This window comes from Nostoc sp. CALU 1950 (assembly GCF_051172895.1).
Lineage (GTDB): Bacteria > Cyanobacteriota > Cyanobacteriia > Cyanobacteriales > Nostocaceae > Nostoc > Nostoc edaphicum_A.
The window spans coordinates 1-57671 of the sequence record NZ_JBDNJQ010000026.1; the positions used below are offsets into that span (position 1 = coordinate 1).

The 57671-nt window shown below is 40.7% G+C and carries 53 protein-coding genes, 1 tRNA gene and 1 pseudogene; 34 read left to right on the plus strand and 21 right to left on the minus strand.

The window, feature by feature from the left end; translation table 11 throughout:
* Positions 1 to 65: 65 nt before the first annotated feature.
* Both ABF638_RS09995 and ABF638_RS10000 read right to left on the minus strand, forming a co-directional pair.
* Positions 66 to 1205: a glycosyltransferase family 4 protein gene (locus tag ABF638_RS09995; RefSeq protein ID WP_435022441.1), complete on the minus strand. Its 1140-nt coding sequence runs from the start codon at positions 1203 to 1205 to the stop codon at positions 66 to 68.
* 63 nt (positions 1206 to 1268) lie between these two features.
* Positions 1269 to 2432, minus strand: a complete 1164-nt coding sequence (locus tag ABF638_RS10000) for a glycosyltransferase family 4 protein (RefSeq protein WP_435022443.1) — start codon at positions 2430 to 2432, stop codon at positions 1269 to 1271.
* Positions 2433 to 2961: 529 nt separating this feature from the next.
* Here ABF638_RS10000 and ABF638_RS10005 point away from each other — a divergent pair.
* Together ABF638_RS10005 and ABF638_RS10010 are read left to right on the plus strand one after the other, a co-directional pair.
* Complete coding sequence (locus tag ABF638_RS10005; protein ID WP_435022445.1) at positions 2962 to 5178, plus strand: hypothetical protein; 2217 nt, start codon at positions 2962 to 2964, stop codon at positions 5176 to 5178.
* A 146-nt stretch (positions 5179 to 5324) separates the two neighbouring features.
* Complete coding sequence (locus ABF638_RS10010) at positions 5325 to 6188, plus strand: Rpn family recombination-promoting nuclease/putative transposase (RefSeq protein WP_435022447.1); 864 nt, start codon at positions 5325 to 5327, stop codon at positions 6186 to 6188.
* On the opposite strand, the gene ABF638_RS10015 is transcribed toward ABF638_RS10010, so the two are convergent.
* Positions 6185 to 7084 (minus strand): aspartoacylase, encoded by a 900-nt coding sequence (locus ABF638_RS10015; RefSeq protein WP_435022449.1) that lies wholly within the window; start codon positions 7082 to 7084, stop codon positions 6185 to 6187. The two genes, ABF638_RS10010 and ABF638_RS10015, sit on opposite strands and share 4 nt — an antisense overlap.
* Before the next feature lie 215 nt (positions 7085 to 7299).
* Between ABF638_RS10015 and ABF638_RS10020 the strand changes: the two genes are divergently transcribed.
* The 3 genes from ABF638_RS10020 (at position 7300) to ABF638_RS10030 (ending at position 10833) form a co-directional block, all read left to right on the plus strand.
* Positions 7300 to 8481, plus strand: coding sequence for an AGE family epimerase/isomerase (locus ABF638_RS10020; protein WP_435022451.1), 1182 nt, complete (start codon positions 7300 to 7302; stop codon positions 8479 to 8481).
* 176 nt (positions 8482 to 8657) lie between these two features.
* The gene (locus tag ABF638_RS10025; protein ID WP_435022453.1) at positions 8658 to 9140 is read left to right on the plus strand and encodes a cupin domain-containing protein; all 483 of its coding nucleotides are present in this window, start codon (positions 8658 to 8660) and stop codon (positions 9138 to 9140) included.
* 295 nt (positions 9141 to 9435) lie between these two features.
* Complete coding sequence (locus ABF638_RS10030; RefSeq protein WP_435022455.1) at positions 9436 to 10833, plus strand: serine/threonine protein kinase; 1398 nt, start codon at positions 9436 to 9438, stop codon at positions 10831 to 10833.
* A gap of 1 nt (position 10834) precedes the next feature.
* Here the strand turns inward: ABF638_RS10030 and ABF638_RS10035 are convergent, their stop codons facing one another.
* The 3 genes from ABF638_RS10035 to ABF638_RS10045 all read right to left on the minus strand — a co-directional run bounded on the left by ABF638_RS10035 (position 10835) and on the right by ABF638_RS10045 (position 15163).
* Positions 10835 to 12163 (minus strand): ATP-binding protein, encoded by a 1329-nt coding sequence (locus ABF638_RS10035; protein ID WP_435022457.1) that lies wholly within the window; start codon positions 12161 to 12163, stop codon positions 10835 to 10837.
* A 95-nt stretch (positions 12164 to 12258) separates the two neighbouring features.
* On the minus strand, positions 12259 to 13548 hold the full coding sequence (locus tag ABF638_RS10040; RefSeq protein WP_435022459.1) for a tellurite resistance TerB C-terminal domain-containing protein: 1290 nt from the start codon (positions 13546 to 13548) through the stop codon (positions 12259 to 12261).
* Positions 13549 to 13813: 265 nt separating this feature from the next.
* Positions 13814 to 15163 (minus strand): ATP-binding protein, encoded by a 1350-nt coding sequence (locus ABF638_RS10045; RefSeq protein WP_435022461.1) that lies wholly within the window; start codon positions 15161 to 15163, stop codon positions 13814 to 13816.
* Between the two features lie 87 nt (positions 15164 to 15250).
* Here ABF638_RS10045 and ABF638_RS10050 point away from each other — a divergent pair, with 87 nt between their 5' ends.
* Entirely contained in the window at positions 15251 to 15571 is a 321-nt protein-coding gene (locus ABF638_RS10050; protein WP_435022463.1) for a TMEM14 family protein, read from the plus strand.
* 236 nt (positions 15572 to 15807) lie between these two features.
* Here the strand turns inward: ABF638_RS10050 and ABF638_RS10055 are convergent, their stop codons facing one another.
* A complete protein-coding gene (locus ABF638_RS10055; RefSeq protein WP_435022465.1) occupies positions 15808 to 15993 on the minus strand; it encodes a hypothetical protein in 186 nt (61 codons plus the stop codon).
* A 45-nt stretch (positions 15994 to 16038) separates the two neighbouring features.
* Here ABF638_RS10055 and ABF638_RS10060 point away from each other — a divergent pair, with 45 nt between their 5' ends.
* From ABF638_RS10060 to ABF638_RS10070, 3 genes are all read left to right on the plus strand, one after another.
* Positions 16039 to 16188, plus strand: a complete 150-nt coding sequence (locus ABF638_RS10060) for a hypothetical protein (protein ID WP_435022466.1) — start codon at positions 16039 to 16041, stop codon at positions 16186 to 16188.
* A gap of 303 nt (positions 16189 to 16491) precedes the next feature.
* Complete coding sequence (locus ABF638_RS10065) at positions 16492 to 17733, plus strand: phosphotransferase family protein (RefSeq protein ID WP_435022468.1); 1242 nt, start codon at positions 16492 to 16494, stop codon at positions 17731 to 17733.
* A 93-nt stretch (positions 17734 to 17826) separates the two neighbouring features.
* A complete protein-coding gene (locus tag ABF638_RS10070) occupies positions 17827 to 18915 on the plus strand; it encodes a T3SS effector HopA1 family protein (protein WP_435022470.1) in 1089 nt (362 codons plus the stop codon).
* 80 nt (positions 18916 to 18995) lie between these two features.
* Here the strand turns inward: ABF638_RS10070 and xth are convergent, their stop codons facing one another.
* A complete protein-coding gene (gene xth, locus ABF638_RS10075; protein ID WP_435022472.1) occupies positions 18996 to 19778 on the minus strand; it encodes an exodeoxyribonuclease III in 783 nt (260 codons plus the stop codon).
* Positions 19779 to 20233: 455 nt separating this feature from the next.
* Here xth and ABF638_RS10080 point away from each other — a divergent pair, with 455 nt between their 5' ends.
* The 5 genes from ABF638_RS10080 (at position 20234) to ABF638_RS10100 (ending at position 23442) form a co-directional block, all read left to right on the plus strand.
* A complete protein-coding gene (locus ABF638_RS10080; RefSeq protein WP_435022474.1) occupies positions 20234 to 21304 on the plus strand; it encodes a glycosyltransferase family 4 protein in 1071 nt (356 codons plus the stop codon).
* A gap of 56 nt (positions 21305 to 21360) precedes the next feature.
* Complete coding sequence (locus ABF638_RS10085; protein WP_435022476.1) at positions 21361 to 21546, plus strand: hypothetical protein; 186 nt, start codon at positions 21361 to 21363, stop codon at positions 21544 to 21546.
* A 104-nt stretch (positions 21547 to 21650) separates the two neighbouring features.
* Entirely contained in the window at positions 21651 to 22673 is a 1023-nt protein-coding gene (locus tag ABF638_RS10090) for a zinc-dependent alcohol dehydrogenase (protein ID WP_435022478.1), read from the plus strand.
* Between the two features lie 72 nt (positions 22674 to 22745).
* Positions 22746 to 23006 (plus strand): hypothetical protein, encoded by a 261-nt coding sequence (locus tag ABF638_RS10095; protein ID WP_435022480.1) that lies wholly within the window; start codon positions 22746 to 22748, stop codon positions 23004 to 23006.
* A complete protein-coding gene (locus ABF638_RS10100) occupies positions 22996 to 23442 on the plus strand; it encodes an HNH endonuclease (RefSeq protein ID WP_435022482.1) in 447 nt (148 codons plus the stop codon). Before ABF638_RS10095 ends, ABF638_RS10100 begins: the two co-directional genes overlap by 11 nt.
* A gap of 18 nt (positions 23443 to 23460) precedes the next feature.
* Here ABF638_RS10100 and ABF638_RS10105 read toward each other — a convergent pair whose 3' ends face one another.
* The 4 genes and pseudogenes from ABF638_RS10105 to ABF638_RS10120 form a co-directional block, all read right to left on the minus strand.
* On the minus strand, positions 23461 to 24042 hold the full coding sequence (locus ABF638_RS10105) for a hypothetical protein (protein WP_435022484.1): 582 nt from the start codon (positions 24040 to 24042) through the stop codon (positions 23461 to 23463).
* Positions 24005 to 24553 (minus strand): annotated as a pseudogene (locus tag ABF638_RS10110) (Panacea domain-containing protein). The gene ABF638_RS10105 and the pseudogene ABF638_RS10110 overlap by 38 nt, the downstream one beginning before the upstream one ends.
* Before the next feature lie 88 nt (positions 24554 to 24641).
* Positions 24642 to 25451, minus strand: coding sequence for a hypothetical protein (locus tag ABF638_RS10115; RefSeq protein WP_435022486.1), 810 nt, complete (start codon positions 25449 to 25451; stop codon positions 24642 to 24644).
* Between the two features lie 283 nt (positions 25452 to 25734).
* Entirely contained in the window at positions 25735 to 25995 is a 261-nt protein-coding gene (locus tag ABF638_RS10120) for a ribbon-helix-helix domain-containing protein (RefSeq protein WP_435022488.1), read from the minus strand.
* Positions 25996 to 26154: 159 nt separating this feature from the next.
* On the opposite strand from ABF638_RS10120, the gene ABF638_RS10125 reads away from it, so the two are divergent.
* A complete protein-coding gene (locus tag ABF638_RS10125; RefSeq protein WP_435022520.1) occupies positions 26155 to 26766 on the plus strand; it encodes a hypothetical protein in 612 nt (203 codons plus the stop codon).
* A 78-nt stretch (positions 26767 to 26844) separates the two neighbouring features.
* Here ABF638_RS10125 and ABF638_RS10130 read toward each other — a convergent pair whose 3' ends face one another.
* On the minus strand, positions 26845 to 27213 hold the full coding sequence (locus ABF638_RS10130) for a Dethiobiotin synthetase (protein ID WP_069070526.1): 369 nt from the start codon (positions 27211 to 27213) through the stop codon (positions 26845 to 26847).
* A 209-nt stretch (positions 27214 to 27422) separates the two neighbouring features.
* Here ABF638_RS10130 and ABF638_RS10135 point away from each other — a divergent pair, with 209 nt between their 5' ends.
* The 10 genes from ABF638_RS10135 to ABF638_RS10180 all read left to right on the plus strand — a co-directional run bounded on the left by ABF638_RS10135 (position 27423) and on the right by ABF638_RS10180 (position 39814).
* On the plus strand, positions 27423 to 27659 hold the full coding sequence (locus ABF638_RS10135; RefSeq protein WP_435022491.1) for a hypothetical protein: 237 nt from the start codon (positions 27423 to 27425) through the stop codon (positions 27657 to 27659).
* A gap of 623 nt (positions 27660 to 28282) precedes the next feature.
* Complete coding sequence (psaC, locus tag ABF638_RS10140; RefSeq protein WP_012411495.1) at positions 28283 to 28528, plus strand: photosystem I iron-sulfur center protein PsaC; 246 nt, start codon at positions 28283 to 28285, stop codon at positions 28526 to 28528.
* 398 nt (positions 28529 to 28926) lie between these two features.
* Positions 28927 to 30816 carry a glutamine--fructose-6-phosphate transaminase (isomerizing) gene (gene glmS, locus ABF638_RS10145; protein WP_435022492.1) on the plus strand — a complete coding sequence of 630 codons (1890 nt, stop codon included), beginning with the start codon at positions 28927 to 28929 and terminating at the stop codon, positions 30814 to 30816.
* A 189-nt stretch (positions 30817 to 31005) separates the two neighbouring features.
* Positions 31006 to 32478: a glycolate oxidase subunit GlcD gene (gene glcD / locus ABF638_RS10150; RefSeq protein WP_435022493.1), complete on the plus strand. Its 1473-nt coding sequence runs from the start codon at positions 31006 to 31008 to the stop codon at positions 32476 to 32478.
* Positions 32479 to 32892: 414 nt separating this feature from the next.
* A complete protein-coding gene (locus ABF638_RS10155; protein ID WP_435022494.1) occupies positions 32893 to 34131 on the plus strand; it encodes a glycoside hydrolase family 10 protein in 1239 nt (412 codons plus the stop codon).
* Complete coding sequence (locus tag ABF638_RS10160; RefSeq protein ID WP_435022495.1) at positions 34131 to 34691, plus strand: hypothetical protein; 561 nt, start codon at positions 34131 to 34133, stop codon at positions 34689 to 34691. The genes ABF638_RS10155 and ABF638_RS10160 overlap by 1 nt, the downstream gene beginning before the upstream one ends.
* Positions 34692 to 35049: 358 nt before the next feature.
* The gene (locus tag ABF638_RS10165; RefSeq protein WP_435022496.1) at positions 35050 to 37299 is read left to right on the plus strand and encodes a GAF domain-containing protein; all 2250 of its coding nucleotides are present in this window, start codon (positions 35050 to 35052) and stop codon (positions 37297 to 37299) included.
* 61 nt (positions 37300 to 37360) lie between these two features.
* Positions 37361 to 37432, plus strand: a tRNA-Lys gene (locus ABF638_RS10170).
* 722 nt (positions 37433 to 38154) lie between these two features.
* Positions 38155 to 39138, plus strand: a complete 984-nt coding sequence (locus ABF638_RS10175) for a DUF1517 domain-containing protein (RefSeq protein WP_435022497.1) — start codon at positions 38155 to 38157, stop codon at positions 39136 to 39138.
* Between the two features lie 295 nt (positions 39139 to 39433).
* Complete coding sequence (locus ABF638_RS10180; protein ID WP_435022498.1) at positions 39434 to 39814, plus strand: calcium-binding protein; 381 nt, start codon at positions 39434 to 39436, stop codon at positions 39812 to 39814.
* Positions 39815 to 39817: 3 nt separating this feature from the next.
* Here the strand turns inward: ABF638_RS10180 and ABF638_RS10185 are convergent, their stop codons facing one another.
* The 3 genes from ABF638_RS10185 to folB form a co-directional block, all read right to left on the minus strand.
* A complete protein-coding gene (locus tag ABF638_RS10185; protein ID WP_435022499.1) occupies positions 39818 to 40378 on the minus strand; it encodes a sugar O-acetyltransferase in 561 nt (186 codons plus the stop codon).
* 36 nt (positions 40379 to 40414) lie between these two features.
* Positions 40415 to 41698, minus strand: coding sequence for a diguanylate cyclase domain-containing protein (locus tag ABF638_RS10190; protein WP_435022500.1), 1284 nt, complete (start codon positions 41696 to 41698; stop codon positions 40415 to 40417).
* 999 nt (positions 41699 to 42697) lie between these two features.
* Complete coding sequence (gene folB, locus ABF638_RS10195) at positions 42698 to 43066, minus strand: dihydroneopterin aldolase (protein ID WP_435022501.1); 369 nt, start codon at positions 43064 to 43066, stop codon at positions 42698 to 42700.
* 167 nt (positions 43067 to 43233) lie between these two features.
* Between folB and menD the strand changes: the two genes are divergently transcribed.
* Complete coding sequence (gene menD, locus ABF638_RS10200; protein WP_435022502.1) at positions 43234 to 44994, plus strand: 2-succinyl-5-enolpyruvyl-6-hydroxy-3-cyclohexene-1-carboxylic-acid synthase; 1761 nt, start codon at positions 43234 to 43236, stop codon at positions 44992 to 44994.
* Between the two features lie 64 nt (positions 44995 to 45058).
* Here menD and ABF638_RS10205 read toward each other — a convergent pair whose 3' ends face one another.
* Entirely contained in the window at positions 45059 to 45553 is a 495-nt protein-coding gene (locus ABF638_RS10205; RefSeq protein WP_435022503.1) for a hypothetical protein, read from the minus strand.
* Between the two features lie 307 nt (positions 45554 to 45860).
* Entirely contained in the window at positions 45861 to 46745 is an 885-nt protein-coding gene (locus ABF638_RS10210; protein WP_435022504.1) for an Rpn family recombination-promoting nuclease/putative transposase, read from the minus strand.
* A 141-nt stretch (positions 46746 to 46886) separates the two neighbouring features.
* On the opposite strand from ABF638_RS10210, the gene menB reads away from it, so the two are divergent.
* Positions 46887 to 47720, plus strand: a complete 834-nt coding sequence (gene menB / locus ABF638_RS10215) for a 1,4-dihydroxy-2-naphthoyl-CoA synthase (protein WP_435022505.1) — start codon at positions 46887 to 46889, stop codon at positions 47718 to 47720.
* Positions 47721 to 47847: 127 nt separating this feature from the next.
* Here menB and ABF638_RS10220 read toward each other — a convergent pair whose 3' ends face one another.
* Both ABF638_RS10220 and ABF638_RS10225 read right to left on the minus strand, forming a co-directional pair.
* Positions 47848 to 48162 carry a hypothetical protein gene (locus ABF638_RS10220; protein WP_435022506.1) on the minus strand — a complete coding sequence of 105 codons (315 nt, stop codon included), beginning with the start codon at positions 48160 to 48162 and terminating at the stop codon, positions 47848 to 47850.
* Between the two features lie 442 nt (positions 48163 to 48604).
* The gene (locus ABF638_RS10225) at positions 48605 to 49144 is read right to left on the minus strand and encodes a DUF721 domain-containing protein (protein ID WP_435022522.1); all 540 of its coding nucleotides are present in this window, start codon (positions 49142 to 49144) and stop codon (positions 48605 to 48607) included.
* A 180-nt stretch (positions 49145 to 49324) separates the two neighbouring features.
* On the opposite strand from ABF638_RS10225, the gene ABF638_RS10230 reads away from it, so the two are divergent.
* From ABF638_RS10230 to ABF638_RS10260, 7 genes are all read left to right on the plus strand, one after another.
* Positions 49325 to 50695 carry a hypothetical protein gene (locus ABF638_RS10230; RefSeq protein ID WP_435022507.1) on the plus strand — a complete coding sequence of 457 codons (1371 nt, stop codon included), beginning with the start codon at positions 49325 to 49327 and terminating at the stop codon, positions 50693 to 50695.
* Positions 50696 to 50994: 299 nt separating this feature from the next.
* Complete coding sequence (locus ABF638_RS10235) at positions 50995 to 51750, plus strand: PspA/IM30 family protein (protein ID WP_435022508.1); 756 nt, start codon at positions 50995 to 50997, stop codon at positions 51748 to 51750.
* Between the two features lie 163 nt (positions 51751 to 51913).
* The gene (locus tag ABF638_RS10240) at positions 51914 to 52699 is read left to right on the plus strand and encodes a PspA/IM30 family protein (protein ID WP_435022509.1); all 786 of its coding nucleotides are present in this window, start codon (positions 51914 to 51916) and stop codon (positions 52697 to 52699) included.
* Between the two features lie 174 nt (positions 52700 to 52873).
* Positions 52874 to 53209, plus strand: a complete 336-nt coding sequence (locus ABF638_RS10245; RefSeq protein ID WP_069073954.1) for a thioredoxin family protein — start codon at positions 52874 to 52876, stop codon at positions 53207 to 53209.
* Positions 53210 to 53268: 59 nt separating this feature from the next.
* Entirely contained in the window at positions 53269 to 54495 is a 1227-nt protein-coding gene (locus ABF638_RS10250; protein ID WP_435022510.1) for an LL-diaminopimelate aminotransferase, read from the plus strand.
* Positions 54496 to 55102: 607 nt separating this feature from the next.
* A complete protein-coding gene (locus tag ABF638_RS10255) occupies positions 55103 to 55990 on the plus strand; it encodes an NF038130 family PEP-CTERM protein (protein ID WP_435022511.1) in 888 nt (295 codons plus the stop codon).
* 567 nt (positions 55991 to 56557) lie between these two features.
* Positions 56558 to 56980: a response regulator gene (locus ABF638_RS10260; RefSeq protein ID WP_435022512.1), complete on the plus strand. Its 423-nt coding sequence runs from the start codon at positions 56558 to 56560 to the stop codon at positions 56978 to 56980.
* Positions 56981 to 57001: 21 nt separating this feature from the next.
* Here ABF638_RS10260 and ABF638_RS10265 read toward each other — a convergent pair whose 3' ends face one another.
* On the minus strand, positions 57002 to 57181 hold the full coding sequence (locus tag ABF638_RS10265) for a hypothetical protein (RefSeq protein ID WP_435022513.1): 180 nt from the start codon (positions 57179 to 57181) through the stop codon (positions 57002 to 57004).
* Positions 57182 to 57671 lie beyond the last annotated feature (490 nt).

Consider the following 57671-nt stretch of genomic DNA (forward strand, 5'->3'; position numbering starts at 1 on the left):
CAGATCCCCGACTTCTTTAAGAAGTCGGGGATCTCGTAGCCCAGCAAAATTAATGCGATAGACCACTAAAATCTGTGGGACAGCAGTTGGGCAATTTGCTGATTAATAATTGCCACATCAAAACGCCGACTAGCCATAGTACGAGCATTATTGGCTATAGTTGCAGTTATTTCTGTCTCCTGAAGACAGGTGATAATTACTTGTGCAAGTTCCTGGGGTTTTCCTGGTGTCACTAGAAAACCATTAAGTCCATGTTCTACCAATTCCATTGCACCCCCAGCTTTTGCTGCAACTACAGCTTTTCCACATAGCATCGCCTCAACAATCACTCTACCAAAGGGTTCTGGGGAAGTAGAGGTATGTGCCACCAAGTCACAAGCTGCCATTAACTGGGGAATATCAGAACGAAATCCTAAAAATTTGACGCGGTGTTCTAATCCCAATTGGGCAACTTGTTGGTGTAACTTTTGGACGTAATCTTGTTCACCAAACAGTGCATCACCGACTAAAATTACAGTCACTTCTGGCGGGCATTTAGCAAGAGCATCAATTAAAATATGCTGCCCTTTCCAAGGTGCAAGACGGCTAAAGTGTCCGACTACAAATTTTCCTTTTAATCCTAATTGTTGCTGTAGTTGCTTAATTTCAGACTTATCAGTTTGATAAATTTTTGGATTAAAGCCATTATAAACAACTTCGATGATATCTGAGCGTCCTCCTGCTTGCACAAAGGCTATCTTACTAGCTTGGGAATTAGCAATTATTAATGATGCAAAACGATTAGCTAAGTTAACAGCAATACGAAGATTAGTTTGGCTAAAATGTTCTGGGGAAAGAATATCATGTAAATGATAAACCAGAGGACGACGACTGAAAAAACTTGCTAATGCTCCTACAACTAATGCTTTTTGAGTATTGGCGTATATTAAATCGTATTCACGAGCCTTTTTAACTACCTTAGTAATCAAAGGCGCAAGTTGTCCCAAACTCTTTAATCCTTGTACCAAACTGCTTTCTTTGCGAACTTGGATTGTTTGAGTAGCGAGAACTTCTACTGGAATATGATTTTGCTGTAGTAAATGTTTAAATTCTCCATCTGAAAATAAACCTACCAACGCGCGATCGCTATATGGTTTAGCAATATCTATTAAACATAATTCGGCACCACCTGGTTTACCACTTTGGTCTAAAAAAAGAATTCTCATAAAACCTCTATTTTATCTAATTTGACCCACGTAGCACCCCTAGCATCTCTTAAAATCACTTGTTTAAGCTAATAAAATATTGCGTACTTGTTGGGCAATTTGATTCCAATCGTAGTGTGTAGTTGCATACTGGCGACAGGCTTCTCGTGAAGGTATGGGGATATTTCCCAAAAGTGCTTGCTCTAATTTTTCAGCAATGGCTGAGGCTTCTGTAGAAGTAGTAATTAAATCGGGTGAAAATTCTGATAAAATTTCTGGCATTCCTCCAACTGGGGTACATAAAACAGGAGTACCACAGGCTAGAGACTCAACTATTACTAATCCAAATCCTTCAAAAGATTGACTAGGCATAATAGTCAATTCAGCAGCTTGGTAAGCTATAGGTAATTGCTCATCAGGTAGAAAACCTAAAAATTTAACGTTGTCATCTAGTCCTAATTCTGTAGCCTGTTGTTGTAGTGCGGCTTGAATGTGACCACGACCTGCGATCGCTAGCCAAACATCTGGTATTCTGGGCTTAATTATAGCCAGTGCTTGCAATAATTTGTCAACACCAGTTCGATGTACTAAGCGGCGGGATGTAAATATTATCCGGCGATTACTAGGCCAGCCTAGTTTTGCACAAGCTTCCTGGGGTGATAAATTTGGCTGAAACCAGTTAATATCAACTCCACCAGGAATAATATTAATTTTGCTCCACGGTACTTGATATTTATCATGTAGAATTTTACCAAATGCTTTGCTCAAAACAATGAAGCGATCGCAGCGATTATAAGTATTTTTTTCTATTAGCCAGTGCTTGATCAAAAGACTGAGGTTTTTATTAACTACCTCTTGCTGACTCTCAGAAGCCCAAGGGCCATGAAAGTTAAAAGTAACTGGTACTCCCTTTGGCAAAATATCTAAAATAGGAAAGCTATATAATGCAAAGTGGAGATTAATAGCATCTGGTTTGCTTATTCTTGTTTTCTGAAAATTACTGCGAATTGACCATAATCTTTGCCAAATAGGACTATCAACAGAAGCTAAGTTAGTCAGCTTAATGGTTGAATTTATTTCATCCTCTGGTAAACCGACTCCACATAATTCAACCTGGTCTTTATTTGCTGCTAATTTATGAGTTAGTTCATAAATATACCTTTCTAATCCTCCAGGACTTTTGGGAAACCAGCCTAATCCAAGGGTAAGAATAGATGCCGAACCTAAATCCTCTTTCTTATTTTCCATTAATATGTATCCTATAATTCTTGAGCATTTTTGAATAACAATATGAAAATTTCATGCTTTCGATGCAAAGAGAAAGATTGATATATTTCTCTACAGCGGTTTTTATCAAAATCTAAATCACAATAACTTCCGAATCCACATGACCAATAATATTTTTTATAGAACACCAATTTATAAACTATTTATATCCCAACGTCAACAAGGAATTAAAGCCTGTATTTTTATTAACTAGAGAATACCGACTACAACATATATGATACCTGGAAGTCAAGGAAGCTCAGAGGTATATAGGGAAAGGAAAAACCACTTAGAATAAATTAATATCAAATAATTTTGTATTAATGTTTACCATTTTTACTTGTAAAGAAGTAAAAAATAATACGAAGACTAAATATTAATGATTAATTCAAAACTTTTAGATGCGATATCCTTACATAATCTATATCTTACCCAGTTAAAAATAGTTATATTTTTGTACGGATTTTATAAACACTGATTGTATATAAATAATTAAAAGCTGAAAAAATATATGATAAATAAATTACTGACGAAGTTAGAAAAACTCCGTCGCAAGCTCAATCAGCACATCAAAAAATTATCTAAACCTAGATATTTACAAAAAAGTAAAACTTTTAATTTTTTACTCAGTCTGACTGTTGGAGTCATTGTTACTACTATTGGCATTACAACAGACTGGGCAACAACTGGAACACCCACGCTTACCTATAAAACATCGTGGATAGGTAATACTATTGGCAGTGGAAATCTGCGGATACAAAACAATATTGAAGCAATGTATGTTGCCTCTGATGGCACAGTTTATACCAACAGCCATTGGGATGAAGCGGGAACAGAAGCAGGAATATATAAAGATGCCAAAATTATTGGTGCCCTTGAAGATACTCACGGTTGGAGTCGTGGTGGTGGCAAAGCTGTAACAGCAAATAGTAAATATATTTACATTGCCATGACTCAAGGTTCGAGGGGCAATACAAAAGAAGATTACCCACCAGAAGGAACAACTTGGTATTCCGTTAGACGCTATGACTTGATAGGAAAACCTGCACCGTTTCCTAATGGGCGTGGTTGGGATAAAAGTATGTTGATTACCAGTACTAAAAGTGAAGTTACTGGATTAGCAATTTTGGGAAGCGAGTTGTATGTGAGTGATTTTGCTGCTAACCGGATTCGTGTTTATGATACTGATACGATGAAGGAACTCCGCAGCTTTACCGTTGCGAATCCCGGAGCAATAACTATTGATCCACAAAAAAATCTGTGGATTATTCAAAGTAAAAATGGTGGTAAGCCTGCGAAAATTTTACATTATTCCCAGAGTGGAAAGCAATTACCCCAAGAGATTGCAGATATTGTTGAACCAACTGCGATCGCAATTAATCATCAAGGTAAGCTGTTAGTGGCAGAAAATGGGCCGCGTCAGCAGATGTTGATTTATGACATCAAAGATAAGCCGGTGCAAACAGGTAGTTTTGGCTGTAAGGGCGGTATCTATGCAGGAGTTCCTGGTGAAGTTCGAGATTTAAAACTTTATGGACTTACCGGAGTTGGTACAGATACTTCCGGCAATATCTATATAAATAGTAATGGTTTCAACAAATCAGGAACAGATTTGCGGAAATTTTCGCCATCGGGAAAACTAATGTGGCGATCGCTGGGATTGATATTCGTCGATAATGCAGATGCCGATCCTAAAACTGATGGTGTAGATGTATTCACCAAACAAGAACACTATCTGATGGATTACAGTAAGGCTGCTGGTAAGCAATGGACTTACAAAGCCTACACTTTAAATGCTTTCAAATATCCTCAAGATCCACGTCTGCATACCTCGCCAGATGGAACCTTTGTTCGTCGCATCCAAGGAAAGCCGTTTTTGTTCCTTACAGATATGTATAACAGCTTTCTGCAAATATATCGTTTTAACCCAGACACAGATGGCAAAGTAGCCATCCCAGCCGGAATGTTTGTCGGTACTAATAGCGCAGACAAACCATTTATTAGCGGAAATTGGCCACCGCATCAACCAAAACAAGGGGAATGGATCTGGCGCGATCGCAACGGAAATGGCAAATTTGAAAAGGACGAATATGATACCAGCAAAGATTATCCCTATATCGGCGGCTGGTGGGTAGACAGCAAAGGAGATGTTTGGAAAGCTTTGCGAACCGAAGATGGCATTCGCCACTATCCTTTACAGGGAATAGATGCTAAAGGCAACCCCATCTACAACTATGGTTCGATAGAAAAGCAGACTACTCCCAACATATTTAACGACTTGCGCCGAATCGAATATTTCCCCGAAACAGATAGTATGTATTTGTCAGGCTTTACAGTAGATCACCCTGCATTTGGTGACGATGCGGGAGTTGCTGGATCTGAAATTGCCCGTTTTGACAACTGGAGTAAAGGAAATCGTACTCCCAAGTGGCGAATTGTGATTCCCTACGACACCACTGGCAAACGCGAAGTATCTACAGCGTCCATAAGTGTAGCGGGAGACTATATATTTGCTGTCACTGTTAAAACCGCAGAGGTATATGTCTACAATGCCACAACGGGAGAACAAGTACAACTGTTAAAACCAGGCCCAGAAGTTGGCAGCGAAAGTGGCTGGATTGATATACCATACGGTATCCGGGCTTTTCGTCGTTCAAATGGTGAGTATTTAGTATTTGTGGAAGAAAATTGGAAAGGGAAAGTGATTATTTATCGGTTAGCGAGTTGAGTCTTTACAGCAATTACCTGTAAGCTTAACCAAGCCACAGATCCCCGACTTCTCAAAGAAGTCGGGGATCTTGTTTATTCAGGATTGCTATATGTACAAGAATATGTGATTAAATGTATCGCAGATTTAATCAGATAAAATGCTCCATGCGTCGAGACTCAATTTTTTACAAACTGTTTCAACAATCCCCCACTCTCTTATTTGAACTATTGACAAATCCACCAAAAAATGCAAATGCTTATCGATTTGATTCGGTAGCCGTCAAAGAACCCAAATTTGAAATTGACGGAGTATTTCTTCTACCAGAAAGCGAGACTCCTGGGGTTGTATATTTCTGTGAGGTACAGTTTCAAAAGGATGAACAGCTTTATGAAAGAGTATTTGCTGAATCTTCATTATATTTTTACCGCAACCGCGCCAGATTTAATGACTGGCAAGCAGTTGTAATTTATCCATCTCGCAATACCGAACAAAGTAACATTTACCCTCATCGGGGATTGCTCAATAGTAACCAAGTACATCGGGTGTATTTGGATGAATTGGGGAATATTCGCCAATTACCTTTATGGGTGGCACTGATGGTACTAACTACGATAAAGGAAGAACAAGCACCTGAAGAGGCAAGGTATTTGTTAACAAGAACTGATCAAGAAGTACCATTAGCAGAGGGTCGCGTCATAATAGAAATAGTGACGACGATAATGATGTACAGATTTGAACAATTGAGCCAAGCGGAGGTAGAGTCTATGCTAGGAATAACACTACAGCAAACGAGAGTTTATCGAGAAATCAAGGAAGAAGGACGAGAAGAAGGACGAGAAGAAGGACGAGAAGCGATGGCTAATGCTATTTCCCGACTATTAACTAAGCGGCTAGGAAAAATGTCTGAGGAAATGCGATCCTCCATTTCTGCTTTATCTTTGCCTGTTCTCGCAGATTTGAGCGAGGCATTGCTTGATTTTACTACTTTGGCTGATTTGCAATCTTGGTTAGAAGGGCGAACAAATTAAACTACCTCTTGATGTTTTTGGCTTAGATACATCGCAATTCCTTTCTCGTAGTAAGCTGCTTCATTAATAAAAACAGGATAAACAGTAGACGTTCCTTCATAGAAAATATCTTTTCCTGCAAAAGTCAGAAACATTGGTTCGCCTGGATTCAGAGGTTCATAATCCCGAAACTGAAGCTGGGGATGAATCATGGCTTGAATTTCGCCGCGTGGGCGCAACCCGCCGTAGGCATCGCTTCTAGGATAATCGATCGTCTCAATGTATTGATAGAATGTAAGCGTGCTGTTTGTCTGCGGAATATTACCTTGGTTGCAACCTTCAAAATAGTCTAAAATTGCATACATAAGCTGCTCTGTTTGCTGAAATAATTCGGCGTTTAAGATATTCTGAGCCACAGCGCCAACTTCTATCACAAAACCCAATTCGCACAAAGAACGGAGAAAACCACCTTCTCTAGATTGTTGATTAATAAAAATCTTGACCATCGGATTTATCGAAGTCAAATAAGCACCTAACCGAAGTAAGAAAGGGTGCATATCACAAAAAATCAGACTTAAACCCATGTTGGCAGTTGTGCTGTGCAAATCAATAATTACATCTACAAAAGGCTGATTTTGCGGTTGCAATATCTGTTGAATTTCTTTTGCCCGCGTATCTTCATAACTTGAGAGTTGGGTATTTTGTAAGCTTTGATTAGTGAAGCAACGATTTAAATCCTTCTCAATGTATCGCTTGCCTTCTTCAATAGCTTTGAGATTGCCAAGTAATGCCAGAGTTTTAAAACTTCCTCTGTTGATTAAATTAGGATACTGCTGAAACTTTTTGACTAGATATACTCCTGTTAACTCATTACCGTGGTTTCCTCCAACGATCGCAACTCGTTCAATCTGACTCATAACAACCTCATATCTAAAAAACTTGTACGGCTGACACTATAATGCTTACCCTACGGTTATTGAGAATGGTGCAAGATAGAAGTATAGCTTCTGCTGGCTAAATCTTGTAAAAGACTGACGCGATGTCTACGACGGGCTACGCCTACGCTTCATGTTTGAGCCAAAATATGATAACTGTTAAGCTGTTGGTTTTGGCACAAAGGGGGAGGAAATTTATGGTGCATGATTTTCAAGCGGTCGCTGAACTTTACAAAAACGCTCTCCTCAACGACGTACTCCCATTTTGGGAAAAATATTCTCTCGATTGGCAGCAAGGCGGCTATTTCACCTGCCTCGATCGCGAAGGCAAAATTTATGATACAGACAAATTCATCTGGCTGCAAAACCGCCAGGTGTGGACTTTTTCTATGCTTTGCAACCAGCTAGAAAAACGCGAAAACTGGCTAAAAATTGCCAGCAACGGCGCTAATTTTCTCGCCCAACATGGCAGAGATAGTGATGGTAACTGGTACTTTGCCCTCACCCGTGAAGGAAAACCACTGGTTCAACCCTATAATATCTTTTCTGACTGCTTTGCAGCGATGGCATTTAGTCAATATGCACTTGCTGGCGGCGAAGAATGGGCAAAGGATGTGGCGATGCAAGCATATAACAACGTATTACGCCGCAAAGATAACCCGAAAGGCAAATATAATAAAACTTATCCTGACACACGCCCCATGAAATCATTGGCTGTACCGATGATTTTAGCCAACCTGACTCTAGAAATGGAATGGTTGCTGCCAAAGGAAACACTAGAAAATGTCCTAGCTGAGACTGTCCACGAAGTGATGACCGATTTTCTCGACTCAAAACGGGGACTAATGTACGAAAACGTTGCCCCTGATGGTTCCCACATAGATTGTTTTGAGGGAAGGCTGATTAATCCAGGTCACGGTATCGAAGCTATGTGGTTTATCATGGACATTGCGCGTCGGAAAAACGATACTAAAACTATTAACCAAGCCGTGGATGTGGTGCTAAATATCCTCAATTTTGCTTGGGATAGCGAGTACGGCGGATTGTATTACTTTATGGATGCAGACGGTCATCCTCCACAACAATTGGAATGGGATCAAAAGCTGTGGTGGGTTCACCTAGAATCTTTGGTTGCATTAGCGATGGGCTATCGCCTAACCGGGCGTGAGGTGTGTTGGGAATGGTATCAAAAAATGCACGATTACACCTGGTCACACTTTGCTGATGCAGAATACGGTGAATGGTTTGGCTATCTCAATCGGCGTGGGGAAGTATTGTTGAACCTCAAAGGCGGTAAATGGAAAGGATGTTTTCACGTACCGCGTGCATTGTACCTTTGTTGGCAGCAATTTGAGGCGATCGCAACTGGTTTGCAATAGATTTCTTACAAAAATTCATAGCTTTAACGTTACTTATGAATATTTAAGTTGTTGCGATGCCTGCGGCGGTAAACAACGCAGTCAGTTTAATCTCAACCAGAGTACCATCTGCACGGTTTAACTCATCCCAAATTATGATTTGATTAAAGGTATTATCCAAATAAAAAACTTTTAATATGAGAAAAGTGTTGCTGATTCTCCCCTTAGCTATTCTAGCTTTTGGCAGTGTAGTTGTTAATAGCCAAGAAACGTCCTCACCCAATACTTACACTCAATCTGTTACCCGTGAAGTTTTAGCGAGTGGTTATCCTACTCAAGATAAAAAGCAGATTCTTGAGCTTGTACGCTATACCATCGCACCAAGAGCAAAACTCCCTACTCATACTCATCCGGGAATGCAGATTGAACGAGTAGAGGCGGGAACCTTAACTTATACTGTTGTGGAAGGAGAAGCTAAAGTAACGAAAGCTAACGGCACAGAATTCATTCTTCAAAAAGGGAAAACTATACAGCTTACAGTAGGAGATTCTTTAGTTGAATCTGCCGGAATGGTTCATTATGGAGAAAACCAAACAAACAAGCCGATTATTCTGTTGTCTGCTTCTCTATTTAATGCTAATCAACCAAAAGCTATTTTAACCAATCCTGAAAACAGATGAATTTGATGAGAATTGCAGGTCTTATTGAGTTTCATTTTTATACATTTTTATTTTTAGGCAAAATCTAAGCAGTATTGAGTAGATAAGCTAATCATCATTCATTTTTCCAGACTTATTGGCTTGTAGTAAGGGCTTCAGCCCTGGTTTTATGCAACTTAAATGCTCATTAGCTTAGTAAGTCAAATTTTAGAAAAATACTGTCTTTAATGCTTGTTGCTAACTTAAGTAATCTTACAGTGGGGCAGTAATAAACAGGAAAGCTATAAAAGCAACAAAGCTTTGGAGTCACGAGCAAATGACAAGTCAAGAATCACCAGATTCTAACCAAGAAATCCTGTTGGAAAGATATCAAGTGCAACAGGAACTAGGCAAAAAAGTCGGACGGCGGACGCTGCTAGCTCGTGACTTACAAACTCAAGAATTAGTAGTGGTCAAAATACTGTCTTTTGGTAATGAGTTTGAATGGAACGACCTCAAGCTGTTTGAGCGGGAAGCTGAAACTCTCAAAGCACTCTCGCACCCAGCCATTCCCCGCTACCTTGACTACTTTGAGCTAGATTCACCCAACAGCAAAGGATTTGCACTCGTACAAAGTTATATTCCAGCCCAATCTCTAGAAGCACAACTCAAAGCTGGGCGTAGTTTCAGTGAAGAAGAAGTTAAGGAACTAGCAAAAGCCATTCTAGAAATTCTCAAATATCTGCATAGTCGTCAACCGCCCGTAATTCATCGTGATATCAAGCCAAGCAATATTCTCTTAACAAATCGCTCTGGTAATAGTGTGGGTGAAGTGTACTTGGTAGATTTTGGTTCAGTGCAAACCATCGCCAGAAGAAGTAGCACAATTATAGTAATGGGAACTTACGGCTACGTACCACCAGAACAATTTAATGGTAGAGCTATTCCTGCTTCTGACCTTTACAGTTTGGGAGCCACTTTAATTTATTTGGTAACAGGTCAGCATCCAGCCGATTTACCACTAACTGACTTGCGGCTTGAATTTGAACAGGTAGCCAATATTAATATTACTTTCAGCAGTTGGTTGAGGAGAATGACAGAACCAATTGCGAGTAAACGTTTGATTTCTGCTGAAGACGCTTTGCAAGCCTTAAACAAACTAGGAAATACAGTTCAACTTCAAAATATACAAAGTAATTTATTCCCTAGAAAACCTTCGGACAGTAAAGTTTTATTAAATAAGAATACTAACTATTTAGAAATTATTATTCCCCCAGCCGGTTTATTTAAAAGAAGGACTCTAATAAATTTGATATTATCTATACCAATTATGTTATTTATCCCTAATTTGTCAATTTTATTTGCAAGTATGAATGTTTTTTCATTAGTAGTTATTCTAATAATTTTATCCTTTGTAATTATGTTATTTATTTCTCTCTTCATAGGTATCATGGGTAAAAAGAAGCTTTATATTAATAATGAGAAAATTTTCCTGATTTATGAATTGTTTGGAATTAAACGTCTTCACCCATCTGCAACTTTGAGAAAAGATATTCTACGTTTAGAACGAAGTAAGGATACATATAATCAACCTTCCTTAACAATCTGGGCAGGAACCAAAAAATATGACATTTTAACTGGTGAATTTTATTTTTTTCCTGTCACTCCCCCAGAACTTGACTGGCTAGCTCATGAACTTAGCGATTGGCTAGGTTTACCAATTACTAGAGAGTAAATTACAAACTAAATTCGGCTGCACCATCCTCATCTACATCTACATCCTTACCCATAGCAGTAGGTTTAAATTTAGAGCCATGAATTAATTCACCAAACACAATCCCTGGATTTTGGTGAAGAATATTCAGCACACTCATAAAATCTCGCACAATTTCCCCTGGTGTCATTAATGCTTCTGCACCCAAGCGATTAATAATTTCTTGCACAAACTCTTTCAACTCACGATTTGTCAAAGTCTGTTCATAGCCAAAATTGAGTGCATGAATCTCAGCTAAACGTTGCAGAAGCGTCAATATTTCTCCTTCACTCAACGGATTTAGCCGAATCACCGGCCCTAAATGTTCTTGAACATTAGCTTGTGTGACGAAACGACTTTCTTTTGTGCGTCTTTGCCAAGCTTGGTCTGCAAAAAGTCCCCGTTTGGGGTCTTCTAAAAATTTAGTTGTTCCACCAACAACAATACCAAGATGTTCTGCTTTACATTGCATGGTATCGTTAAACATTGCGAGGAGTCGATTATAGTTCTTTTCCCGTGTGACTGTAGTAGATATTTGATATATGTGTACAGCTTCATCAACTAAAATTAACAGTCCTTTATAGCCAATCTCAGCTACAAATTTCGCAAACAGTTTGATATAGTCATACCAACTATCATCATCAATAATGACGCGCACTCCTAAAGCTGCTTTCGCCTCAATTTTAGTAGTAAATTCTCCCCGCAACCAGCGCATCGCCGCATTTTTTAAATTATCATCATCCATTCGATAGCCACGCCAATAAGCGATAATCACGCTACCAAAATCGAAACCGTGAACTAAATCTTCAATATACTGAACTACTTCCCTAATTTTTGATTCAACTTGGTCATCAAAACCATCGTCATTTGGACGCATTTCAGTTTCTTTAACCACTTCTTGTTGAATTTTATTAATCCATCCTTCTAAAATAGAGACTAAAGCACCACCATCAGGACGAGTTTTTGTAGCTAGGTGGCTCATTAATTCTCGGTAGGTAGCTACACCTTCATTGTTGCTTCCAGCTAATCGACGTTCAGGGGATAAATCAGCATCAGCTACTACAAAACCTTGCTCCATAGCGCGGTTGCGAATTAGTTGTAATAAAAAACTTTTCCCAGAACCGTAGTTACCAATTATAAAGCGAAATGCTGCGACACCTTCTGCAATATCATCAAGATTTTGTAATAGGCTTTTTAGTTCTTTTTCTCGACCTACTGCTATATATTCAACTCCCACTCTTGGTACTACCCCCGCACCAAGGGAATTGATTAAAGCAGTGGAGATTTTTTTCGAGATTTTGAGCTTTGCCATGTCTTAAATTTCACTTTATTCTAAACGCAGAAGCACGCAGTAGATAGATAAGATACATCTTCACCTTATACTAATCTGACGACGGCAATAATAATTTAATTTGACGAAGTATGTCTAGCCATGAGACTTTCATGCATTGCAATCATTTTTTTGACATGGATAATATTCTCAGGATAAACCTCTAGACTTTCCGAATCTGTGTTAATTATTAATTCACCAATAGTATCATTTGCCCGTTCATTTATAGAATCGATTAAGAGATTTGGCATAGTGATGTTTGCTTCGGCAATTTTTTTAATAGCAGCATTGGGATTATCTTGATCGACTATAGCTTTTAATACTTGTAGTTCGTATCCTGGGAGATTTTCTAAAAAATTAGTCCATTCTTCAGGTATATTCTCTGATGTATCAACATCCGAATTTTCTATGATTGCTGAAGTTTCCATTATTTCAGAAAAAGGAAACAATTCAGTATCTTCTTCTTGGGAATTATCCGCCAAAGGTTCTGGATTGAAGGTTTCTAGTTGTTGGAGTAATTCCCATACTTGATTTTGCAATGAATCTCGTTCTTCTTGCAATAATGAAATTTGCCCTTGCAACTGCTGTAATTCAGTTTTTTGTTCTGCTATTAGGGTTTGTGAAGAGTTCAGAATAACTTGGATATTTTCTCTTTCGGTTTTTGTCGCTATCAGCAATTGATTTTTTTGGGTTGTCTCAACTTCTAGCTCTTGAATTGTAATTCGTAGTTCGTATAGTTTTTCTTCTAATTGGGGTTTTAGTCTGCCTAAAAGAGTTAAATTGCTTTCAACTTCTTGTTTTTCCTGTTGGAGTTGGGAAATTTGACTTTGTAACTGGGCGATTTCAGCGCGAGATACATTACAATTTGACTCTAGACGGCGCTTCTCGGCTGTGAGTACAGAAAAAGCATTGTTCAATTCTGTTTGATTGTTCTGCAAGTTATTAATTTCATTTTGCAGGCTACTAATTTCGGTTTCTAATTGTTTTTTTTGTCCTGCAAATGTTCTTAATTCTCGATGTAGACTATCCCTTTGGTTGCGGCTTTCTATAACTTGATTTTGCAGTTGTTGTGACTCAGCGTACAATAAATTGTGATGTTCTTGGATTTGATTAACTTCCCTGACAACACGAGCCTTTAATCCCTCCATATCTTTAATTCGCTTGCGGAGAGAACCTAAGACAAACATTTCATAGTTTCTACGTCGCTTATCTATGAATAATGCTGTAGTATAGATAGTAGCAGCAGTAATTACACCTGTGAGAAAAGCTTTATTAAAATCCCAGCTTGGGACAAGGCTAAGACCAAAACTCACACTAAAGGCAACTATCACTAGTATAAATCGATTGCTGATCATTACTGATTGCATATTGCTGTTTTTTAACGTAGTTAAATTATCAGAATAAGTAGCTCTCATACTAATTCGTAATTCGTAATTCGTAATTAAAAAAATGCATCCAGACTAAATACTTAACAAAAGTGGTTTTTAATCTGTTTTTCTGTTTTGTGAAATAAGAAATAATTTCAAAATCTGGTAACATAGTCGTTCTGAAATCTGTAGTTTTAGTTACTATTACATAACATTGTTGTGTAAATAATAAAAAAGTGCAATCATTAATAAAATAATTTTAATACTAGGTGTTGGATGTATTGTTATTTGCATTAAAAAGTTTTAAATCTGCTTTTAAAAAATCAACAAACTGCCGTGCTGTCCGTCCAGAACGACCATTATGGCGAGTTGCCCATTGTAATGCTTGAAATTCCAAATCTTCTTGGGTAATATCAATAGCAGCTTGTGCGGCTAGATGTTGTACAATTTTTAAATAAGTTTTCTGATTAGCTGGTTCAAAGGTCAAGGTTAAACCAAAGCGATCGCTAAACGAAAGCTTCTCCTGCATCGTATCCCAAGCATGGATTTCCTCGTTATCCTTTGGTGCAGGTCTATCCACAAAAAACTCCCGAATCAAGTGGCGGCGATTAGAAGTAGCGTATACAACTACATTTTGAGGCCGCGCGGTTAAATTACCTTCTAAAACTACCTTGAGTGCTTTAAAAGCATCATCATCTTCTTCAAATGAAAGGTCATCGACAAAGATAATAAATTTTTGTGACACACCCCGTAAATGTTCCACAATTTCTGGTAATTCTTTTAAATCAGATTTGGCTACTTCCAACAAGCGAAGACTGCGATTGCTATATTCATTCAACAAAGATTTCACCAAAGAAGATTTGCCAGAACCGCGACTACCGTAAAGTAATACGTGCAGTGCCATCTCTCCTGATAATAAAAACTCTGTATTTTTCAGCAAAGCATCTTTTTGAGACTCATAACCGACAAGCGCACTCAGTTTAACCGGGTCAGAATAACGAATACCAATAAACTGGCCAGCTTGCCAGCGTAAAGCACGATATTCTGCAAATAAACCAGAGCCACATTGCCGATAATAAGCTGCTAACTCTTCTACAGCATCAGCCCAATTATCTAACTCTTGTAGATATTTAGCGAACTTTGTCTCTACTCCTACAAATTCTTGCTCTTTATACCACACTACTGGTGAAATCGGCATCTGAGTAACGCCTTGTACCCACTCACTCAAAGAAGCGCTACTACATTCGTAGAGACTTTGCAATATTTGTAAATCATGCTGAACTGCTGCTACTAAAGCTGGGGGTAAATCTTCAAATTCTCGCACTCCAGCCAGCCTTGTAAAAGGATTCTCACAGAAGAGAAGTTGAGTAATTAAATAATCTTCCCAGTTTTGATTTCTAGCGGCTAAAGCGTGAAAGTAAGTTCCGTAAGCTTGGAGACAACCTCGTGCATCGACGTTAGTGTAACGTATAGATTGCAATAGTTCCAGAAATGCCACCCCCACTTCGCCTTGCAGAACAGATTGGTGCAGTAAAAGTGAGGCTGCTTGGCGCTGGAGATATTGAACCTTTGTATATGAGGAAGTACTTGCCATTGGCATCGCTTGATTATCCATCAATCAACTGTGTGGTATAGCTAAATAGCTATGGTAAATTGTCTGCTGACCCTGGCAGTAAAGTCAAAGTCTATAGATGTTTTAACAATGAATTTAAGTATAGTTGCTGCTTTTGCCTACGGCATATTATCGATTCTTGGTGGCATTATTGGATACATTCAAGCTACTAGTAAAGTTTCACTCCTAAGTGGCAGCATTAGTGGTTTATTACTGATATTTGCCGCTTACTTTCAACTCCAAGGGCAAGCTTGGGGTTCAATTTTAGCAGTATTAGTTACTGGCGTTTTAGTAGTATTCTTTGCATTTAGACTTGCAAAAACACGTAAGTTTATGCCTGCGGGATTAATGACGATTTTGGGTATGCTGGCATTGGCGGTGATGGTGCATCAAATTGTGGCTTTAAGGTAGCATCAGTCTCTAAGTAATAACCACCCTCCTGTTTTTTTGACATGGCATGACTTTCTTTGCCTTGAATCATACTAGTACATTTATATTACTATGACTTGTTACCCTTGCCTGATAACTTCCAGCATTCTCAAAGGAAATCAACAAGAATACCATCCCAACAAAAAGAGTGGCTGAGAATAGCCGTCTACCGATTTATTCATTAGTCATTGACAAAAGTGCAGTTCCATAAGATGCGCTCATGTAGCCTTTGTTTGCGATCGCTCATAGTCATCTACAATTTGTAGGTAACACAAATAACGCCATAACAAGGCTTTCAGGCACAAATTCTCAAATTTAAATAAAAAAATAATTACTAACCGCCCAAAAAGTCCGGTTTTTTTGGCTTGGTGATGATAAATAAAAGTAATAGCGTTGAATGCCATGCTTTGTCCTGCGAAGGATTACTGAAATTCTTCGCTGCTTTTAGAATGGCTACTGAACATCAAACAACATCTGTTGCCAATCAGTTTTTTGCTGGGGATGCTTCTCCGCCACAAACAAGGGATGGAGCTACATCAAATGGCTCTACCACAAAACTTACTCTAGAGTGTCTAAGTAACTATGCTGATAAAGTGTAAAGATGTCACTGGATTTGGGAGCAAATTTTAAAGCAATTATAAAGGAGTTGGTGCCATTTTGGCAGGTTTTTATCCAAAAGATGGGATATTAGTAGATTGTACAAATCTTTATTGTTATTCACACATTAGTGCAGCTTGGCGTAGATAACTATCCAGTTGAAAAAGGCTAAAAATAGGTGAAATCACCAGTATTCCTTCTGCCCTCTGCCTTCTTGCACTAGTTCCTATCTACGGAAAGCTGCTAAAACCAAGCAAATTTGACAAAGATAAGTTTAAGTAATTTAATGAAGTAGGAAATAATACATGGTATTATCACTGTCTTCTCATAACGTTATCCAGTATCTGCAAGACGCGGGTCTGTGTAGCTCAGAAGATAACCCATCAGACAAATCTGAGTTGCCAGGAAATAGTAAGAGCAATTTCAATTTAGTAGTGACTTTAGCAGATAATCGTAAACTGCTAATTAAACAAGAACGTAACGTTAACAACAATGACGCCGCGCCTCATGAATTGTTTCAGGAGTGGCTATTTCACCAACTCCTCCAACAGTTTCCAGTTCTAGGTAATACTTCAGCGATCGCACCATTGGTGGTGCATTTTGACGAAGAAAATTCCATTCTCGTCTGCAATTACCTGAGTGAGTATCTAGAACTTGCGACATTGTACCACAACAATGAGATTTTTCCACAAGAAATTGCTTCAGCTATCGGCACGACTTTGGCGGGACTGCATCGCGCCACCTACAACCGCCGAGAATATAAGGATTTTATGGCAACTGCTCCCCAAGGAGAGTTTCGCTATGGCTTTTACAATCCAGCCCAAGGGGTAGGGTCAATTGGGCCGGAGATTTTTGGGGCTATTCCCACGGATGCACTAAAATTCTATGTTCTCTATCAACAGTACGAGAGTTTGGAATCTGCGATCGCAGATTTGGCTTATGACTGGAATCCTTGCTGCTTGACTCACAACGACCTGAAATTGAGCAACATTTTGGTTCATTCCAGATGGGAGCAACTAGACAATTGTCTAGTACGACTAATTGACTGGGAAGCTTGTTCTTGGGGAGACCCAGCTTTTGATTTAGGAACTTTACTGGCAAGCTACTTAGGCATTTGGCTCAACAGCCTCGTAGTAGACCCCACCATTGAGTTAGAAGAATCTCTACATTTGGCGTTAACACCGTTAGAGATTTTACAACCTTCACTTATTGCCCTGATTAGGGCTTATGTGAATGCTTTCCCCATGATTTTGGAATACCGCAGTGACTTTATTTTGCGCGTTATCCAGTTTGCGGGACTGGCACTGATTCATCAAATTCAAGATATGATTACGTGCCGGAAATACTTTAATAATGCTGATATTTGTATGCTCCAAGTAGCTAAAAGTCTACTCACGATGCCGGAGCAAGCTGTACTGACAATTTTCGGGATATCAGAGTCCGAAATCCTGAATCCTGTAGCAAAGATTCATAAATTTCCTCAGCCTGTAAAAGAACAGCAATTACTTCGCATTTATTACGAAAAAACTCGGCTGCGTGGTTGTTAGTAATAGGTAGCAGAACAATTTAAAAAGAACACCCAATTCTGTATTCTGACTCCTAAATTCTATTTTGTTAAAGTTTGATTTCTGAATGGATTAATGCTAAATTCCTCTATCAATCAACCCCTAACTTCTCTATTTGATATTGCTAAGAATATCCAGATTGAGTCAAATTTTTGTATTTACCATCCCAATTATCAACCCTTTGCTCTACCGACTAAAATAGCCGACAGATTTCAGCAAAATTCCGTAGATTTACAACAGAAGTATCTGACTTTATTACTGCGAAATTTTCTCTATGGAATCTATTACAATGGCTCTCTGCAAACTACTTTAGCAGTCAATACTGATAGTACTAATCGCTCGCCAAAGGATAATTTAGCAGATAATTCCATTTTAGAAATTGACTGGGACTTTTACGAACAACTGCACGCCAGTAATCACGGCATAGGTTACTTTGACCCTCGATGGCAGGTGTTGCGGAAAGAACCTGATGGAACTATGGCAGTGACTAAAGGCGGTTTAACACTTTATGTTGAGCCAGACTGCCATCTAGAATCCAGTAAGAAATCTACCAAAGTGGGTGACATGGTAGCAATCTGGATGCCCAAAAATCGACTGCAAAACGGTTGTTACTTAGCAGTTAGCAATGTCGGACAGGAACAGCAAAGTAACCCCGATGCTGATTTAGGAGCAGGGCGAATCTACTTTAACTTTACGCCATCTGGTGCGATCGCTCTGATGGAAAGCTTAACACTGCAATTGAACGCAGCCTCAATTCCCTTTAGCTTTCAAGTTCTCCACAATCCGTGTGCATACGGACGTTATGATTCGGGGCTACTCTATTTTGAACTCCCCGACTATCCAGCAATTCGCACAATTCTTCAGGCTGTTTATATAGAAAATCAATCCCATTTCCAGCCCGAAATTCCTTTGTTTACCAAATTTTTAGCCCCAGGGTTAGGTTTAGCTGAGGAACCAATCCAAAAATTTGCCGCACAAGAAAGTTTTGGGATGAACCGTTGCCAAATCGTCGCTAATGCTTTGTTAGAAGCTTGGCAAAAAGGTAAGAATGCGATGGAAGAACGAATGAGGACGATTGACCAACACTTTGAACGGCATCTAATAGATTTACAACGTCCTTATCTCAATCCCAGTTCTGAAGATATATATAAGCCATTAAATTGATGGGATTGGGGAGATGAGGCGGATGAGGGAGAACTTTTCCCCAATGCCCCATGCTCAATGCCCCATGCCCAATAATCAATTCAAAATTCCACAATTACCGGCGTATGGTCGCTGGGTTGGGTTAATTTTCTGGGTGCGACATCGATGATGCAACTTTTAGCACGCTCATACAAGATAGGTGTGAGATAGTGATGGTCAATCCGCCAACCTAAGTTGCGACGGAAGGCGGCGGCGCGATAATCCCACCAGCTATAATTTCCACCTTCGGTGGTGAATTTGCGAAAAGCATCGGCAAATCCCAGTTTCAGAATATCCCGTAAGGCTTGACGCTCTGCTTCTGTTGCCATAATGTGATTTTCTGTACTCACCTGCTCGTGAATATCCTTGTCTTCTAAGGCAATGTTGAAGTCTCCGCACACACAAATTGCATGGTGTGACAGCACAAGCAATCGCAAATACTCATGTAGCGCTGTCAACCAGCGCATTTTATACTCGTATTTCTCAGTTCCTACTGCTGCACCATTGGGAACATATAAGTTCACAATCCGAACACCATCAATTACACCTGTAATCACTCGCTTTTGCTCGTCCCATTCGTGGTGTAAATCTGGCAAAATCGCCCTAAATCCGGTACTTACATTTAAAAGTGGCTGGCGGCTAATTATGGCTACGCCGTTATAGGATTTTTGTCCTGATATATAAAGGTTATAGCCTAATTCTTCAAAAGGCGATCGCGGAAATTCAGCATCCATAACCTTGGTTTCTTGCAAGCAGAGAACATCAACAGGATTCAGGGTTAACCAATCGATAACCTGTTCAAGGCGAGTGCGAATTGAGTTGACGTTCCAAGTAGCGATTTTCATTAGTTAGTTATCAGAATTTTTGTAAATTGCTAATTACAAATTATGTAATTATTGTACAATTAGTTAATATTTATAATTCCTGTTCATTTCCTAATTGCCCTTAAACACAGTTTTAATTATTTGATCCTATTGAACATTTTAGTATTGTCAGCTACAAAATATTCAATTTTGTAAGTTCTGCTACAAAATATTTTACTGCATTATGATCCCCAAGACAGATGCAACAAGTAATAGATTAGCTATAGGTTAGAAGTATAGGTCGGGATTGACTTTCACCAATAGTCCGTTAGATTTGTCGGTAGAAAGTTTGCGGTACGGTTAACTATTATTGCGCTTTTGCTAGCCTGTTAGGTTAATTTAAATGTCAAAATAGTAAGTACAAATGCTCTTTCCTTATAAAATAATGATGTAGCTCATTATTGAGGATAATTTCATAGACTGAACCAAAAAAACGTATGAAAATCGCTCAAGTTGCCCCCTTATGGGAAAGGGTTCCACCTCCTAATTATGGAGGAATAGAACTGGTAGTGAGTCGCTTAACTGATGAACTTGTTCGTCGCGGTCACGAGGTAACTTTATTTGCCTCTGGCGATTCTCAAACTTTGGCTAATTTACAAGCAGTTTATCCGCGTGCATTGCGCTTAGACCCAAATGTGAAAGAGTATGCAGTGTACGAAATGCTAGAACTGAGCCAAGTTTACCAACGTGCTGCCCAATTCGATATTATCCATTCTCATGTAGGGATTTCGGCACTACCTTTAGCGAATTTGATAACAGCAACTTCTACAGTTCATACGCTGCATAATAATTTTACGACTGACAACCGTCACGCATTTAGCTACCACCAAAAGCAACCATACATCAGTATTAGTAACTCGCAGCGTCAAATCGATCTTAATTATATTGACACGGTTTATAACGGAATTGAGCTAGCAGATTACCCATTCGTAGCCCAACCGTCAGAACCTTCATATCTGGCATTTTTAGGTCGTTTTTCACCAGAGAAAGGGCCGCAACATGCGATCGCCATTGCTAAACAGAGTGGTTGGCGCTTGAAGATGGCAGGAAAGGTTGATGTTAAAGACTCTGAGTTTTTTGAACAAGAGATTGCCCCCTACATAGATGGTCAACAAATCGAATATCTCGGCGAAATTAATCACGCCGAAAAAACTGAACTTCTGGGCAATGCTGCCATAACTCTTTTCCCCATTAATTGGCAAGAACCTTTTGGCTTAGTAATGATTGAATCAATGGCAACTGGGACACCAGTGATTGCCATGAATTTCGGTTCCGTACCTGAAGTGATTGCTCACGGCAAAACAGGTTTTATCTGCAAAAGCTATGCAGAAATGGCAGCAATGATTCCACCAGCTTTGGAACTCAATCGTCAAACCTGTCGAAAATATGTGGAAAATAACTTTAGCGTTAGCCAAATGGTTAACGGATATGAAGCTGTTTACAGACAAATTATTAAAGACCGCATAGAATCGAATGGCCGCATTCATGCAGCTAACATCCAGTTTTAATAACTGCTTTTTTTACTGAATTTAAAACAACAACTTTTTTTAGGAGGACATTGGTTATGAGTACGAGAGCCAACACCTGCCCATGCTGCGGTGGTTCCCTCCTGCGTCATGCCCGTCATGGTGAACTATATTGGTTTTGCCTGTCGTGCCGACAAGAAGTACCGCTATTAACTGTTATTCGCTTGCCTAATGTGGAAACCCGGAACACTGGAGTGGTTCCCCAGCCAGCGGTGAATACCTAGTTTTTCATATAAAACCTATTAAAAATCAATACTGATTTAGTTTAGACCTATCAATTAGCTGCAACTGTTAAAATCGGATGTAGCTAATTGATAGGTTTAAAGTTTTGTTAGCAGCCTTACTTTATGGGCAAGAAGATTTACGCTTAGAGGAAGTTGCTGACCCCACTCCGGCGGCTGGCGAAGTTGTAATCCAAGTGGGGGCAGCAACAACTTGTGGTACAGATTTGAAAGTTTGGCGGCGTGGTGGTCATGCCAAGATGCTGAAACTACCGACACTGTTTGGTCATGAAGCTGCTGGGCGAATTGTTGCTTTAGGTGCAGGGGTGACAAATTGGCAAATAGGCGATCGCATCGTCGCTAATAATTCCGCTCCATGCATGAAGTGTTTTTTTTGTCAACATCAAGAATATTCGTTATGTCCAAATTTGACCTGGAATAATGGTACCTTTGCCCAATACCTGAAAATTCCTGCACCGATAGTAGAGCATAATTTGTTGCAGATTCCCGATGAGTTGCCGTGGGAATTGGCAGCCATGACGGAACCTCTAGCTTGTGTATTGCATGGTGTAGCGCGTTCTCATATTAAGCCCAAAGATAAAGTAGTCGTCTTAGGAGATGGGGCGATTGGGCTAATGTTTGTGGCGGCGTTGAGTGAGAAAGCTGAGGTTTTGCTGTGGGGAGGTAATAACCACAGGCTAGAAATTGGTCAGAAATTGGGTGCAGCCCAGACTTTTAATTATCATCAAATCTCGGATATTCCCAGTGTAGTGAAAGAACTTACCCAAGGATGGGGCGCAGATGTGGTGATTGAAGCCACTGGTGTACCAAGTGTGTGGGAAACTGCGATCGCCTGCGCTCGTCCTGGTGCAACAGTTAACTTATTCGGTGGATGTCCACGGGATACCAGCATTACTGTGAATACAGAACAGCTACACTATAGCGAACTTACCATCAAAGGCGTGTTTCACAATACACCAGAGTATGTGCGATCGGCTTTATCACTCATAGCTAGTCGTAAAATTCCCTTTGAGTTACTTATTAGTGAACAACGACCATTAAAAGATTTAGAACAGGTGTTTTGTGAGATGAAAGCGCGTAAAGTAATTAAGGTGGCGATGATTCCTTAGTATTTTGGCAGCCAATTCTTCAGGCACACTACAATAACTAGATATAGCAACACAGACTTAGGCTAAATTACTATGAATCCTCAAGTCATTACCCCAGTATTGATGATTGAGCCTTCATCATGGCTACGTTCTGGCATCACAATTGAAAAAGTTGATAATGTTAACCTTGCTAAGTTTACAGATGAGTTACATACTCGTCTAGAAGAATTGCTTGAGAAACGAAAAGCTGGATTGCTGACTCCTGAAGAAGAAGCCGAATATGCTGGAATTGCTGAACTAGAGCGCATCCTAACTTTTGTTAACGCTAAACTGATTGCCAATCGTGGGTGTTAAAGATGGCACTCGGCAGTTTGTGCGCGAAAGAGCTAAATATCTGTGTGAATATTGCCACTCTCCAGAACGCTCCAGTTCAGATCGTTTTACAATCGATCATCTTGTTCCACAATCATTAGGTGGTTCAGATGAAGCTGACAACTTAGCTCTAGCTTGTCGTCGCTGTAATGAGCGTCGTTACAACTTTACAACTGGCGCTGATACTCAAACTCAGCAACAAGTCGCCTTATTCAATCCTCGTCAGCAATCGTGGGTAGATCACTTCATCTGGACAGGCGATGGACTAAAGATTGTTGGCAAAAGTGCTACAGGTAGAGCAACTTGTCATCGACTAGATATCAATGATGAATTTCACAATCAAGGATTTATCCAAGAATCTAGGCAGTTATGGATACAAGGAGGGTGGCATCCACCTGTAGACGATCCTCGTCTTTGATGCTTGAACTAGCGATGTCTATAGCTGCCAACATCGTGCAACAAGAATAAGACAACGATCTCCTATAAAAAGGTATGGCGCAAAACCACAATTTGAGTCATTATCATCTTCCATCTTGTAGAAGATAATCTCGTCTCCTAACCAAGGTTGCACAGACTTGAGCCATATATTAAGTGCTTCCTCTTCTGACTCATCTGGACGGAATGTATCTTGCATCCAAATTGCAAAATCAAGCGCCTCAAGCACCTCGGCGGCATCTTGCATATCTTCCTCAGTCCACCATTCAGGTAATTGGGAATAATCATAGTCATTTGGATAAAGATTTCGGCAAAGTGTCAATAAATCAATAATTTCAATTTCTCTAGTCTCTTCGTCACAATCAAACAGGGTAAAGTCTTCAGGTTTTGTAAAAACTCGAATATCAACCACTCCGTGGTTCCAGGTTTTTCTGACACCTAGCATTAAATCTAGAGAATTTTGCATTGCTGCATCAAAACCAAAGTTTGGAATTATGTATGTATTGCCAATTTCGATAGCCTCATTCACGTAGGATTTAGCAGTTTCACCATGCTGCTGAATTAGTTTTTCCAAATTGATCATCTGTGATGTTTTCTTCGTCGGCACGAGATCCGTAGTACTCCTTCATCCACTGTTTCTGAATAACTTCGTTGGAAGGTTCATCAGGTGGTAGATTTCTCCTAGCTAAATTCCAGGGTGTCTCGGCATGAGTCATCTGCTCTAGTTCATAAGCATCGCAGGCAAAGTACTCTTGTGCAACCTCATCTAGAAACTCTTGAACCTCTTGGGATAATTCTGGGTTAGCATCTTCTAAAATTGGTTACCATCCAAAAAGTCTATACTTCTGGTACAACGCAGGTATCACAGGCCCATGTATCCAGGCTTGAAAATCCTCTGGGAATAAAGGAGTGTCATTGAGTGCAAGATGCCAAGCCTGAGCATAGTAAACAAGCTTTTGCAGTTTTAGATTACTGATAAAAGAGCCTGTTTCATTTGCTAACCAGATAAAGTAATCTGCTACGTTAAAACATGACAACACTATAACCACCCCCTTCAGTCTGCTAGATAATATATCAACTTCCAGACTTATCACAGCAAGAGCTATGAAGAATTTCTTTGCGCCTTATAGTTTAATTGTACTACTTTAAGTTTCTACTTAGTGACTTTTCGATTTACTGACATTAATCTTTTCTAGCTGCTAAATGAGCATAATCTCCCAGGCATTGAGACTTTTGAGCCTCAGATTTTAAGTTAAAAAGCCACATTTCTATCAATCCAATGATGACACTTTTGCGCCATAGTGCTTTTCTCTGATCTGTCCTAATTCTTTGCGATTTATCAAAATAAGCTTCCATAGAAATATCTGGCAATAATTGTAAATTCAAATCACGCATTATTTTCTGCCGAAATTTTAGATGCGATCGTAATAGTTCTTCAGGAGTTACTCTTTGTTGAACAACAATTATCCCCCTTGGGAGGCGTAAAAAGGCATAGACAATAGCGAGATTAGGAGAATTATCTCTAAAACTAACTGACCATTCTTGCTCTAAACCACTGCCAATAGCACAAAACACGATTGAACGCCCAGGTGTTTGTATCACTTCTGCAAAACAAAGATGTTTTGGATGGCAAAAAAGTCTAGCGACAGTAAGGGTAGATTCTGAGAGTTCTAAGTCACTAATTCTAGTGAAACCGATGGACTCTAAAGCATTCGTGTAGTAATTGAAACTCTTAGTATCTATTTGAGATAGAGCTTCTAACTGTGTGGGGACAAATTTTAATTTGCTAGAAATATTTGAGATAAATAGTATCTTTACAACTACCTCAAAGAATAGAATAAGTGGGAGTATATTATTAATAAGTATATAACAGATATTTACCGGAACAAAATTTAGACTTAATAGATACAGGAGTATTATCTTAGCGATAAAAGCGTTCCAAAGAAACCAAAAGCTAAAAGCATAGATATATGTACTTGTTTTAGTTTTCATATCTGGATATATTTGGGAATTTAACTGCAACTCGCTGGTAGATAGTCCGATAAATTTACTATCACTCTATGTATGGTTCCCAAAAAATGAATACCTCAAACATGAGAAAACAAGATTTACTACAGATCCTTTTCCCAAAACTACGGTAGTGTACACAAGTCCTAAAACCCTAGCTTGATGAGGCTTTCCTCGTTCCCATGCAGAACATTTTCTACCGCGAAATAATCTGCGATCGCTTGTAAATCACGAGAAGCAGGGAGTGAGATAATGTACCGATTCATTCCTAAGCCTCTTTTGCTTGCTTCAACTGTGTTAAAAGCTGATTTACAAAAGTTTCACCATCAATTCCTTCTCCCTTTTCAAGTGATGCTATCCCTTCATCAATCTTGGTGCGAGTTTCTTCTAGCCATACTTGCTGAGAAAGAGTCTCTTCTGCTAAAAGGCGTAATGCAGTTTGAATTACTTCATCAACATTGTTAAATTTACCTGTTGCTAGTAAAACTTGAATTATTTGTTCTTGCTCTGGGCTAAATGTAATACTCATAACGATTCCATTCCTTGGCTTTTTCTATGATAAAGCGTTGATAAGTAAGATCCCTGATGTCTTAAGTTAGGTTGACGCTTGAAATAATCTTGCTGAAAAACGGGAAGACTATGGTTACTCCCTAATGGGGAAATTCCCATGAAAATCCTGAACAGCAAAATGCTCAAAAAATCTCTGCTTAACTATTTAATTTTGCCTTTATCTTTAATGCCTTGGCTGTGCGTAGGAACGCTTTTTGATTCCCAAGCTAATGCTTTACCAGGGCAAAGTACAGAAGAAGTAGGCACCTGGATTAAAGCACATCCCACACTCCGCCCCAGAAGTGGAGAGCTATTATTTGTACAAAAGAGTGATACTGCTGCCCAACGATTCACTTTTCAAGCGTCGGTATTGCCTCCTGGTAGGGTGGAGTTTTCCAAAGACCGAGGCAGAATTCGCTCTGAACGCATTGCTATGTATGATGCTATTAACGGCATGACATTTGAGCGCCTTCAAGAATCCTTGCGGGTAATTTATGGCTTAGAGATTTATCAAGACTACGATCGCGCCCAAGTCGTGTATCAATATCCCAGCCAAAAGGTAGTTAACTCAGCGCGTCTAGCCAGAACTCCGATTCGGGAAGCCTTGAAGGGAGAATTACGAGTAGGCGATCGCTATGTATATTGGGTGGAAATTGCCCAACCCAAGACTGGCAAAGCTTTTACTGGTCAAATGACGGTTTTGCTTAAAACTGACCTAGACAAATTAGAAAAGGAACTGCAAATTCGTTAATGGGCATTGGGCATTGGGTATTGGTTATTCCCCTCATCTCCCTCATCCTTTTCGTTGAAAGATTACTGCATCCCTATCCTACAACTTCCCCAACTCCATCTGAGCTAGGGTTTGCCATGTACCCGAAAAGATACTTTCAGATGCTAAGGAAATGCGTAGCAAATCTTCTTTCAGAAGTGGCGGCCAATCAACCCCGGCTTTACGCCCTGCGCCAAATAGCTGTTGCGCCTTAATACTTAACTGATAAAGGGCCAAAGCCAGTTCTCGGTCTAGGCTCTTTGCATCTTTGAGGGCTTCAAACACCACTTTCAATGCTAACAAAATCGAAGTGATCTGACCGGGTACCGGTGGTTTCCCCTGTTTCATACGCGTTAACAGCGCATCTGGGTTTTCCTCGGTTGTGATTGTCTGATCTATGAGGAGTTTCCGAGCTGTTTCGTAATTCATGTAGCCAGTTTAGCGTACATTTTACTTCAGCAGGAATACTTAATTAAAAAGTCATAGAATTGGCTTCTAGTTATTTCTAGCAATCTCTTATGATTTGTGAAAAGATAAGCGTGGGGAAAATGATCGGGAATTTGCGATGCTCTAGGTTAACCAGATAGACTGAATATAATATCTTTGAAAAATACACCTTACTAGGAATCAACAACAAAATGATATCGTCAAATTTACTAGAAATTGAGCGTTCCATCCTTGCCTTGTCTGTGGAAGAACAGCTTTGGCTGTTAGAAAGTATTGCTCGACAAATCCGAGAAAGTGAGTATATAAAAGATAAATTACCTGATGCGAAGAATCCAGAAGAACAACTGGAAGTGATGCCTTGTGAGCCAAAAATTCAAACAGAAATTTCCCTTATAAATGATGAATTTGCAATTTCGGAAATACTCTGAACTGTAGGAGTAAAATTTATGAGATTGCCAGACTTGAACAGTCAAATATACAAGTTATCTGTGAGCGTTCCCTTACAATTGCTGACTGCGATCGCTCAAAAACATAGCTGCGATCGCAGTCTCTAAATTGAGCATTTACATAGAAAAACCAGTGTTAAACAGTAATAGTCACAACCTTCTATGTCACCTAGATAGCCAATTTTTTTCTTTTTACACGGAGAAGTAGCGATCGCAAAATCAGATTATTACCCATAAAATTAATTTGGCACTTTCGATTAACAGTTAACATTTCGTTATAGATTGGCTCTATTTGACGGTACATAGTTACCAATCAATAAGTAGCATAGATAACTTTCTCATCTAGTTTTGTAAATTGACTTTTGTTTCATCTGTCTTTACTATTCAACCCCGTCATGGTATATCACTGGGATAAATACGCTCCTTTGATGTTGCTGATTAATAAGTCAATGGGACAATCGCGCAAAAACAAATATCTTGGGTGCTTATTACATTGTTTGAAGTTATGTAGCCTTTTGATTACGGCCTATCAACCACTGCGGTAGACTATGCGTTGATTATGATTCTTTCGCAGAGAAGAACACTCGAAAGGAGCCGTTTTTTCAATGTCTCATACCGTAAAAATCTACGACACCTGCATTGGCTGCACCCAATGCGTCCGCGCTTGCCCTACTGATGTACTTGAGATGGTTCCTTGGGATGGCTGTAAAGCTGCTCAAATTGCCTCTTCACCCCGTACAGAAGACTGCGTGGGCTGTAAGCGCTGCGAAACCGCTTGTCCCACCGACTTTTTGAGCATCCGGGTTTACCTGGGCGCTGAAACAACTCGCAGTATGGGTCTAGCCTACTAAAAAGCTGAGTGCTGAGTGCTGAGTGCCGAGTGTTGAAACAGAAAGAAGTAAATCAAAAAAACAATTTCTTGATTCTTCACTCGGAACTCGGAACTCGGAACTCAAGACTTTGAAGCTTCTCAATAGCAAGCAACTTTAGCATCGTAGAGTGGACACTGCCCGCTTTACGAAATTGTAATTTTAGATTGGGGATAAAATCTCTGGGTATCTAAATCCTAAAAGCCGTATTTGTACCGTTAGGTCAAACGCTGACGGTGCATTCACTGTCAAAGCCCAAAATTCATAACAATACCTAGTGGTAGAGGGAGTAAATTACTCCCTTTTTTCTTTGCAAAACGTCGAGTTTGTGGTAAACACTATACTGGATTTAATCATCCTGAAAAAAAGTGGTGTGAAAAATGTGCGGAATTGTTGGATATATAGGCACTCAAGCGGCGACAGACATTTTACTGGCTGGGCTGGAAAAACTAGAGTACAGGGGCTACGATTCTGCTGGAATTGCCACTATTTGGGAAGGTGAGGTAACTTGTGTACGGGCAAAAGGCAAACTTCATAACCTGCGTTCTAAACTGGAACAAATAGAAACCCCTGCCCAAATTGGTATTGGTCACACACGCTGGGCAACTCATGGTAAACCAGAAGAGTACAACGCCCATCCCCATCTGGATACGGCAAAGCGAGTGGCGGTGGTGCAAAATGGCATTATCGAAAACTATCGCGAGTTACGCGAGGAACTCAAAGCAAAAGGACACGAATTTCGTTCTGAAACCGATACCGAAGTCATTCCCCATCTCATCGCCGAATTTTTAAAGAATCTTCCTCCCTCATCTCCCTCATCTGCCTCATCTCCCTTCTTAGAAGCAATTCGCCAAGCCGTTAACCACTTGCGCGGGGCGTTTGCACTTGCAGTTATTTCTGCTGACTTCCCTGATGAATTGATTGTTGTGCGCCAACAAGCACCTTTGGTAATTGGTTTTGGCCAAGGGGAATTCTTTTGTGCGTCTGACACGCCTGCGATCGTTTCCTACACCCGTGCGGTGCTACCTCTGGAAAATGGCGAAATTGCCCGCCTCACACCTTTGGGCGTTGAGATTTACAATTTTGCTGGCGACAGGTTGAAAAAACAACCCCGGCTACTCAACTTCAATCCTGCAATGGTTGAGAAGCAGGGCTTCAAACACTTCATGCTCAAAGAAATTCATGAGCAACCAGGGGTAGTAAGAGCTAGTTTAGAAGCATACTTTAATCCAGGCGAATCTATCGAATCCCCAATTAATCTTGGTTTACCGACAGATTTATATACCAATTTAGAACAAATTCAGATCCTCGCCTGTGGTACTAGTTGGCACGCAGCATTAATCGGAAAATATTTAATCGAACAATTAGCAGGAATTTCAACTCAGGTACATTACGCTTCTGAATATCGCTATGCACCATCACCTTTGACGGCGAACACGCTGATTATTGGTGTTACCCAATCAGGTGAAACCGCTGATACCTTAGCAGCTTTGGCAATGGAAAAAGAACGTCGCCAGGGGAAAGAACCTAAATATCAAGCGCGACTACTGGGCATTACCAATCGCCCGGAAAGCAGTCTTGGTGATATGGTACCGCATGTCATCAGTACCCTAGCGGGAATTGAAATTGGGGTAGCGGCGACAAAAACTTTTACTGCCCAACTGATGGCGTTTTATGCTTTGGCATTGGATTTAGCAGCTCGTCGTCAGACAGTTTCCAAAGACACATTAGAGAAAATTATTAACGGGTTGCGGCAGATTCCCAAAGAAATTGAGGCAACTTTGGAAAGTCAGGAACGTTTAACCGAACAGCTAGCCCACGAATTCGCCGAAACCCAAGATTTCATTTTTATAGGTAGGGGGATTAACTTCCCGATTGCTTTGGAAGGGGCATTGAAATTAAAAGAAATCAGCTACATTCACGCCGAAGGGTATCCGGCTGGAGAAATGAAGCACGGGCCCATTGCACTATTAGATGCGAAAGTACCAGTAGTTGCGATCGCAATACCTGGTAGTGTTTATGAAAAAGTAATTTCCAATGCCCAAGAAGCCAAAGCCAGAGATTCTCGGTTAATTGGTGTGACTCCAGTTAAAGATGGCGAAGCTGCGGAAATTTTTAACGATCTTCTTCCCGTCTCTCATGTGGAAGAATTACTTTCTCCGATTCTGGCAGTAGTTCCTTTGCAATTATTGGCTTATCATATTGCCGCCCGTCGCGGTTTGGATGTCGATCAGCCAAGAAATTTGGCCAAGTCGGTAACAGTAGAATAGTATAATTTTATACTTTACACTTAATGGTAAAATGGCTTTTGAAGAAGTGCGATCGCTTGCAGAAGCCATTTTTAATTATTACCTATCAGTTTTCCATTACTCTTGCAATTCACACCCATTTACTGAAAAAGTTGCGGTTCCAAAAAAGCCTGCAATACTCCATACATCTACCTTGAATTTTAAGAACCTATGCTTACTCAAGATAAAAAACAACGCAACTGGAAACCCATTATCAAAGCATTTGAGGCTGTCCTTGGTAAAAATGGTGTGGTGCAACGCCGCGAAGAACTCATTACCTATGAATGCGATGGTTTAACTGGTTATCGCCAACGTCCCGCTGTGGTGGTGTTACCCAGAACTACAGAACAAGTTGCCCAAGTTGTGAAGGTATGCAATCAATATTCTATACCCTTCATCGCCCGCGGTTCTGGTACTGGTCTATCTGGTGGCGCTTTACCTGTTGAAAATTCTGTTTTGATTGTTACTTCATTAATGCGGCAAATCCTCAGCATTGATTTGGAAAATCAACGCACAGTTGTACAACCAGGGGTGATTAATAGTTGGGTAACACAAGCCGTCAGCGGTGCTGGTTTTTACTATGCTCCTGACCCCTCTAGTCAAATTATCTGCTCTATTGGGGGCAACATTGCCGAAAATTCTGGTGGCGTACATTGTCTCAAATATGGTGTCACCACTAACCACGTTTTGGGATTAAAAATTGTCACCCCAGAAGGAGAAATTATCGATTTAGGCGGACAAATTCCAGAAATGCCTGGTTATGATTTAACAGGTGTTTTTGTTGGTTCTGAAGGCACTTTAGGAATTGCTACGGAAATTACTTTGCGAATTCTCAAAAGTGCAGAATCAATTTGTGTGCTGTTAGCAGATTTTACTAGTATTGAAGCTGCCGGGGCAACTGTTTCTGACATCATCAGTGCCGGAATTATTCCTGGTGGTATGGAAATGATGGATAACTTCAGTATCAATGCAGTTGAAGATGTTGTCGCAACTAATTGTTATCCCCGCGATGCTACTGCTATTCTGCTCATAGAAATTGATGGTTTAGAGGTGGAAGTCGTAGGGAATAAACAGCGAGTTATCGAAATTTGTAAAAAGAATGGTGCGCGTAATGTCACTTCCGCGACTGACCCAGAAACCAGATTGAAATTATGGAAAGGACGCAAAGCTGCTTTTGCTGCTGCTGGACATTTAAGCCCAGATTATTATGTCCAAGATGGTGTAATTCCTCGGACTCAGTTGCCTTATGTTCTGCATGAGATTGAGACATTAAGTCAACAATATGGTTATCGCGTTGCTAATGTATTTCATGCTGGTGATGGCAATCTTCATCCATTAATTCTTTATGATAATTCTGTGCCTGGAGCATTAGAACAAGTAGAAGAAATGGGTGGAAAAATCCTCAAACTTTGTGTCCAAGTTGGTGGTAGTATTTCTGGCGAACATGGCATTGGTGCAGAGAAAAAGTGCTATATGCCACAGATGTTTAGCCCAGTTGATTTAGAAACTATGCAATGGGTGCGGCAAGTTTTTAATCCCAAGGGGTTAGCAAATCCTGAAAAGATATTTCCCACACCACGCACTTGCGGTGAAGCAGCAAATGCATCAGCTATCAAACAATTTGAAGGTGTGGAAAGATTTTAAGAAGAAAGAAGTCAGGAGCGGAACTGGAGACCCCGAAAGCTCCGGTCAGAATTCAGGAGTTAAGAGGATGTTTGAAAAGTCCTCATAAAAGTTCTATATCCCTCTAAATCCACCATAAAAAGGGGAAGTTTGATTAGGCTTCCCTTTTTTATGGTGGTTAGGGGTATGAAATAGTGCCTAAAGTCACAAAAAAACACTTTTAAAAAAACTTCTAATAGTTAGGAATTAGGAGTTATCATGTTTAGGAATAGTTAAGTATATTCATGAACAAAATTGCTCCGTATTATTTAAATTATTCTGAATTCTGAATTCTGACTCCTGAATTCTTAATCATGATTCCTTTACATCATCCGGAGGATTATAACTTTATTTTGTAGTTATATATATTCCGATCGTACTAGGTCACGCTTACAAATGAATCGGGTTGCTCGCCGTTGTATTTCTTACTTTCTATGTTGGGGATTAGTAGTCACTTTAACAGTTTTTTCATTCTCTTCACTGCCAGCTTATTCCCAAAAAGTAATTCCTTTAACTACAGAAATTCGCGGCGTTTGGCTCACTAATGTTGCTAGTGGTGTACTATTTATTCCTTGGGGTATTAACCGTGCTATAAATCAATTGTCGGCTCTTAATTTTAATACAATTTATCCTGTAGTTTGGAACCGAGGACATACTTTTTATAAAAGTGCTGTAGCTAAAATGACTACAGGCTCGGAAACTCAACCTTTGCTCAATTTCATGCACGGTGGACAGGATGTTTTAGCAAAGATCGTGACACTTGCTAAAAATAAAAATTTGAGAGTCATTCCCTGGTTTGAATACGGGTTTATGACGCCGCATTATTCACAATTAGCAAGGCGTTATCCTGACTGGTTGACAATTGGGCAAGAAGGTATAAATTCTATCCAAAATGCTCCACCAGAAGAAATCGACAATATTTTAGTAACTAAGCTGGCCTGGTTGAATCCTTTACATCCACAAGTGCAAGAGTTTATTCAAGAGCTAATTTTAGAAGTCGTCAGAGATTATGATGTGGATGGTATTCAGCTTGACGATCATTTTGGGATGCCTGTACAGTTTGGCTACGATCGCTTCACTATAGAACTCTACCAGCAAGAACATCAGGGCAAAAGTCCCCCTGGTGATCCTTTTAACTCAAAATGGATGCGTTGGCGAGCAGATAAAATTACGGATTTTATGGCAGAAATTTATCAAGCTGTCAAGGCTATTAAACCTAAAGTTAAAATATCTTTGTCTCCCAATCCTCAAGCTTTTGCCTACAAATACTATTTACAAGACTGGGAAAATTGGATAAAAAAAGGTTTGGTTGATGAGTTAATTTTACAGGTATATCGAAATGATAAAAAGTCTTTTATCGCTCAACTAGAACAACCACCAGTGAAATTGGCTCAAAGTCTAATTTCTGTAGGAATTGGGATATCAACGGGAACCGTGCGTAGTCCGGTGAAAATCGCACAAGTGAGAGAACAGGTTCAGGTAGTGCGCGATCGCAATTTTGATGGTATCTCCTTTTTTTACTGGGAGAGTCTTTGGGGTTACATCGTACCAGAATCACCCCAACAACGACGCAAAGCTTTTTTTGAGATGTTTAATCCTAAAACTGTCAGACTATTACCACCAAAGAAACTTTGATGCCATTTGCGCCTGGAAATACTAGATTTGGCTTTGCATTGCTGTGGACTTTAGCTACTTTTGGCGGTTTTTTATTGAGTTTACTCTTAATTGAAGTCGGCGAAAAACCTGATATTGGACTGGTAGAGGCTGCTATCGGCGGATTTGCGATCGCACTTCCTCAAGGCTGTCTTCTAAAACAACCTATATTTTGTATCAGGTGGATTTGGTCAAGTCTTTTGGGTTGGAGTATTATCACCGTTATCGGTATTGGTGCTATGGGTTGGATTGTACCTAGCACTCAAATTCTCCCTCAGAGAATCCTGTCTGGAGCAATTTATGGTGCGCTTGGCGGCTTCGGAATTGGATTGGCTCAATGGTTGGCAATTCCCCAGTATCAGGCGTGGCGATGGATATTAGTCTGTTCGGCAAGTTGGGCTGTTGCTATCCCTGTGGGTTCTACTATCGGGATGCTTTTGCACCACTGGACGCAGTTATTCTTCGGCGAAGTCATAGGATTAGCCATCACTTGGCTGCTGGTTGGTATCCTCACAGGGATCAATGCTCACAAATTGCGATGACTGCGGCGGGCTATGCCTACGTAAGCTCCTCTACTCTCTTTATTAAGAATAATAAATTTAATTCACATATACTGATACTTGCACTTAGATATATGCAAAAATCGTTAAAAACCGTTAAAAATCAATTTTAGGAAGTTTGCCCTAACCTGCAAATGTATTTTCGCCTTCAAAAAGCAGGATTTGTTAAGCTGACTCCTATTTAGCTTTCCTAGATTTCTGACAAGAAGTAGAGAAAGATCCAAATTTCAATGAGCAACGGCTGACAATACTTTGCTATAGGCGCTAAAGTGCATCTACTACAAGCTTAACGATCAGAGAGCGCCTAGAAGAGTCAGTAATACAAGAGTGGGACTCTCGCATGAATAAAAATCCAGCAGAATCAACTATGGAGTTGACAAAATTATCACCACCTCAGATTCTCTTCGGCACAGAAGTAGATGAGAAAAGTAGTAGTGAGCAGTTTCTACTAAGCATGTACGATTCTGTGCAGGCATCAATCTTCGTAGTTGATGTTCTGGAGGACGGAGATTTTCGATATGTGGCACTTAATCCCACTCATGAGCGGTGGATAGGCATTTGCTCAGATGAGCTTCGGGGCAAAAAACCAGAGGATATTCTCTCTCCCATCGATGCCGCAAGGGTGCGTCAGCATTATAATGACTGCGTGCTATTTGGCAAAACTATTTCTTACGAACAATGTTTGCAATTCCAGGGAATTCCCACTTGGTGGAGTACGACTCTGACGCCACTACGAGATGCTAACTCTAGGATTTATCGACTGATTGGTACTAGTAGCAATATCACCTCTGTTAAGCAAGCAGAACAAGGGATTAGATACCAGGCTGAACGAGAGCAACTGCTAGAAGCGATCGCTGGACGAATTCACCAATCTGTAGAATTAGAGACAATTCTGCATCAGACTACAATTGAACTGCGGCAGTTTTTGAATTGCGATCGCGTGCTAATTTATCGCTTCCAGACTGATGGCAGTGGAGTAATCATTGCCGAATCAACTGTCGCTGCTGATGATCTTCTGTTGGGAAAAAACATCATCGATCCCGGCTTCAGTGGCAAACATCCAGAACACTACGGACGAGGTTGTATTCAAGTCATCGAAGATATTGATGCAGCCGGATTGCATCCTTGCCATATAGATTTCCTGGCATCTTTGCAGATTAGAGCCAATCTAGTCGTGCCGATTTTCAAAGAGCAAGATATGTGGGGGCTATTGATTGCCCAGCATTGCCGTGAATCGCGTCAATGGCAACAAACGGAAACTGACTTGCTAAAGCAGTTGGCAACTCAAGTCGGCATTGCTGTCCAGCAGGCAGAACTTCATCAGCAGATCAAGGATCTCAAAGCTAAGATGGAGTTGCAGAAACAGAAGCACATAAATCAGTTGCAGCAGGTGCGAAACTTTGAAGCCTTGGTGCGACGCATGACAGAACAAATCCGCGACAGTCTGGATCAAACTCAGGTGTTGCAGACTCTCACGCAGGAATTAGCAGAGTTACTCAATCTTGATTGTTGCCAAATCGAACTCTATAGCACCTGCAAAACCCTGGTAACTGTTACTTACGAGTACACCAAAAACTTACCCCAGTTTCAGGGATTGACCAGACAGATTGCAGACCGTCTTGAAGTTTATCAGCCGTTGTTGCAGAAACAAACTTTGCAATTTTTGGAAATTGTGCCTGGATGGCAACCAAACTTGTTAGTTATGTCCCAGATGGCTTGTCCAATTTTCGATACTCAAGGGATTTTGGGAAATATTTGGTTGACAAGACCATCACAAGAGGCCTTTGATGAATTTGAAATTGAGCTAGTGGAGCAGGTAGCAAATGAATGTGCGATCGCTATTCGTCAAGCCCAGCTTTACAAACAAACTCAGACACAGGTAAAAGAACTAGAAAAATGCGATCGGCAAAAAAACCAATTTCTCAGAACTTTGTCTCAAGAACTGCGGACACCAATAACTAGCATTAGCCTTGCAGTCCAAACCCTTGAAAGTGTCCTCACCCCGGCAGAAATATCAGAGATAGAAATAGTTCCGCAACTATTGCAAATTCTACATAACGAGTGTGGACGAGAAAGCAAATTAATTAACGACCTACTCACACTCACATATCTCGAAGCCGAACCCGATCCCCCAACTTTGATTGCCATTGACTTTCAAAGTTGGCTTCACCCAATTATCGAGTCTTTTCGAGACCTCACCAACTGCCAGCGACAGCAATTAAACCTGAGTATTGATCATGCGCTGCCGCCTTTGGAAACAGATATCACTGATTTGGAGCGAATTGTCACCGAACTGCTCAACCATGCCTGCAAATACACCCCAGCAGGCGAATCCATTACAGTTTCGGCTCACCTGATAGGGAATGCAGTAGAGCTTAATATTACCAATTCTGGGATAGAGCTTACCAGCAATGAACTGTCACGGATTTTTGAGCCTTTCTATCACCTTTCCAAACACGATCCTTGGAAACATAGCGGCACTGGACTGGAATTGGCATTAGTGCAGAAAATGGTCAGACATTTAGGCGGCTCAATTTATGTAGAAAGTGCAGCAGGTCAAACCACCTTCGCTGTCAAATTCCCCTTTTAACTGTTTTTTGGTGCGGCACTAGCTAAATTGTCAGAAGTTGTGCTACTATTGTTATTTGTGTGGGTGACTAGCTCAACGGTAGAGCAGTAGACTCTTAATCTATTGGTTGCGGGTTCGATTCCCTCGTCACCCATCCTTTCTAGCCCTCCAAAATTTACCCTTGCCTAAATCGAGCAAGTGCCACGCTCGGAAAGCCCCTATTTTTGGGGATAAACACCACTAAAGCTTTGACTAATTTAACTAAAAACCCCTCTGGTCTTTTGGCGGTCCAGTGGAATTTTTAGGTTTTCCACTGGACAGCAAATTATCAAACAGGAGTCAGGAGTCAGAATTCAGGAGTCAGAATTCAGAATGAATTCTGTATGACTGGTGGATGAATAACCGGGTTTAATACCTCCACCAAATCGTAGATTTGGTGGTCAACAAGAAAGTCGCGGGTCTGAATTCAATACTGCTCGGTTAAGCATTTTTAACTCGGAATAGGGTTTGGGAAAAGGTTAAAGGTTAAAGGTTAAAGGTTTTTTCTTTCCCCTTTCCCCTTCCCCTTTTCCCCTTAACCGACAAGTATTGGGTCTGAATTCCCTACTGATTAGATTCTGACTCCTGAATTCTGACTTCTGAATTCTTCTTCAACATATCTTCAGGTACGGTTCCCCAGTCGAGAAATCCCCCCTGCGATCGCTACCTACCCAAGATAAGACGCGGTAAATTAAATATGTAGCCTCTAAAAATAAATGCTACGTAAATGCTACAAACTCGCTTGCTTGTTACGGGCTGGCGTTAGCGACATACCGCAATACTCCTACCAGCATGGGGAGAAATCATAAAAAATTCCGTTTTCCAAGCGATTGTATTATGCGTAAAAAACTACAACAAACCATCAAACCGCTGTTAAAAACCTTCTTAGCCCTAAGCTTAATGTTAGCTTTGGCTCTTGGTCACGCCGATGGCGCATTAGCAGCCCGCAGTGGGGGTCGCATCGGTGGTGGCTCCTTTAGAGCGCCTTCTAGTCGCACCTATACACCGCGAACTTATGCACCTCCTGGTGGGGGCGGATACTATCCTGGTGGTGGTTTTGGTGGTGGCTTTGGCTTTCCCTTCCTGATTCCCTTCTGGGGTATTGGAGGAGGATTTGGTGGTCTATTCTCCATCTTAATTTTCTTTGCGATCGCTAATTTCTTATTGCAAACTTTCCGCCGTGTCTCTAGCGGCGAAGCTGGAGAAGCAGATTACAGCAGTAACTCTCCGGTTTCTGTAACTCGTTTGCAAGTAGGTTTGTTAGCTCAAGCCCGTGAATTGCAAAATGAACTCAACCACATTGCTGAAACTGCTGATACTAACACCCCAGAGGGTAGAGCAGAAATTCTCCAAGAAGCCAGCCTAGCTTTACTCCGCCATCCCGAATACTTTGTATATGCAGGTGGTGGCACTCAACAAGCCAGTTTGAATTCAGCTGAGGGTCAGTTTAATCGGCTGTCACTGGCAGAACGCAGCAAGTTTAGCGAAGAAACTCTTTCTAACGTCAACAACCAGCTAAGAGAAGCCCTTGCCAAAGATGCTTTACCCCCGGCTGGTGAACTCGACAACCCCACCCGCCTATTTACCGAAGGCCCTGGTGAATACATTATCGTCACCTTACTGGCGGCGACATTAGGTAAGTTTGACATCCCTACAGCGATTAACAGTGCTGATGATTTGCGTCAAGCTTTGCGCCAAATTGGTAGCATCCCTAGCGACAAGCTTCTAGCAATTGAAGTTCTTTGGACTCCGCAAGCTGAAAATGATACCCTGACATCTGATGATGTGTTGGCAAATTATCCTGATTTAAGACTTGTTTAATCTCTAAAAAATTTCGCGCTTTACTGCTAAGAAATAATTTGGCATCTTGGCGAAACAAATAAATTCCCCTTTGAGGGCAATAACTAGAAAACCGTTTGTCAATGACAAGCGGTTTTTTGTAGAGCTTATATAGCAATCCGGAATGATTCATGAAAAAATACTGAGATGAATTGGGAAGCCCCGTCCGTCTTACGGCGTGGTAGTTCACTCAGTAATCAATATGTATTATAAAAATTATTCTTAGTCAAAACTTTGGTAGTATTATCAAAATGCATTATACGCAAAGCGTTATCTTATGCCTAGTGTTGAACCCGAAGAAAACCGAGAGCATCGCATTAAAACAGAAATCATTGTAGATGCTGAAGACAAAGAAGACCGGGCTATGGGTTGGTACTATTACCTCGAAGAGACTCTGAATTTTCCCTTTCTGGCTAAATGGACTAAGAAGGGACGCAAATCAGGTTCCGTCGAGGAGAAACAAGTGGAAGTGCTGGGAATGGCCCCAGATGATGAGTGCTTAAAAGATATGTTGGTAGAAGTGGCTTACCTTAATGGTAAGGATGAAGATGTATATTCTGCAAAGTTATCTGAAATAGCAGCCATTGATGCTGATAGTGAAACTCAAGAAGCGATCGCAGACTGGCTCTATTGGATTGCTAGAGGGTATAAGTTTTAAACTCTAGGACAAATACCGAATGACGCGGCAGGGGTTGCCAGCAGCGACAACATTCTCAGGTATGTCTTTGACAACTACACTGCCAGCACCAATAGTTGTATTATCACCAATAGTTACACCTGGACAAATAATTGCACTGCCACCAATCCAGACATTGTTACCAATGTTAATTGGGGCAGCTAATTCTCTACCAGAAAGACGAATTTCCGGCTCTGTTGGATGATAAGCAGTATAAATTTGTACATAAGGAGCGCACAAGACATTTTCACCAATGTGAACTGGATTGCAGTCTAAAATTACACAGCCATAGTTCATATACAATTTGTCGTCAGCGAAAATATTACTGCCATAGTCACAGTGAAACGGCGGCACAATGAATACTTTGTCACCAATGTTTCCAAATAATTCTCGCAAAATTTGCTGGCGTTGCTCTTGCTGTTCTTCAGTTGTAGAATTGTAGCTTCGCAGCAGACGACTAGCTCGCTTATTTTCGGCAGCCAATTCTGGATCTTCCGCCAGATATAATTCGCCTGCAAGCATTTTCTGTTTTTCGGTTTTTTCCATGACAGACTTATTTGAAGTGGCAACAAAAATAACTATTTAACTAAATATGGCATAAGTAGCTTTTCCCTGCCTTTTAGCTCGGTACATCGCAATATCAGCATCTCGCAGCAAAGTAGCAGGCTCCTCATAATTACTAAAATTCCAAGTAATACCAATGCTAGCTGTAGCAGATAATTCATACCCATTCAGGTTAACTGGCGATCGCAATGAGTCTTGAATACGTTTAGCGACATTGGTGGCGTCGCTAATGTCTTTAATATCCTCCAAAAGAACAGTAAACTCATCTCCACCAAATCGTGCTACAGTATCGCCACTGCGTAAACACGACTCTAAACGTCTAGCGATCGCTACTAAAAAATCATCCCCTATTCCATGCCCAAAGCGATCGTTAATCTCTTTGAAGCCATCTAAATCCAAAAATAAAACTGCAAAATAATAATCGCTTCTGCGTTTGCTACGTTCAATTGTTTGTCTGAGCCGATCTAAAAATAAAACCCGATTCGGTAATGCTGTTAGCCCATCATAAAACGCATTACGGATCAGTTGTGCCTCTGTCTGCTTGCGTTTGGTGATGTCTTGAAAAACTAAAACTGCGCCAGTAATATTGCCTTTTTGATCGCGGATGGGTGCAACATTATCCCCAATCGCTATTTCTTTACCCTCTTTGGTAATCAGTGTACAGTTTTCTGGTAAATTGAAAATTTCACCTGCTTCCATTACGTATGTAGCTAAATTTTCAATTGTTTCTCCTACATCTTTGTTAACTAAGTTAACGACTTCTACTAAATCTTTATCTAATGCTTCACTTTGCTTCCAACCAGTTATTAGTTCTGCAATGGGATTCATCATTTGAATACAACCATTTGCATAAGTCACAATCACTGCACAGCCCATACTGTTAATAATTGCTCCTAGCCTCTGTTTTTCTTCGTATAATATTTTTTTGCTCTGATGTTTGTACAGAGCCATTTCAATGGCAAAATGTAAATCACTTTCAATAAATGGTTTGACTATGTAACTAAAAGGCTCACTTAGCTGATTTTTATGTAATGTTTTATATTCTGAACGCTCTGTTAAATATACTACAGGCACATGGAAGTGATTCTGGATAATATCCGCTACATGCACACCATCAATTTCCCCAGCTAGGCAGATATCAATTAATACTAAATGTGGATGAGTTTCTGCTACCTTTTTTATTGCCTCTTCACCAGACTTAGTTATTTCTGAAACTGAATAGCCTAATTTTTGTAAACTTTTTCTAATATTTGAGGCTAGGACTTTTTCATCCTCAACAACTAGGATTTTTCGGGCGAACATGTTAAAACAACCTGTTTGCTAAGGTTCAGATTTTTATTGTGGGTGTCAAACTCAATCAAAAAGTCACTATCTTATCATAAACAATCTCTCACCTAACCTGTTTTCTTGCTTGATATAAATACTGACTAACGATCAAATAGTAATATTATTAACCTCCCATAATTTCTGTGCTTGTCAAAGCTAATTTTGATTATTTAATGCGGCTAATATCATGTTATTAACATCAAATGTATAAATTACCATATAATTACCAGCAATTCAGAACTGATTTTCAACAATATACAATCGTTTTTTTAAAGCAAAGTATAGATAGCAAGTATAGTATTTATGTAAAAATTAATCAAGAATAAAAGTTGATATAATCACGATATACTACTTTTATATAAGTTGAGAAACTTAATAAAGTGTGTTGTATGTAATACAATAATGTGCATCCATTCAATTGCTACTAAAAATTAATCATTATCTGGAATTAAAGAATTTAATACCGCTTTGGCTACAAATGGTTTTTGTCTAAATCGGGATTTAAATTGCCGTCTGAAACTGTCTTAAATTTTGAATGATAAGTTAAACGATGTTACTTAGAACTATTCATCGCTTCTGGTTAATGCTTAATCACAAATCCTGCGATCTGAAAATATGCAAGTTAAATGCTCATCAGCAGATCGCGGGATTTTTTAGTTTTTTGAGAATGAGTGGGTACTGGAGGGAATGGCACTAAGAAAAGGGAAAATCATTGAGGCAGCAGGGGTGCAGAGGAGCAGAGGAGCAGGGGAGAAAGAAGAAGTTTAAGGTATACGAACGGATATTTAAAAATTCCCCTCTGCACCCCTGCACCTCTGCAATCCTTACGCTGCCAACCCTTCAGCTTAACTTAGTGCCATTCGGTACTGGAGGGTATAGCAGGAAAGATTCTCTTTGTGAGATCCTTCCACGCTCCACCTAAACCCCCTTTCTTTGTTGACTTATAGATATTGAGAAAAAAACACGTTTTGTGCTTTAGAGATTGGACTTACTTTTAGTCAGTTCAATGCTAATTTTGCCACCAAAGTCTGGAATAGGCGCAGCAGGTTTGCTGAGAGTGACTTGGACTTTTGTTACACGATCGCACTCTTGGAGAATAGAATCTGCGATCGTTGCTACCAATTTCTCTATCAAAGCAAACTTAGACGTTTTGACCAGATGTTGTATCAAGCTAATGACGCTGCGATAATCTAAAGTGTCTTCGATCGCGTCAGTCTTGGCCGCTGTGGAGATATCCAACCATAACCTCACATCCACCTCAAACCATTGTCCTAGCACCTGTTCTTCCGGTAGATACCCAGTGTAGCCATAGCAGCGAATTCCCGTTAAATGAATGCAGTCCATAAAAGTTTGAGAGCAAATTGGGCATTTTGTAGAAAGTGGAGCAAGTTTCCTTAGGGATTTTCTTTCCCAGAAACTCGCGTGACGGTGTTGGGTTCCATCACCGCATTGATGGATTTTAAATTGAATTTCCCTAGACGAAATCTAAAATTTAAGATTGTTTTATAGCTATGTCTGATTTAATGCCGATCGCCTTTAAAAATGTTAATCAACTTTGGGCTTATATTTTAACAGAGACGCTAAAGCGGTTGGGATTGACTTGTGCCATCATTTGTCCTGGATCACGATCTACACCCTTAGCGATCGCATTTGCTCAACAAGCACCTGAAATTGAAGCGATTTCCATTCTCGATGAACGTTCCGCCGCCTTTTTTGCTTTGGGACAAGCGAAAGCAACCGGACGCCCTGTGGTATTAGTTTGCACCTCTGGTACAGCAGGAGCCAACTTTTATTCAGCAGTCATCGAAGCGTCATATAGTCGCGTACCACTGTTGATATTAACCACCGATAGACCCCCAGAATTGCGAGATTGTCACTCTGGGCAAACTATAGATCAGTTGAGATTATATGGAAACTACCCAAATTGGCAAACAGAGTTAGCCTTACCCTCCGCCGATTTGGGAATGCTAGCTTACCTGCGACAAACGGTAATTCATAGCTGGGAAAGGGCGCAAACTCCTACAAAGGGGCCAGTACATTTGAATATTCCCTTTCGCGATCCCTTAGCGCCTCTGCCTGATGGAAATGATTTGAGTTATTTGCGATCGCAGTTTCATCCAGAAGACTTCTTCGCAGGGATAGCAAACACTACCCCATTCCCCATTCCCCATTCCCCATTCCCCATTCCTCAACAATGGAAAGAATGCGATCGCGGTATCATCATCGCAGGTGTTGCTCAACCGCAGCAACCAGAAGAGTATTGTAGAGCGATCGCGCACCTTTCCCAAACTCTCAAATGGCCTGTGCTAGCTGAGGGACTTTCCCCAGTCAGAAATTATGCCGAACTCAACCCTTATTTAATTTCCACTTATGACCTGATTTTGCGAAATCAGCAACTAGCAAAGCAGCTAGCGCCCGAAATGGTGATTCAGGTGGGAGAAATGCCTACGAGTAAAGAACTGCGTACCTGGATAGATGCAACGCAACCGCGACGATGGGTAATTGACCCCAGTGATCAAAACCTTGACCCTTTGCACGGGAGAACGACGCATTTAAGGATATCTGTAGAAGACATCAAAGTAGAGGAGGGAAATTTATCTTTCTCCTCAAAATATGTGCAGCAATGGTGTAATGCGGAAACTAAGGTTAGGTTAGCTGTTGATCAGACGATGGGGAAAATAGATGAAATCATTGAGAGTAAAGCAGCTTGGTTAATTTCTCAGATTTTACCGCCTGGAACGCCTCTGTTCATTGGCAACAGTATGCCTGTGCGGGATGTGGAATATTTCTGGAAACCGAATAATTTAGGAGTGCGATCGCACTTTAACCGGGGTGCAAATGGCATAGATGGCACATTATCCACAGCTTTAGGAATTGCCCATCGCCAGCAAAGTAGTGTGATGTTAACGGGAGATTTAGCGCTGTTGCATGACACCAATGGTTTTTTAATCCGCAATAAGTTTGTCGGACATTTGACGATTGTGTTAATCAATAATAATGGCGGTGGTATTTTTGAAATGTTACCCATCGCCAAGTTTGACCCACCATTTGAAGAGTTTTTTGGCACTCCCCAGGATATTGATTTTGCTCAGTTATGCGCTACTTATAATGTGCAGCATGAATTGATTACTTCTTGGCAGCAATTGCAGCAAGAATTAAACCCGCTTCCAACTAAGGGAATTCGGGTTTTAGAGTTGCGGACAAATCGCAAACTAGATGCTAGGTGGCGAAAAGATAATTTAGGTCACTTTGCAGTGGATATTAGATTTTAACTATTACTTTATAAACGTTGGCTTTTCTTTAAGCTCTTTTATGAATTGATTAATTATTACTTATTCATAATATTAATCTTTTATCTTGAGGCGCAAATTCTATAATTAGTTTGAGCATTATATCTGCTGCACTAAAAAGTGCTTTATTTTTTTCATCTTCTATGTATTCAAATCTCTCTGAAGGTTTTAATCCCTTTATAATAGCCTTTTCTACAAGCTGTTTATACTGTCCTGTAGTAAATAAAAAGGCTTCTTCCTCAATTTGCTTAATTTGATTTCTATTTTTGGTGCGTATGAGCAAAATAGCCAAATATTTTTTAGCTTCTACTAATGACTGTTCTATATTATCTAAGTTAGTTTCGGTTGCGGTCGAAAGAGTTGTTAATGTTGCAATACTCTTGATACAACCAGTATATATATCTTGGAGTTCGGTTCTTTTTTGCCTAGTATTTTGAAAACAATTAGAGATAATAGTAATAACTAAATTAGTGATTACACTAACCATAGCAGTAATACTAGCAAAATATATAGCAGTTAGTGCTGGATTATCTAGTTGCATATAAACTAAACAGATTTTTTGATTTAATCAAAAATTAAAGTTGTTTTATTTTAGCAGTGTGATACACCGCCTGAACTAATACATTCAGTTTCTAGAAATAATACGAAGACTAAACAAGTCAGCGATCGCAATCTCAATTCCAACAACCTTCTTAAGCAATTTCACCAAATAGTCGTTTTAACAGTCGGAGGATAAGCGATCGCACTTTTTATTCCATCGTTTCTGATATACCCGCGTGTCTGCAAATGCTTCTTCACTTTGGGAAACTTTATTTGTAGTGCGATCGCTCTTCTCCTCTGCGTGAAACTTACCCGCTTAGTTGATCTTGTAACCACCCTTCCAAATCAGCAAGAGTAGAGAAATCCAACAAAGCATCACCTAAAGCTTCCAACTGTTCCACCGATAACCCTTGAATCTGGGACAGAAGCGCATCAGGAATATTACCCACACGCCGATTTAATAGTCGTAAAACGATCGCTCTTTCTCCTTCAACTTTCCCTTCCTCTCGTCCTTCAACCTTTCCTTCGATCTTTCCTTCCTCTCGCCCTTCTTCCTTCGCTTCCAGAATAGCCCGTGGTTCTTCCAAATTCAGTCCCAACATCGCTGCAATCTCCTCTCGACTAAGGTTAGAAAACTTGTAAACAATAATCGTCGTAACTAAATCAATTATCGCTTGCTCCGATTGTTGCTGTGCTTGCTCCAACAAAAACCGCGCCCCTTCTACTGCTTCCGTTTCAGAAGTAACATTTGTCAGCAACATCAAACCCAATCCCAAAGGTTGTTCTCGCAAATCCCCCAACTCATCCAGATAAACCCGCCTGACTTGACCACTTTCTAACAAAGCGCGGTGAATCGTTGAGTTAGAAGGTTCCAAGCTGCGAGAAGCAAAAATTATGACTCCAAACCAGTCATCGTAACGGATAGAGTTGCGGTAGAGAAACAAAAATAATTCGCTAAAGAAGCGGTGATATAAGTCTTCGTCCTTCTGAAACTGCACTTCTGCAAAAAAGACGGTTTTGGAAACTGCATTAGCGGGAGGTAAAAACACTCCATCAATCCGAAACGCCGTTTCTTTCACCTCAACTGATTCAAACTGGTAATTTTCCGCTTCTGGGGGTGGTTCATCTACTAATTCAAACAGCAGACCCGGAAATTGCTTAAATAATTTGTAGAAAATGGTGTCACGTCGCATTTTGGTTCCTCCACACCCAGACAATTACCAAATTGTAAAGGCTTGAGACACCAATTTTAGCGTAGGCGTAGCCCACCGCAGGTATCGCATGTCCCTACGTCCGCGATAAAATTCTCAAGCACAACAGCGCACTCCATACCAATGCAAATTAACTGGCAAACTGCCAAAACCTACGAAGATATTCTGTATCAAAAAACTGACGGCATTGCGAAAATCACCATCAACCGTCCCCACAAACGCAATGCTTTCCGTCCTGAAACAGTCTTTGAACTGTACGACGCTTTCTGTAATGCTCGTGAAGATACTACTATTGGTGTCGTCCTATTTACTGGCTATGGCCCCCACACTGACGGCAAATATGCCTTCTGTTCTGGTGGCGATCAAAGTGTGCGGGGACATGCGGGTTATGTGGATGACACTGGTATCCCTCGCTTGAATGTGTTGGACTTACAACGCTTGATTCGTTCCATGCCGAAAGTGGTCATTGCTTTAGTGGCTGGATATGCGATCGGTGGTGGACATGTTCTACACTTGATTTGCGACCTTACCATCGCCGCCGATAACGCCATTTTCGGACAGACTGGCCCGAAAGTCGGCAGTTTTGACGGTGGTTTTGGAGCTAGCTATCTCGCCCGCATCGTGGGACAAAAAAAAGCTAGAGAAATTTGGTTTCTCTGCCGCCAATATGATGCCCAACAAGCTCTAGAAATGGGCTTAATTAATAGCGTCGTCCCAGTAGAACAACTAGAAGCCGAAGGTATTCAATGGGCGCAGGAGATTTTAGAAAAAAGTCCGATCGCAATTCGATGTCTCAAAGCCGCCTTCAACGCTGATTGTGACGGACAAGCTGGTTTACAAGAGCTTGCTGGCAATGCCACGTTACTCTATTACATGACAGAAGAAGGGACTGAAGGCAAACAAGCCTTTCTCGAAAAGCGTCCACCAGATTTCCGCTCTTTTCCTTGGCTACCTTAAAATTGCAAAAATCGCACCTCACTAAAGGGTGCGATTTTTGTAGATGTCAAAATTTACAGCACTAAATATCTTAAAAACAAATCTTATCTTAAGCAGACTACGAACTCTATTCAGTAATAATGGATGACTAAATAACAACTGCTTTAGTCTTTACCTGTTCAGATATGGAGATAGTTATTTCCTCTACAGGGGCAAGAGCAGCATTGTCTAAATCTGAGGCTAGAGATTGAGAAGATGTTAAAACTGGGGCTGCATCTGGCAAACTCCAAGCATCTTCCAAGGTTTCCCAAGAAGGTGCAAAAGGTGGGAGCGCCAAAGAGCAAGCCTTCCAAGTTGCTTGAACAGGCGCTCCTAACTGCTGACACGTTCCGCCACGGCGACCTTCTGGCTGGTAATGACGGCAATATCTACAGGCAGATGCTAAAACTTTAATAGGTTTCATTTGGATTAATCTTTAGTGCAGTTTCTGGCTGAATTTCATCCTTATATTCTGCTTCTATATATAAAGACGGATAAGAGCCAAAAAGTCATTATTTTCTATAGGTTTCAGCGATCCCAAGTAAAAAATAAACTTCAGGATATTTTTATAATCTTGTTATATATTTCAATAATCGTTAGAGTGATCACCTATAGATTTTGGCTAAAACTTATTAGGGATCAAGACTAAAAGTAAAGCTTTTGATTTATCCAGCCTTTTAACTTCCTCCTTAAGGATGGGTTAAGGCATATTATTTCAGATAAATAGTCTGCTTTGCATACCACATTCGGCATATTCTAGCAGGAAAATATCTTTTTTCTCAAGAATCAGAACTATTTTATGTGACAGTAGCAAGTTACTTGAGGATAAATTCTGCTCAACTAATAATCGTTAAACTATTTTGCTTTCAAAACTGTTTAGCAGCACAGACAGAACAGACTTCCCAGCGCTGGAGTTCACCAGGTGGTGTGGGAGATTGACACTGGGGACAAAGGGGTAAGCCATGCGATCGCGATCGCATCACCTTCGCCCAATTCCCAAAAGCAGCATTCACATCCTTAGTGGGTGTCATATCAGGGCGGCTAATCTCATCACCAAGGTAACTTGGATGCTCATGGGGCAAAACCGTTTGTTGCTGTTTTCTCTCCACCGATGGATTTTGCCAGCCAGCTGTAGAGAAGCGAATATCAACCAAAGGCGTTGGCAGCTTTTTATTCAACTTTAAAAGCAGAGATGTGCGACCAAAAGTCATGTTTTGCGCCCAAGCAGCACTAGAAGTTGCTACCGACAAAACATCGCGCTGAATTGACAATGGTCGAGTATTTGCGGCAACTACTGGGCCAACAATTTCTACCCAACACTTGAGCAGGCGCTGAAATGGCTGCTCCTGCCATTGAGCCTGCTTTTCTAGAACACCTAAAATATCATTTATTGATTTCAACGACATCATTCCAAGTGCTGAGTGCTGAGTGCTGAGTGCTGAGTGCTGAGTGAGGAGTTAGGAGTTATTATTTCCCCAGTCCCCAGTCCCCAGTCCCCAATCTATCTATTTAGATAATTTCCGCTACTATTGTCACAAATATATCTAAAGTTAATTCCAACAGTCTATGTTTGAGGTACAGAAGCAATGACTCAAAACCCTCTGAACGACTCCGCTACTAATCAATCGTCTAAAACACCTGGGTTGAAACCAGTACTGGCAGCAGCACTTGCGAGTTTAGAAGTGCCTCTAGATCAAGAATTAGCTCGATACCGACGCACGCGAACTGGTTTGGTGTCATCTAAGCAGTCTCGTGTTGCAAGTTATATGAGCAGTCAACCCCAATCGTTGACTGCTCATATAACATCGGGAAAAATTCAGTCATCAGGAACGGAAATTAAAACCAACGTACCGCCTGCATCTGTACCCTTGAATCATCAGGGAACCCCAGCACCAGCTACGGCAAAAATTGACGTACCACCCCCACCTCCATCTTCTGTAGCTGTGAATCCTGAGATAAACCCAGCGCCAGCTACGCCAAAAACCGAGGAACTGAATAATCTTAATATTGCCTCCATCTCCGATTCTGCTAAAACCCAAACTCAACTTCCACCACCCCCGCCCAACTTTACTAGTAGCATTGTGCCTGCGATCGTTAAAAATACTCAGAGCGAAAATCTCTTGCAGCCAGATGAAACTCCTAAGCACCCAGATGACTATTTGGAATCTAGTGAAGCACTGCTGCGAAGTCTGACAGAAGAACAACCAGAAACTAAGAAACCAAGCAATTCTAGCGACAGTCTGCTATCACCCTTGGGTATCGGCTCAATGTTACTGCTATTGCTGGCGAGTCTGACTTTGGGTTATGTAGTGTTCAATCCCAAAAGCTTGCCACAATGGAATTTAGGTAATTTGTTTAACGGGAAATCATCTCCCGTACCAGAAAATACTGAGGAAGTTGGGAGTAATGCTCAACCTCAAATCCAGCCACCAAGTACATCTATACCCAAGTATCCCAATCTAGCTGCCCAAGAGTTTCCTGAAGTGAGAGATCCCAAGGATGTAGTTGGCTTAAAACCCAAAGTCCAACCAACTCTCGCAGTAGTGCCTAATCCAATCGTTCCCCAAAACCCCACAAATCCTCAAGCGGCATTACCTGACCCCAACACAGCCCTAAAACCGACAAATCCGATCACCTTAGCACCAGTACCGACGCTACAATCTTTGCCTCCCCTGAATTTGCCTCCCACTCCAACAGCAAAAACCTCGCCTAAGCCAATCGCAACCTCACCACAGCCGGATGCAGAAATCAAACCAGCCACAGATGGGTTCTATCATGTAGTGATAGATAATAAAGGCGCGGCTTATGCCTCAGCACGGCAAGTAATTCCTGATGCTTATTTATCACCCAACAAAGAATTGATTTATCTGGGTGCTTTTAAGACTAAAGAGCAAGTACAACAACACATGAAATTGTTACAGGCAAGAGGAATTAAGGCACGGGTTCAGCAGCCATAAGTTGCAAAAATCTACGATACCATGAGATAACAGTCCTGAGTAATGAGTGCTGAGTAATGAGTGCTGAGTGCTGAGTGCTGAATGGTAAGACACAAAATCTTGTATGTTTACGACCCTACAACACAAAATATTGTATTCAGGACTCTAACGGGGCATTCATCACTTCCTAACTACCCTATGACAAATATTATGCTTAGGACTTCAAGTAGTCACTCAGCACTCCATAACTAATTCAAAACTCAGCACTCAGCACTCAGCACTCAGCACTCATTACTGAGTTTCGTGAATGGAGAGCCGATATGGAATTAATCAAGCGTATCCTACGGGTGATTCGCGCTAATCTCAATAGTTTGATCGGCGGTGCAGAAGATCCAGAAAAGATTCTGGAGCAAACTGTCTTGGAGATGCAGGAAAACCTGGTACGGTTGCGGCAGGGTGTAGCACAAGCGATCGCTACCCAGAAACGTACTGAACGACAGGCAGCCGCCGCCAACTCTCAAACAGAAGAATGGTATCGCCGTGCCCAATTGGCGCTGCAACAAGGCAACGAACCTCTAGCACGGGAAGCTTTGACTAAGCGCCAAGCTTATAAAGAAACCGCTACAGCCCTATTTTCCCAAATAGAGCAGCAAAACGATATAGTCGCTAGGCTAAAAAAGGATATGCGATCGCTAGAGTTAAAAATTTCCGAGGCGAAAACAAAAAAAGATATGTATATCGCTCGCGCCCGTTCTGCCGAAGCGTCTTCTCGCCTCCAGGAAATGCTCGGCGGAGTTTCTGCCACCAGCAGTCTAAGTGCATTTGAGCGCATGGAAGAAAAAGTTTTGCAAATAGAAGCTCAATCAGAAGCGATCGCTCAACTCGGTAGCGACGACTTGGAAACACAATTTACTTCCTTGGAATCTAATAATAATGTAGATGCCGAATTGGCCGCGATGAAGGTGCAGGTTTTAAACCAGGCAGAAAACACACAGCACAACAATCTCCTCACTGAGGAAAACCAGAAGACAGTGCAGCCTCCCCAACAGCAGTTACCCAAAACTCAGGACTCTTGAAGTTCGGCTAATTACCCCAGTTTGGAGATATCTTAACAATTAAGAGTTGTTGGGAGGTACTGATTCAAGCCGGAAAGATTACATTGAAATAGGTAGCTATTAAAAAAGTAAAAAAGCTAACTGTCCAACAAAAAGCGTAAAGCACACAAGGAAAAACAAAGTTATGGGATTATTCGATCGCATTAAGCGAGTAGTTAGTTCTAACCTCAACGACCTGGTTAACAAAGCCGAAGACCCCGAAAAAATGCTAGAACAGGCCATCCTGGAAATGCAGGAAGACTTGGTACAGCTGCGTCAGGGAGTAGCCCAGACGATCGCCGCCCAAAAACGCAGTGAAAAACAGTACAATGATGCCCAAAATGAAATCAATAAGTGGCAACGTAATGCCCAACTGGCGCTGCAAAAAGGTGATGAAAACCTAGCACGACAAGCCTTAGAGCGGAAGAAGACTTATACTGACACCAGTACTGCCCTCAAAGCTAGTTTAGATACCCAAAGCACTCAAGTTGAAACCCTCAAGCGCAATTTAATCCAGCTGGAAAGCAAAATTTCTGAGGCTAAAACCAAGAAAGAAATGCTCAGAGCTAGAATTACTACCGCCAAAGCCCAAGAGCAACTTCAAGGCATGGTGCGTGGGATGAATACCAGTAGTGCAATGTCTGCCTTCGAGCGGATGGAAGAAAAAGTCTTGATGCAAGAATCCCGGGCCCAGGCACTAGGAGAGTTAGCAGGTGCAGATTTAGAAACCCAATTTGCCCAGTTGGAAGGTGGTAGCGATGTTGATGATGAATTGGCAGCTTTGAAAGCGCAAATGCTGCCACCCGCAGCTCCACAAAATCAAGCTCAATTGCCACCGCAACAACAAGAAACCACTGCTCCTAATCCCAAATCTAATGAGGTGGTTGATGCCGAGTTGGATTCCCTACGCAAGCAATTGGATCAACTGTAAAATTGACAGAAAACTTATTTGAGCTAGTCCCACACCTGTTGGCTGTGGGATTTTACGTCATTAGTCAATAGTTAACAGTTCTAATAACTATGAATTATTGACTATGGACTATTGACGACTTTGGGATAAAGTATTGTGTGTGCCAACTTTGATCGCCACCTGACGGAGACTGCAATGAGTAAGGCTGTAATCACCATAACTGATGCTGAGTTTGAAACCGAAGTGTTAAAAGCCGAGCAGCCTGTATTAGTTTACTTTTGGGCTTCCTGGTGTGGGCCTTGTCAATTGATGTCGCCCCTGATTAACTCAACCGCTACTAAATATAGCGATCGCCTCAAAGTCGTTAAGATGGAAATTGACCCTAACCCACTCACTGTTAAGCAGTACCAAGTGGAAGGTGTACCTGCCCTCAGACTATTTCAAGGAGATAAACTACTAGAATCTACTGAGGGAGTTATCGGCAAAGATAAATTACTCGCTCTTTTAGATACTCACTTAAGCAGTAATTAGTCAATAGTTCATAGTTCATAGCAAACGACCAATGACTAATGACCAATGACTAATGACTAATGACTAACATACAGTTTGCACAACGTTTACAACCCCTACAATCTAATGTATTTGCTGATATGGACAGAGCCAAGGCAGTCGCTTTGGCCGCTGGACGACAGATAATTGATTTGTCCTTGGGGTCTTCTGATTTACCAGCCGAGGCACACGTCATCGACGCGATCGCCCAATCTCTTAGCGATCGCAGTACCCACGGCTATCTGTTATTTAACGGTACCCAAGGATTTCGCGAAGCCGCAGCCAACTGGTATGAACAAAAATTTGGCATCAGAGTAGATCCTCAAACTGAGGTACTACCTCTGATTGGTTCTCAAGAAGGTACAGCCCATTTACCCCTAGCAATACTCAATCCAGGGGATTTTGCTCTGTTGCTCGATCCAGGTTATCCCTCCCATGCGGGGGGAGTCTACCTAGCAAGTGGCCAAATCTACCCAATGCCATTACGGGCAGAAAACGGTTTTTTACCAGTGTTTGCTGATATTCCTGCCCCAGTCTTGGCGCAGTCGCGGATGATGGTATTAAGTTATCCTCACAATCCCACGGCTGCGATCGCACCTTTATCTTTCTTCCAAGAAGCTGTCGCTTTCTGTCAGCAACACAATCTCGTCCTGGTTCACGATTTCCCCTACGTAGATTTGGTATTTGAGCAGAGCGGAGACTGGAGACTAGGGACTGGGGACTCGGTAATGAATTCTTCCCAATCCCTAGTACCCTCGATTCTGCAAGCTGATCCAGAAAAAAGCGTCTCGATAGAATTTTTCACCCTTTCCAAGTCTTACAATATGGGCGGCTTCCGCATTGGCTACGCCATCGGAAATGCCCAGTTAATTAATGCTTTACGCCAGGTAAAAGCCGCCGTTGATTTTAATCAGTATCGGGGAATTTTGAATGGTGCGATCGCAGCCCTGACTGGCCCGCAAGCTGGGGTGAAAACGGCTGTTGCAACCTTCCAGAAGCGCCGAGATGCTTTCATTACAGCTTTACATCGCATTGGCTGGAACGTTCCCACTCCCGAAGCCACAATGTACATTTGGGCAAAGTTACCCCCATCTTGGAGTCAAAACTCCGTACAATTTTGTACCCAGCTAGTCAAACAAACTGGTGTAGCCGCTTCTCCAGGTGCTGGCTTTGGCAAATCTGGAGAAGGATATGTCCGTTTTGCGTTGGTGCATGAGCCACCTTTGTTAGAAACTGCTGTAGAAAGAATTGCTGAATTCCTAAAGTGAACTACCCCGCCGTAAGACGGACGGGGCTTCCCAATTCATTGGGAACAGCTTCCAGAACTTTGTAGTACTAGAAAGTCTTACATTCCCTCCAAGGGCAGGAGTCCTGGTTCCCAAGACCCAAATTTTTTTCTTCTCCCAAGGGGAGACGCCAAGGGCGATGCAACATATACTTATTAGCTTGGTTTTCGCTTATGGCATTGATGGTCAAGACATTAGTCATCTTACCAGAAAATGCTGGGGATTCGTCATAACACACGGTAGGGGCACACGTCTGTACCTCCCTACGAATACCTAATATTCTACTGAAATAAATAGTTTGTATCTAAAATCACTATCTAATTTTGTTTAAAATTGTAATTATACGTATAAAACACTAGAAAGATTAGTCATCTTTTCATTGATAATCAGGAGTAACTTTACCCAATCAAGTCTCCCCATTTCTTAAACTGGGTTTGTACGCAAAGCTACCAAAGACGGCTAACGATGTAGGTTGCGTTTTTAAGCAACCATATTGTCAAAAAGCCTGTAGTCAAGACAGCCCAAGCCTAAAAACGGCAATAGTTTAAAACTTAACTTCCAAACTGACAGAGACTTGAAAACAATGAAGATGACTTTTCAGAAACTTGTAATTGGTGCTTCAATGGCTATTGGTGTGAGCGCTCTTGCCACAGTACCAGCACAAGCTGGAACACTCACTGGTGCTACCATAGGTGGAACAGCATCAAGTGATTATTTAATCTATGATGTGTCAGGTAATAGTACTGTTCGTGTGCCAAATACTCAGACAAACGTCCAGAAAGTTCTGGATGGTAATGCTGCAAATCCTACTGGAAACGTAGAGTTACGAGCTAGCAGTGAAGGGTCTGGTTTTGATTTCACCAAAAACACCACTTTGACAGGGCAAATTGGTGACAAAAGTATCACCTTGAGCAGTCTGACAGCAACAGATTGGTTTAGTACTGGCTCAGGATTGAGTACAAGCTATGGAGCAAAGAACTTTGCAAATACTTGGTTTAACGAATTTGCTAAGGCAGCTGGTTTAGGAGCAAATTTAATCCCTACAGCTTATAATGCGTTTTTGGGCATCAATGGTTTCCAACGCTCCAGCGACCCTAATATCTCTTATGTTAATCAAAATGACATCACTGGCGATATTAAAATTGGGTTAGCCGGTCACTTTAATTTGAAAGAGTACTATGCTCCCATATCACCACTCTTGGCTAGTGTTCTCAAAACTGGATTCCAAGCTAGTGAAGTTGTTAAAGTTACCTACAATGACAAGACTGATTTCCTTTACAGCTTTTCTGCTACGAAAAGTGGGCTAAGTAACAGTTTAGGAGTAGGTGCTGATGGCAAGTCCCACAGTGGCAACTATGAAGTTGGCATAAAAGGTGTACCACCCGCAGCAGTCCCAGAACCATCAGTAATACTTGGTCTGTTGGGTATTGCTGGTGTGTTTGCTACCCAACGCAAATTTAAAAAAGCATCTATTTAAGATTGCGGTTTAAAAACGACAAATAAGTTAGGGAGCTAATAAATAGCTCCCTTTTTTGATGAATAATTTCTACAAACTGTAAGATAATTTAATCTTCTAGGTTATACTATTTCTAAAAACATTTGCAATCAATGAATCGATTGTAATATTCTGCATCTCTATGCCCCTACCAACGTGTGTGTGACATGGATTTTGTGAAATGGTATTACTTACCCTCACATCCAAATGAAAACTGTTTTAGGAAGGAGAATTATCATACCATTAATTATAGTATTACTTAAGTAGTTTTACTAATACAAATTCGCCAATTCAATTTTTAAAAGCAGTCGTTGATTTAATACTATAACTTAGACAAAATTCGTAAAAAAAGCTTAATCTTTAATTAAGCTCTATTTAAGGATAATATCATTTAAGTGTAGTAGCGCAGCTAAATTAAATTTATTTATATCTTTGACTAGATTTAGATAAGTCAAATTTCTATTTGTTTCATGGTTTAAATGCACTACCGTTTTAGTTTATGGTAATAATTGTTGGCTTTTACTTAAAATAATCAGATAATAGGTAGTAATGAGAGCACAATTACTCAATATAGATGAGCCATTGCGGTCAAACAAAGTTAGACGAATTTTGCTAGTTGAAGACCATTATCTCAATCGGATGTTACTGAGTGACTATCTAAGTTACTGTGGGTACAATGTCCAAAGCTTATCAGAAGGCTCTACTTTTTTCTCAACTATAGAGCAATTCCAGCCAGATTTAATGTTACTAGACTTGAAATTGCCAGATGTTGACGGTTATTCACTTTTAAAACAAGTCCAGCAAAAACCTGAGTTGTCAAAAATACCTATTATTGTGGTTTCAGCCTTTGCTTTTAAAGCAGATCAGGAACTAGCTCTGAGTTTGGGCGCACGTCACTATTTTGTCAAACCTTTAAAACTCAAGGATCTCATCTTTGCAATTGAAGAACAGTTTACTTGTCGCCACAGATAAAGTTTTTTGCTATGCGTGAATTTATTCTGCTTTTTGGTTAGCGATGAACTCTTCCACGCGCTCACTAAGATTTTGTACAGAACTGCCAATAGTTGAAATTTTTTGTTGTACTTGCGCTAACAATAAAACTGCTGTTTGTAGCTCATTGAGAGTTTCAGCCATAGCCTCACGATACTGGGCTTCAAAATCTTGTAAGTTCATAGTTTGACTTTTACTTAAAATCATTATAATAGCTATATTCTCAATGATAATCGTAAATTTTATTTACTAAATCCGTTAATTCGCTTAATACTATAAATTCAACAAAAAAACTTAAATATTGGAGATTGATGAAATTTTTATATGGTTTTTATAAAAGCAATATTTAAGAGTATTTTTTATTATTAAAAGCACATAAAAAACTAATTGAAACTTTCTATAAAACTGCGATTTTAATGTCGCACCATAAAACCAACGTAAAAGCCAAGAAAGTTTTTATTCTGACAGTAGCAGCCGATAACTAAAGTCGCAGCTAAACAAACTATTGTCTGCTTCAAAGTTCTGATATTTGCAGCATATTTTCTGGTAAACATTTAGCTTGGAAACCCACCCACCCTACAGAAAGCCGCAGCAGCAAGCGTCTATAGACTTCTTTTTGTGCAGATTCAAAACCTACCTCACTTGAGAGTGACGAGTTAGGAGTTATTATTCT

Coding starts and splice junctions, on each gene's coding strand:
- ABF638_RS09995 (WP_435022441.1), bottom strand. CDS start 1,205: ATGAGAATTCTTTTTTTAGACCAAAGTGGTAAACCAGGTGGTGCCGAA.
- ABF638_RS10000 (WP_435022443.1), bottom strand. CDS start 2,432: ATGGAAAATAAGAAAGAGGATTTAGGTTCGGCATCTATTCTTACCCTT.
- ABF638_RS10005 (WP_435022445.1), top strand. CDS start 2,962: ATGATAAATAAATTACTGACGAAGTTAGAAAAACTCCGTCGCAAGCTC.
- ABF638_RS10010 (WP_435022447.1), top strand. CDS start 5,325: ATGCGTCGAGACTCAATTTTTTACAAACTGTTTCAACAATCCCCCACT.
- ABF638_RS10015 (WP_435022449.1), bottom strand. CDS start 7,084: ATGAGTCAGATTGAACGAGTTGCGATCGTTGGAGGAAACCACGGTAAT.
- ABF638_RS10020 (WP_435022451.1), top strand. CDS start 7,300: ATGGTGCATGATTTTCAAGCGGTCGCTGAACTTTACAAAAACGCTCTC.
- ABF638_RS10025 (WP_435022453.1), top strand. CDS start 8,658: ATGAGAAAAGTGTTGCTGATTCTCCCCTTAGCTATTCTAGCTTTTGGC.
- ABF638_RS10030 (WP_435022455.1), top strand. CDS start 9,436: ATGACAAGTCAAGAATCACCAGATTCTAACCAAGAAATCCTGTTGGAA.
- ABF638_RS10035 (WP_435022457.1), bottom strand. CDS start 12,163: ATGGCAAAGCTCAAAATCTCGAAAAAAATCTCCACTGCTTTAATCAAT.
- ABF638_RS10040 (WP_435022459.1), bottom strand. CDS start 13,548: ATGCAATCAGTAATGATCAGCAATCGATTTATACTAGTGATAGTTGCC.
- ABF638_RS10045 (WP_435022461.1), bottom strand. CDS start 15,163: ATGGATAATCAAGCGATGCCAATGGCAAGTACTTCCTCATATACAAAG.
- ABF638_RS10050 (WP_435022463.1), top strand. CDS start 15,251: ATGAATTTAAGTATAGTTGCTGCTTTTGCCTACGGCATATTATCGATT.
- ABF638_RS10055 (WP_435022465.1), bottom strand. CDS start 15,993: ATGGCATTCAACGCTATTACTTTTATTTATCATCACCAAGCCAAAAAA.
- ABF638_RS10060 (WP_435022466.1), top strand. CDS start 16,039: ATGGCTACTGAACATCAAACAACATCTGTTGCCAATCAGTTTTTTGCT.
- ABF638_RS10065 (WP_435022468.1), top strand. CDS start 16,492: ATGGTATTATCACTGTCTTCTCATAACGTTATCCAGTATCTGCAAGAC.
- ABF638_RS10070 (WP_435022470.1), top strand. CDS start 17,827: ATGCTAAATTCCTCTATCAATCAACCCCTAACTTCTCTATTTGATATT.
- xth (WP_435022472.1), bottom strand. CDS start 19,778: ATGAAAATCGCTACTTGGAACGTCAACTCAATTCGCACTCGCCTTGAA.
- ABF638_RS10080 (WP_435022474.1), top strand. CDS start 20,234: ATGAAAATCGCTCAAGTTGCCCCCTTATGGGAAAGGGTTCCACCTCCT.
- ABF638_RS10085 (WP_435022476.1), top strand. CDS start 21,361: ATGAGTACGAGAGCCAACACCTGCCCATGCTGCGGTGGTTCCCTCCTG.
- ABF638_RS10095 (WP_435022480.1), top strand. CDS start 22,746: ATGAATCCTCAAGTCATTACCCCAGTATTGATGATTGAGCCTTCATCA.
- ABF638_RS10105 (WP_435022484.1), bottom strand. CDS start 24,042: ATGATCAATTTGGAAAAACTAATTCAGCAGCATGGTGAAACTGCTAAA.
- ABF638_RS10115 (WP_435022486.1), bottom strand. CDS start 25,451: ATGAAAACTAAAACAAGTACATATATCTATGCTTTTAGCTTTTGGTTT.
- ABF638_RS10120 (WP_435022488.1), bottom strand. CDS start 25,995: ATGAGTATTACATTTAGCCCAGAGCAAGAACAAATAATTCAAGTTTTA.
- ABF638_RS10125 (WP_435022520.1), top strand. CDS start 26,155: ATGCTCAAAAAATCTCTGCTTAACTATTTAATTTTGCCTTTATCTTTA.
- ABF638_RS10130 (WP_069070526.1), bottom strand. CDS start 27,213: ATGAATTACGAAACAGCTCGGAAACTCCTCATAGATCAGACAATCACA.
- ABF638_RS10135 (WP_435022491.1), top strand. CDS start 27,423: ATGATATCGTCAAATTTACTAGAAATTGAGCGTTCCATCCTTGCCTTG.
- psaC (WP_012411495.1), top strand. CDS start 28,283: ATGTCTCATACCGTAAAAATCTACGACACCTGCATTGGCTGCACCCAA.
- glmS (WP_435022492.1), top strand. CDS start 28,927: ATGTGCGGAATTGTTGGATATATAGGCACTCAAGCGGCGACAGACATT.
- glcD (WP_435022493.1), top strand. CDS start 31,006: ATGCTTACTCAAGATAAAAAACAACGCAACTGGAAACCCATTATCAAA.
- ABF638_RS10155 (WP_435022494.1), top strand. CDS start 32,893: ATGAATCGGGTTGCTCGCCGTTGTATTTCTTACTTTCTATGTTGGGGA.
- ABF638_RS10160 (WP_435022495.1), top strand. CDS start 34,131: ATGCCATTTGCGCCTGGAAATACTAGATTTGGCTTTGCATTGCTGTGG.
- ABF638_RS10165 (WP_435022496.1), top strand. CDS start 35,050: ATGAATAAAAATCCAGCAGAATCAACTATGGAGTTGACAAAATTATCA.
- ABF638_RS10175 (WP_435022497.1), top strand. CDS start 38,155: ATGCGTAAAAAACTACAACAAACCATCAAACCGCTGTTAAAAACCTTC.
- ABF638_RS10180 (WP_435022498.1), top strand. CDS start 39,434: ATGCCTAGTGTTGAACCCGAAGAAAACCGAGAGCATCGCATTAAAACA.
- ABF638_RS10185 (WP_435022499.1), bottom strand. CDS start 40,378: ATGGAAAAAACCGAAAAACAGAAAATGCTTGCAGGCGAATTATATCTG.
- ABF638_RS10190 (WP_435022500.1), bottom strand. CDS start 41,698: ATGTTCGCCCGAAAAATCCTAGTTGTTGAGGATGAAAAAGTCCTAGCC.
- folB (WP_435022501.1), bottom strand. CDS start 43,066: ATGGACTGCATTCATTTAACGGGAATTCGCTGCTATGGCTACACTGGG.
- menD (WP_435022502.1), top strand. CDS start 43,234: ATGTCTGATTTAATGCCGATCGCCTTTAAAAATGTTAATCAACTTTGG.
- ABF638_RS10205 (WP_435022503.1), bottom strand. CDS start 45,553: ATGCAACTAGATAATCCAGCACTAACTGCTATATATTTTGCTAGTATT.
- ABF638_RS10210 (WP_435022504.1), bottom strand. CDS start 46,745: ATGCGACGTGACACCATTTTCTACAAATTATTTAAGCAATTTCCGGGT.
- menB (WP_435022505.1), top strand. CDS start 46,887: ATGCAAATTAACTGGCAAACTGCCAAAACCTACGAAGATATTCTGTAT.
- ABF638_RS10220 (WP_435022506.1), bottom strand. CDS start 48,162: ATGAAACCTATTAAAGTTTTAGCATCTGCCTGTAGATATTGCCGTCAT.
- ABF638_RS10225 (WP_435022522.1), bottom strand. CDS start 49,144: ATGTCGTTGAAATCAATAAATGATATTTTAGGTGTTCTAGAAAAGCAG.
- ABF638_RS10230 (WP_435022507.1), top strand. CDS start 49,325: ATGACTCAAAACCCTCTGAACGACTCCGCTACTAATCAATCGTCTAAA.
- ABF638_RS10235 (WP_435022508.1), top strand. CDS start 50,995: ATGGAATTAATCAAGCGTATCCTACGGGTGATTCGCGCTAATCTCAAT.
- ABF638_RS10240 (WP_435022509.1), top strand. CDS start 51,914: ATGGGATTATTCGATCGCATTAAGCGAGTAGTTAGTTCTAACCTCAAC.
- ABF638_RS10245 (WP_069073954.1), top strand. CDS start 52,874: ATGAGTAAGGCTGTAATCACCATAACTGATGCTGAGTTTGAAACCGAA.
- ABF638_RS10250 (WP_435022510.1), top strand. CDS start 53,269: ATGACTAACATACAGTTTGCACAACGTTTACAACCCCTACAATCTAAT.
- ABF638_RS10255 (WP_435022511.1), top strand. CDS start 55,103: ATGACTTTTCAGAAACTTGTAATTGGTGCTTCAATGGCTATTGGTGTG.
- ABF638_RS10260 (WP_435022512.1), top strand. CDS start 56,558: ATGAGAGCACAATTACTCAATATAGATGAGCCATTGCGGTCAAACAAA.
- ABF638_RS10265 (WP_435022513.1), bottom strand. CDS start 57,181: ATGAACTTACAAGATTTTGAAGCCCAGTATCGTGAGGCTATGGCTGAA.